At 37.8% G+C, this 55,574-nt stretch carries 52 protein-coding genes; 39 read left to right on the top strand and 13 right to left on the bottom strand.

The features are described from left to right. Together OQX63_RS22210 and OQX63_RS22205 are read left to right on the top strand one after the other, a co-directional pair. Positions 1 to 1,362: RHS repeat domain-containing protein (locus OQX63_RS22210; RefSeq protein WP_265852993.1), on the top strand; the 1,362-nt coding region annotated here is incomplete at its 5' end. Positions 1,363 to 1,400: 38 nt separating this feature from the next. After that, the gene (locus OQX63_RS22205; RefSeq protein WP_265852992.1) at positions 1,401 to 1,730 is read left to right on the top strand and encodes a hypothetical protein; all 330 of its coding nucleotides are present in this window, start codon (positions 1,401 to 1,403) and stop codon (positions 1,728 to 1,730) included. Between the two features lie 81 nt (positions 1,731 to 1,811). Here the strand turns inward: OQX63_RS22205 and OQX63_RS22200 are convergent, their stop codons facing one another. Continuing rightward, positions 1,812 to 2,129 (bottom strand): hypothetical protein, encoded by a 318-nt coding sequence (locus OQX63_RS22200; protein ID WP_265852991.1) that lies wholly within the window; start codon positions 2,127 to 2,129, stop codon positions 1,812 to 1,814. An 83-nt stretch (positions 2,130 to 2,212) separates the two neighbouring features. On the opposite strand from OQX63_RS22200, the gene OQX63_RS22195 reads away from it, so the two are divergent. Beyond that, positions 2,213 to 3,883, top strand: a complete 1,671-nt coding sequence (locus tag OQX63_RS22195) for an RHS repeat domain-containing protein (protein WP_265852990.1) — start codon at positions 2,213 to 2,215, stop codon at positions 3,881 to 3,883. A 17-nt stretch (positions 3,884 to 3,900) separates the two neighbouring features. Continuing rightward, positions 3,901 to 4,092, top strand: coding sequence for a DUF4926 domain-containing protein (locus tag OQX63_RS22190; RefSeq protein WP_265852989.1), 192 nt, complete (start codon positions 3,901 to 3,903; stop codon positions 4,090 to 4,092). 1,075 nt (positions 4,093 to 5,167) lie between these two features. Here OQX63_RS22190 and OQX63_RS22185 read toward each other — a convergent pair. From OQX63_RS22185 to OQX63_RS22170, 4 genes are all read right to left on the bottom strand, one after another. Further along, positions 5,168 to 5,692, bottom strand: coding sequence for a hypothetical protein (locus tag OQX63_RS22185; RefSeq protein ID WP_265852988.1), 525 nt, complete (start codon positions 5,690 to 5,692; stop codon positions 5,168 to 5,170). Positions 5,693 to 5,814: 122 nt separating this feature from the next. Beyond that, positions 5,815 to 6,573: a glycoside hydrolase family 11 protein gene (locus tag OQX63_RS22180; protein ID WP_265852987.1), complete on the bottom strand. Its 759-nt coding sequence runs from the start codon at positions 6,571 to 6,573 to the stop codon at positions 5,815 to 5,817. A gap of 925 nt (positions 6,574 to 7,498) precedes the next feature. Further along, complete coding sequence (locus tag OQX63_RS22175; RefSeq protein ID WP_265852986.1) at positions 7,499 to 8,638, bottom strand: hypothetical protein; 1,140 nt, start codon at positions 8,636 to 8,638, stop codon at positions 7,499 to 7,501. 21 nt (positions 8,639 to 8,659) lie between these two features. Further along, on the bottom strand, positions 8,660 to 9,553 hold the full coding sequence (locus OQX63_RS22170) for a TssN family type VI secretion system protein (RefSeq protein ID WP_265852985.1): 894 nt from the start codon (positions 9,551 to 9,553) through the stop codon (positions 8,660 to 8,662). 118 nt (positions 9,554 to 9,671) lie between these two features. On the opposite strand from OQX63_RS22170, the gene OQX63_RS22165 reads away from it, so the two are divergent. Further along, positions 9,672 to 10,610 carry a type VI secretion system baseplate subunit TssG gene (locus tag OQX63_RS22165; protein ID WP_265852984.1) on the top strand — a complete coding sequence of 313 codons (939 nt, stop codon included), beginning with the start codon at positions 9,672 to 9,674 and terminating at the stop codon, positions 10,608 to 10,610. Positions 10,611 to 10,728: 118 nt separating this feature from the next. Here the strand turns inward: OQX63_RS22165 and OQX63_RS22160 are convergent, their stop codons facing one another. Further along, a complete protein-coding gene (locus tag OQX63_RS22160; RefSeq protein ID WP_265852983.1) occupies positions 10,729 to 12,594 on the bottom strand; it encodes a hypothetical protein in 1,866 nt (621 codons plus the stop codon). Positions 12,595 to 12,621: 27 nt separating this feature from the next. Continuing rightward, positions 12,622 to 13,056 carry a GPW/gp25 family protein gene (locus tag OQX63_RS22155; RefSeq protein ID WP_265852982.1) on the bottom strand — a complete coding sequence of 145 codons (435 nt, stop codon included), beginning with the start codon at positions 13,054 to 13,056 and terminating at the stop codon, positions 12,622 to 12,624. 179 nt (positions 13,057 to 13,235) lie between these two features. Between OQX63_RS22155 and tssO the strand changes: the two genes are divergently transcribed. The 26 genes from tssO to OQX63_RS22025 all read left to right on the top strand — a co-directional run bounded on the left by tssO (position 13,236) and on the right by OQX63_RS22025 (position 40,071). Beyond that, positions 13,236 to 13,757, top strand: coding sequence for a type VI secretion system TssO (gene tssO, locus OQX63_RS22150; RefSeq protein ID WP_265852981.1), 522 nt, complete (start codon positions 13,236 to 13,238; stop codon positions 13,755 to 13,757). A gap of 11 nt (positions 13,758 to 13,768) precedes the next feature. Further along, a complete protein-coding gene (locus tag OQX63_RS22145; RefSeq protein ID WP_265852980.1) occupies positions 13,769 to 14,254 on the top strand; it encodes a type VI secretion system transmembrane protein TssO in 486 nt (161 codons plus the stop codon). Positions 14,255 to 14,289: 35 nt separating this feature from the next. Beyond that, complete coding sequence (locus OQX63_RS22140) at positions 14,290 to 15,273, top strand: PKD domain-containing protein (protein ID WP_265852979.1); 984 nt, start codon at positions 14,290 to 14,292, stop codon at positions 15,271 to 15,273. A 41-nt stretch (positions 15,274 to 15,314) separates the two neighbouring features. Then, a complete protein-coding gene (tssR, locus tag OQX63_RS22135; RefSeq protein WP_265852978.1) occupies positions 15,315 to 17,690 on the top strand; it encodes a type VI secretion system protein TssR domain-containing protein in 2,376 nt (791 codons plus the stop codon). Between the two features lie 5 nt (positions 17,691 to 17,695). Beyond that, complete coding sequence (locus tag OQX63_RS22130; protein ID WP_265852977.1) at positions 17,696 to 20,182, top strand: ATP-dependent Clp protease ATP-binding subunit; 2,487 nt, start codon at positions 17,696 to 17,698, stop codon at positions 20,180 to 20,182. A gap of 86 nt (positions 20,183 to 20,268) precedes the next feature. Continuing rightward, positions 20,269 to 20,715, top strand: a complete 447-nt coding sequence (locus tag OQX63_RS22125) for a hypothetical protein (protein ID WP_265852976.1) — start codon at positions 20,269 to 20,271, stop codon at positions 20,713 to 20,715. A gap of 18 nt (positions 20,716 to 20,733) precedes the next feature. Next, positions 20,734 to 22,122 carry a DUF5458 family protein gene (locus OQX63_RS22120; protein ID WP_265852975.1) on the top strand — a complete coding sequence of 463 codons (1,389 nt, stop codon included), beginning with the start codon at positions 20,734 to 20,736 and terminating at the stop codon, positions 22,120 to 22,122. A 123-nt stretch (positions 22,123 to 22,245) separates the two neighbouring features. After that, positions 22,246 to 22,818: an NAD(P)H-dependent oxidoreductase gene (locus OQX63_RS22115; RefSeq protein ID WP_265852974.1), complete on the top strand. Its 573-nt coding sequence runs from the start codon at positions 22,246 to 22,248 to the stop codon at positions 22,816 to 22,818. Between the two features lie 345 nt (positions 22,819 to 23,163). Continuing rightward, the gene (tssD, locus tag OQX63_RS22110; RefSeq protein ID WP_090496868.1) at positions 23,164 to 23,559 is read left to right on the top strand and encodes a type VI secretion system tube protein TssD; all 396 of its coding nucleotides are present in this window, start codon (positions 23,164 to 23,166) and stop codon (positions 23,557 to 23,559) included. A gap of 192 nt (positions 23,560 to 23,751) precedes the next feature. Further along, positions 23,752 to 24,147, top strand: a complete 396-nt coding sequence (gene tssD, locus OQX63_RS22105) for a type VI secretion system tube protein TssD (protein WP_090503945.1) — start codon at positions 23,752 to 23,754, stop codon at positions 24,145 to 24,147. 345 nt (positions 24,148 to 24,492) lie between these two features. Beyond that, positions 24,493 to 26,331, top strand: a complete 1,839-nt coding sequence (locus OQX63_RS22100; RefSeq protein WP_265852973.1) for a type VI secretion system Vgr family protein — start codon at positions 24,493 to 24,495, stop codon at positions 26,329 to 26,331. Positions 26,332 to 26,333: 2 nt separating this feature from the next. Continuing rightward, complete coding sequence (locus tag OQX63_RS22095; RefSeq protein WP_158554356.1) at positions 26,334 to 26,507, top strand: hypothetical protein; 174 nt, start codon at positions 26,334 to 26,336, stop codon at positions 26,505 to 26,507. A gap of 71 nt (positions 26,508 to 26,578) precedes the next feature. Further along, a complete protein-coding gene (locus OQX63_RS22090) occupies positions 26,579 to 27,544 on the top strand; it encodes a DUF2931 family protein (protein ID WP_265852972.1) in 966 nt (321 codons plus the stop codon). Position 27,545: 1 nt separating this feature from the next. Further along, positions 27,546 to 28,919: a T6SS phospholipase effector Tle1-like catalytic domain-containing protein gene (locus OQX63_RS22085; RefSeq protein WP_265852971.1), complete on the top strand. Its 1,374-nt coding sequence runs from the start codon at positions 27,546 to 27,548 to the stop codon at positions 28,917 to 28,919. 11 nt (positions 28,920 to 28,930) lie between these two features. After that, positions 28,931 to 29,914 (top strand): hypothetical protein, encoded by a 984-nt coding sequence (locus tag OQX63_RS22080; RefSeq protein ID WP_265852970.1) that lies wholly within the window; start codon positions 28,931 to 28,933, stop codon positions 29,912 to 29,914. Between the two features lie 15 nt (positions 29,915 to 29,929). Then, positions 29,930 to 30,415, top strand: coding sequence for a DUF4280 domain-containing protein (locus tag OQX63_RS22075; RefSeq protein WP_265852969.1), 486 nt, complete (start codon positions 29,930 to 29,932; stop codon positions 30,413 to 30,415). A 5-nt stretch (positions 30,416 to 30,420) separates the two neighbouring features. Next, complete coding sequence (locus OQX63_RS22070) at positions 30,421 to 33,174, top strand: hypothetical protein (protein ID WP_265852968.1); 2,754 nt, start codon at positions 30,421 to 30,423, stop codon at positions 33,172 to 33,174. Between the two features lie 40 nt (positions 33,175 to 33,214). Further along, positions 33,215 to 33,895 (top strand): hypothetical protein, encoded by a 681-nt coding sequence (locus tag OQX63_RS22065; protein WP_265852967.1) that lies wholly within the window; start codon positions 33,215 to 33,217, stop codon positions 33,893 to 33,895. Positions 33,896 to 33,942: 47 nt separating this feature from the next. Continuing rightward, positions 33,943 to 34,719, top strand: a complete 777-nt coding sequence (locus OQX63_RS22060; protein WP_265852966.1) for a hypothetical protein — start codon at positions 33,943 to 33,945, stop codon at positions 34,717 to 34,719. 436 nt (positions 34,720 to 35,155) lie between these two features. Beyond that, positions 35,156 to 36,115, top strand: a complete 960-nt coding sequence (locus tag OQX63_RS22055; RefSeq protein ID WP_265852965.1) for a hypothetical protein — start codon at positions 35,156 to 35,158, stop codon at positions 36,113 to 36,115. Continuing rightward, the gene (locus OQX63_RS22050) at positions 36,112 to 36,543 is read left to right on the top strand and encodes a hypothetical protein (RefSeq protein WP_265852964.1); all 432 of its coding nucleotides are present in this window, start codon (positions 36,112 to 36,114) and stop codon (positions 36,541 to 36,543) included. Before OQX63_RS22055 ends, OQX63_RS22050 begins: the two co-directional genes overlap by 4 nt. A 403-nt stretch (positions 36,544 to 36,946) precedes the next feature. Then, positions 36,947 to 37,213 (top strand): hypothetical protein, encoded by a 267-nt coding sequence (locus tag OQX63_RS22045; RefSeq protein ID WP_265852963.1) that lies wholly within the window; start codon positions 36,947 to 36,949, stop codon positions 37,211 to 37,213. A gap of 43 nt (positions 37,214 to 37,256) precedes the next feature. Next, entirely contained in the window at positions 37,257 to 38,165 is a 909-nt protein-coding gene (locus OQX63_RS22040) for a hypothetical protein (protein ID WP_265852962.1), read from the top strand. 47 nt (positions 38,166 to 38,212) lie between these two features. After that, positions 38,213 to 38,473, top strand: coding sequence for a hypothetical protein (locus OQX63_RS22035; RefSeq protein WP_265852961.1), 261 nt, complete (start codon positions 38,213 to 38,215; stop codon positions 38,471 to 38,473). Between the two features lie 422 nt (positions 38,474 to 38,895). Next, the gene (locus OQX63_RS22030; RefSeq protein WP_265852960.1) at positions 38,896 to 39,339 is read left to right on the top strand and encodes a hypothetical protein; all 444 of its coding nucleotides are present in this window, start codon (positions 38,896 to 38,898) and stop codon (positions 39,337 to 39,339) included. 69 nt (positions 39,340 to 39,408) lie between these two features. Continuing rightward, entirely contained in the window at positions 39,409 to 40,071 is a 663-nt protein-coding gene (locus OQX63_RS22025) for a hypothetical protein (protein WP_265852959.1), read from the top strand. Positions 40,072 to 40,154: 83 nt separating this feature from the next. On the opposite strand, the gene OQX63_RS22020 is transcribed toward OQX63_RS22025, so the two are convergent. Beyond that, on the bottom strand, positions 40,155 to 41,048 hold the full coding sequence (locus OQX63_RS22020; protein ID WP_265852958.1) for a LysR family transcriptional regulator: 894 nt from the start codon (positions 41,046 to 41,048) through the stop codon (positions 40,155 to 40,157). Between the two features lie 76 nt (positions 41,049 to 41,124). Between OQX63_RS22020 and hutH the strand changes: the two genes are divergently transcribed. Both hutH and OQX63_RS22010 read left to right on the top strand, forming a co-directional pair. Further along, the gene (gene hutH / locus OQX63_RS22015) at positions 41,125 to 42,660 is read left to right on the top strand and encodes a histidine ammonia-lyase (protein ID WP_265852957.1); all 1,536 of its coding nucleotides are present in this window, start codon (positions 41,125 to 41,127) and stop codon (positions 42,658 to 42,660) included. Positions 42,661 to 42,678: 18 nt separating this feature from the next. Next, positions 42,679 to 44,685, top strand: coding sequence for a urocanate hydratase (locus tag OQX63_RS22010; protein ID WP_265852956.1), 2,007 nt, complete (start codon positions 42,679 to 42,681; stop codon positions 44,683 to 44,685). A 79-nt stretch (positions 44,686 to 44,764) separates the two neighbouring features. Here OQX63_RS22010 and OQX63_RS22005 read toward each other — a convergent pair whose 3' ends face one another. Beyond that, positions 44,765 to 47,278 carry a PAS domain S-box protein gene (locus tag OQX63_RS22005; protein WP_265852955.1) on the bottom strand — a complete coding sequence of 838 codons (2,514 nt, stop codon included), beginning with the start codon at positions 47,276 to 47,278 and terminating at the stop codon, positions 44,765 to 44,767. An 87-nt stretch (positions 47,279 to 47,365) separates the two neighbouring features. Beyond that, on the bottom strand, positions 47,366 to 48,271 hold the full coding sequence (locus OQX63_RS22000) for a LysR family transcriptional regulator (RefSeq protein WP_322974539.1): 906 nt from the start codon (positions 48,269 to 48,271) through the stop codon (positions 47,366 to 47,368). 97 nt (positions 48,272 to 48,368) lie between these two features. Between OQX63_RS22000 and OQX63_RS21995 the strand changes: the two genes are divergently transcribed. Then, on the top strand, positions 48,369 to 48,998 hold the full coding sequence (locus OQX63_RS21995) for an NAD(P)H-dependent oxidoreductase (RefSeq protein ID WP_265852954.1): 630 nt from the start codon (positions 48,369 to 48,371) through the stop codon (positions 48,996 to 48,998). Next, positions 48,970 to 49,254, top strand: a complete 285-nt coding sequence (locus tag OQX63_RS21990; protein WP_265852953.1) for a putative quinol monooxygenase — start codon at positions 48,970 to 48,972, stop codon at positions 49,252 to 49,254. The genes OQX63_RS21995 and OQX63_RS21990 overlap by 29 nt, the downstream gene beginning before the upstream one ends. Here the strand turns inward: OQX63_RS21990 and OQX63_RS21985 are convergent, their stop codons facing one another. After that, positions 49,255 to 50,106 (bottom strand): EamA family transporter, encoded by an 852-nt coding sequence (locus OQX63_RS21985; RefSeq protein ID WP_265852952.1) that lies wholly within the window; start codon positions 50,104 to 50,106, stop codon positions 49,255 to 49,257. 117 nt (positions 50,107 to 50,223) lie between these two features. Beyond that, on the bottom strand, positions 50,224 to 50,571 hold the full coding sequence (locus OQX63_RS21980; RefSeq protein WP_265852951.1) for a hypothetical protein: 348 nt from the start codon (positions 50,569 to 50,571) through the stop codon (positions 50,224 to 50,226). Between the two features lie 117 nt (positions 50,572 to 50,688). On the opposite strand from OQX63_RS21980, the gene OQX63_RS21975 reads away from it, so the two are divergent. Continuing rightward, positions 50,689 to 51,219, top strand: a complete 531-nt coding sequence (locus OQX63_RS21975; protein ID WP_265852950.1) for a superoxide dismutase family protein — start codon at positions 50,689 to 50,691, stop codon at positions 51,217 to 51,219. A gap of 118 nt (positions 51,220 to 51,337) precedes the next feature. Then, positions 51,338 to 51,871 (top strand): biopolymer transporter ExbD, encoded by a 534-nt coding sequence (locus OQX63_RS21970; RefSeq protein ID WP_265852949.1) that lies wholly within the window; start codon positions 51,338 to 51,340, stop codon positions 51,869 to 51,871. Positions 51,872 to 52,407: 536 nt separating this feature from the next. On the opposite strand, the gene metK is transcribed toward OQX63_RS21970, so the two are convergent. Further along, positions 52,408 to 53,658 carry a methionine adenosyltransferase gene (gene metK, locus OQX63_RS21965; protein ID WP_265852948.1) on the bottom strand — a complete coding sequence of 417 codons (1,251 nt, stop codon included), beginning with the start codon at positions 53,656 to 53,658 and terminating at the stop codon, positions 52,408 to 52,410. 223 nt (positions 53,659 to 53,881) lie between these two features. Between metK and OQX63_RS21960 the strand changes: the two genes are divergently transcribed. Together OQX63_RS21960 and OQX63_RS21955 are read left to right on the top strand one after the other, a co-directional pair. Next, positions 53,882 to 54,763, top strand: a complete 882-nt coding sequence (locus OQX63_RS21960) for a diacylglycerol/lipid kinase family protein (RefSeq protein WP_265852947.1) — start codon at positions 53,882 to 53,884, stop codon at positions 54,761 to 54,763. Between the two features lie 183 nt (positions 54,764 to 54,946). After that, a complete protein-coding gene (locus tag OQX63_RS21955; protein ID WP_265852946.1) occupies positions 54,947 to 55,297 on the top strand; it encodes a translation initiation factor in 351 nt (116 codons plus the stop codon). Positions 55,298 to 55,574 lie beyond the last annotated feature (277 nt).

Below are 55,574 nucleotides of genomic sequence, written 5' to 3'. Positions count from 1 at the left end.
GATAATTTTGGTACGAATAATTATACGGTTTACGAAGGCAACAGGCTTAAAACGATCAGTGGTTTTACCAATAGCAGTTATGATTATGATGCCAACGGCAATCTGAAAAGTGACAGTCAAAAGAATATTACCTTGGGCTACAATTTCCTCAACCTGCCACAAACAGTAAGCGGGAGCCAGAACCTGAGTTATACTTACAGTGCAGCAGGAGAAAAACTGAAAAAACAGAGCGGAGGAACTACTACCGATTATGTGGATGGTATCCAATATACCAATGGCAACATCGATTTTATCCAGACCGAAGAGGGGATTGCGCGCAATAGCGCAGGCAGTTACAGCTATGAATATAACCTGAACGACCATCTGGGAAATGTGAGGGCTACTTTCTATAAAAACCCCAATACTGGTCAGTTAGAAGTACTGCAGCGTGATGACTATTATGCATTTGGCTTAAGAAAAGAACCGGTTGCAAAAGCGGGGCTGAACAAGTATCTTTACAACGGCAAGGAGTTGCAAGAGGAGCTGGGACAGTATGATTACGGCGCAAGGTTATATGATCCTGTGATAGGAAGGTGGAATGTGATTGATCCATTAGCTGAGAAGATGAGGAGGTATTCTCCTTATAATTATGGATTTAATAATCCAATTAGGTTTGTTGATCCTGATGGTATGCAAGGTACAGATTGGGTAAAAAAAGGCAACAAATATCTATGGGATGATAGGGTTATTGATCAAAAAACTGCTGACCAGTATCAAGGTACAAATTCTGAATATATTGGTAAACAGGCACAAATAGCTACTAAAAAAACTGACGGCACTACTGTTGGTGCTATTAACTTAAATTCTGACGGTTCTGCTACAAATGCTGAAACGGGCGAAAATGCATCTAAATCAATAAGTGGACAGTTATCAATTGAGGCTAAAACCCTTAAGCCAGATGCATTTGGAACAGGTCTTTCTATTAATGCAGGTGCCGGGCTATTTTATCAAGGTTTACAAATATCTGCTGGTTTTTTTAGTGAGGGGGAAGGTCCGGGGCAAGCCTTTTTCACGGTTGGAACTCCAAAGACTCCATTGTTTTTCGATGGTTCAATTTCTGCACAAGCACTTGTAGGGAAATCAAACAGCAATACCTTTGATCTATCTGGAGATGGTCGTTCTTATGGAGCAGGGGCAGGCCCCATTTCAGGGTCTTTTAGCCAAGGCTTAAATAAGCAAGGGAAAGTCACAAATAATATAATTGGTGTTGGACCTTCAATTGGAGCAAAATATACGGGCGGAGGTTCAAATACGCGTACATATACGGTTCCATTTTGGATTCCATTTACTTTTTCTGCTGCTGCTGGCAGATTTCTTCATTAGATGATTATGAAAAAATATAGATATTTAATTTTTTTTTTTTGCTATTTGCATCTCTTTTTTTATTCATCCCATTCGGTGGAAACGATAAGTGTAAATGGCAACAAGATTTTAACACTATTTTTTTTTTCGGAGTAGTCGTTGAAAAGTTTTTAGACTCTTCTCAGCATTCAACCCCAATAGTGGAAGTAAAAGACATCAAAACTGGTAAAATTGATACCTTGGATTTTTTTGGAGATAAGTCTAATGTATTTTTACTAATTAACAAACTGGATACAATATACAAAACGCCAGGAAGCAATAAAGTTTTTCTTAAAAATAAGAATAAGGTAACGACGATCGGCAGTGTCAATTTTGACTGTAAAAATTAAATCCCCCCTAGCTGGTGCGAGCGTGTCACTCGTATCGATATAATATCCAAAGCCCGGCAGTTTAAAAATTGCCGGGCTTTGTTATTTCTGTAGCAATCCAAGTTTAAGCAATCTAGCTTTGATGGCTCCGTAAGTCCGGGAATGTAGTTTGGCGAGTTGGGTAATCTTGATGCCTTCGCTGAAACGTTGTGTGAGCAGGTTATCTTCTTGTTCATTCCAAGCTAAGCCTTGATTGCCTTTTTCGGCGAGGGCTTCGAGTTCGTTAATGGCAAAGAATAATGCCCTTATGATTTGGGGCTGGTTGTACGGGCTATCGGCAGGGAATACTTCACCGGTTACGGGGTCGATACCAGCGGCTAAAGCCTGTAGAACCTCCCGGTGGCAGTTGTTAACCTGCATAAGCTTTTTTGGCTTTAAAATCTTTTATAATCGCCTTTCCAACCGCTACGAGTACGATCATGTAGGCCGCAAGATAGCCACTTTTGAAAACAATCAACAACCAGGGAGATGTTGCACTAAACCACCTCGAATACAACGAGATCGGCCAGTTGGCCAAAAAGAACATGCACAACGATACCCAGGCCACTACCTTTGCTTACAACGAACGTGGCTGGATGAAGAACAGTAATTCTGATCAGTTCAGCATGGAGCTGAAATATAACGATGGTAGCTTGCCACAGTTCAATGGCAACATCTCTAGCCAGAATTATACCAACGGTATGGCAAATGCCTTTACTTATAGTTACGACAAGTTAAACAGACTGACCAATGCAACTGCAGGTGACAACATGGACGAAACCATTAGTTACGATGTAATGGGCAATATTACCAGTTTGGCGCGTGGTAATCTTGGTACTAACAATTATACCGGTTATAACGGCAACAGGTTGACCAGCATCAGTGGTTTTACCAACAGCAGTTATGCTTACGATGCCAATGGTAACCTCACCAGCGATAGCCAGAAGAACATCACTCTGGGATACAACTTCCTTAACCTGCCGCAAACGGTCACTGGAAGCCAGAATTTAATTTATATTTATAATGCTGCAGGCGAAAAACTGCAAAAACAGGCAGGTGGTACTACTACCAATTATATTGATGGTATCCAGTATACCAATAACAGTATCGATTTTATCCAAACCGAAGAGGGCTTAGCCCGTAGAAGCGGAAACAATTATAGTTATGAATATAACCTAAGCGACCATTTGGGCAATGTAAGGGTTACCTTTTACCAAAACCCTACGACCAACCAGCTGGAAGTGCTGCAACGCGACGACTATTATGCATTTGGCTTAAGAAAAGTTGCAACTGGGGGAACTAATAAATATCTTTACAATGGTAAGGAGTTGCAGGAGGAGTTGGGGCAGTATGATTACGGCGCAAGGTTCTATGATCCGGTGATTGGAAGGTGGAATGCCATAGACCCGATGTCTGAAACGAGCAGAAGGTTTAGTCCTTACGTTTATGGCAATAATAATCCAATTCGTTTCATAGATCCCGATGGAATGCAAACTACAGATGCTAATGGAAACGTAAGCTCTGATAATGCAGAAGAAGCACAGGCTATGTTTCGACAAATACAAAGTCAATATTCTTCGTCTAATCAAGAACAGGATCCACCTAATAAAAAGAAGCAGGACCCATTTGATTCTGAGACATTGGTTAAGAAGGCCCCTCGTATAAACAAAGTAACCAGTTGGTATGGAAGGCTTTGGTATAGCCTTAATGGAGGAAGAGATTATGAGGGCATAAACTATGATAATGATGGTAATCCCGTTCATGTATCCTATATTAAATTTGAGATCAATCCTCCTTTTGGGTCAAAAGGAAGTTTATCCCTTTTATCTCAGTTATCCGTAGAAGAAAAATTAGCGGGTTATTTACTAAATGCTGAACATGCTGTTGGGGCAAGTAAAGCAAAATGGTTTCAACAAGCTCTGGGTTATACTCAAGCAAACTCAGCGGGATTAGCAAAACAATTAGTGTTTGATTCTGGTAAAGCTGTTCAAACCGCTGTAACCCAGTATGGAACTAAGTTTAATCAAGTTATAAAAGTTACTGGGGCCAATGGACGAACCATTGAAGTTATGACAGCTTGGATTAAAAATAACGATAATGTTGTTAGATTAATTACAGCTTTTCCAGTTAAATAGTCAATTCTCACAAAATTATGATAAAGGAATATGATATTGTAAAGTCTTTAAAATCTTTAAATGATAAGGTACTCAAAGGATGTAAAGGCACTGTTCTAATTGTTTACTCCGATTTTCCTTCGACTTTTGAAGTAGAATTTGTTGATGAAATAAATGAAACTTTAGATGTCTTAACGGTTAAAGGGAATGATATAATTAAAATTGAGTAACTAAGCTGATACGTGTTTCACGTGTGAGAAAAAAACAGGATATGGCAAAGCGCCCGGCAATGTAAAAATTGCCGGGCTTTGTTATTTCTGTAGGAGTTCAAGTTTGATTAGCCTGGCTTTGATTGCCCCATAAGTACGGGAATGGAGTTTAGCGAGTTGGGTAATCTTGGAGCCATTACCAAAGCGTTCTGCCAGCAATACATCCTCTTCTTCACTCCAGGCCAAGCCTTGGTTGCCTTTTTCGGCTACTGTCCTAAGTTTATCAAGAGCAAAGAAAAGCGCCCTGATGATTTCTGGGTGGTTTTATAGGCTATCGGTAGGGAATACCTCTCCGGTTATGGGGTCGGTGCCAGCCGCCAGAGCCTGGAGAATCTTGAGGTGTCGATTGTTATCCTGCATAGGCTTTACCGGTTTTAGCATCACGGATGATGGCGTTTGCCAGGAAAAGGAGTTTGTCCTTAATGGAGGGTTCGAGTTCCTCTATCTCGTCAATAAGCTTTAGGGGCTGTTTGTCAAAGCCTGTCTTGCTGCCTTCCCCGGCCAGGTAATCGAGCGATACTTCGAGTGTATCGGCTATCTTTTTGGCTACATCAACCGACGGAGAAACTATCTGTCTGTAGTCTTGTGGGTTGGAAGTGATAATAAGGAGATTACGGATTTCTAAAGAATTATATTAGCGATTCGGATACCAGTCTCGACCAATGTTTTCAGTTACAGTTATGATAAACTGAACAGGTTGACCAATAGTACCAATATTTAAATGAGTGAGGTTCTAAACTATGACAATATGGGCAACATCAGCCAGCTGGGCAGAAATGCAGGTGTATTACTTTAACTAAAAGCCTGTAAATTAAATTTTTACAGGCTTTTCTGTTTTCTGGAGTTGCTTAAGTGATGGTTTACAAACTAGTTCTATCATTAAATATCTTGACTGTAAGTGACAGAATTAACAATTTTTTGAACTGCTTGCCCTGGAGCAATAGCCCGGTAGGGGGCAATATAAAGGGTAGACCGGTAGGATAGTCATACGATCCGGCTAAAGCCAAAATTAAGTTTTCCAAACCATTAAACACCTTTATCTATTTGCTGATTTCTTTTTTAACAGTTCTTCGTATATTTGGTTTCCCTGTTTTTCCGCAGCATTAGCAATCTTTATTCCGGCTTTCTCAAACTCACTGATTAATCTTTTATCGAAATCTGCGATGTATGATGCAAATGATAAAGAATCTTTTTGTTCAGGAATGGTTTTAAAAGGAATATTCGGCTCTTTAAATCTGTGCAAAACGGCTTCAGTACTATCATTTCCTTCCAAAAGAATCGAGTCGCCATAGTTTGTAATCTTTGCTACATAATCTTTGTTGAGGTATTTTAAAGAATCATTTTCTATTTTGTAAGGAAGTTTGAACCGGCCAACTTTCTGGTTATAGAAAACTACATATTGCGAATCAATATCAAATTCGCTATAGCCATTTGCGGTAGAAAACCGATGCCATTTTCCGATCAGTATGTTTTTATTTCCATCTATATTTTTAGGATTTGGCGAATGGCAGGCGGAAAGGATAAAAATGAAAAAGACAAGGAAATAAAGGATAGTTCTCATGGTAACTAATTGTTGAAATATTAAAAATATTTAATCCAGGTAAGTGATTAGAAAGTACCTGCGATACATACTGCCCGGCTTATGTGCCAGGCAGTAATGTTGTGCGCATTTTAAACAAATGTTTACTGTGCCCAAATGGTACAATTAATATTGCCATTAGTATTAGATCCCCATGTTTCTGAAACCATAATGGCTGGAATATTTAACTGACCAAGCGTATATCCGTAACTTTGCCATTTGTTGTAGTGGTTGGCAAAAGTAATGGTGTGATTTTGTCCGGTAGATGTTTTGGTAACCCTCGAGCTATAAATCTGCCTGAAACCGTCACCACCGTCGATATTTTTACCTGTCATCCACCGGGTCCACACGTTATAAGCTGCACCATCGCTGTTAAATGTCCCCAGGAAAGTGCCGGTGTGAGGTGAAACCGAACCCCAGGTTTCATTCACATAATATTCATAATAAGGGCTTCTGCTCCATCCGTACCAGCCAAAAGTACCACCTCCGGAATTAGAATAAGTGCTCAGGTTATAACCTATTTTATAGGTTGTTGACCCTACAGAATAACCTTTACCGCAAGTAAAATTACCGTTAAATCCGTTCCAGTTAATGCTGTAATTTCCGGCAGCGCCATTGGCGTAATTTACTGTGCCGGTTGCGCCGTCACTCTTCCAAAGCGACCAAAAGAAGCCGTTATTTGTACCCGATTGGTAGGTTTCTACCGTTGCGCCTGGTTTGGTAGAAGCTGTAACTGGCTCTGGTGCCATCTTTTGGTCTTTTTTACAGCCTGTTAAACATGCAGCGCTTGCAAACACCAAGGTTGCAGCTACAACAAAAGTAACCTTCCTGGTTACACTTGTCAGTGAGTTTTGTTTTTTCATACAATGTATATTGGTTAGGGAAGCAAAATAAAGGTATTAATAACCGATAGATGGCTAATAATCAGTAAATTTGTTATACAAATGTTCATACTTGTGTTGTATGTTTTATATTATTATGTTGTATTCTTTAGTATTATCTATTCGTGCAAGAAGATCTGAAAAAAAGAAATCACTGCTCAAAAATTGTTGGTTCTGGAGTAAAAATCATGTCGATGGTAGCGTAGAAGGGGATTTCTTCGGATTTGATGGATTTATAAGGCTATATCATAAATGTAGAATTGTCAACCTGAGGAATAATTTATTGTATAAAAACTAAAATGATTGACAGATAAAATTTATTAACCTGAGTTCGATTAATAATGTGCTTTAATTCGGGTCATTTGCACTTTGCATGAACGGTCGTCACCCTGAACTTGTTTCAGGGTCTTAATAGCAAGAAAGATGCTGACCACGAAGTAGCTATTAGGCCTTTAAAACAATAAAAACTGCTAATAAAATAAATCCGATAACTATCGGATCAGCATGACGATAGCTTTAGAAAAAGGGGGTTAAAACTAATTAAAATACATAAATATTTATCGAACTCAGGTTTTTAGGTAATATTCCTCAAGAGATCGTCATTCCAGCCTGATTGGGAACCTTATGAATATATCTTAATGCAAGCGTTTTACAGATTAGCTTCGCTGAGCACTTCGTGGCTCCCGTATGCGCGAGAAAGGCGACAGCACTATTGCTGTCTGTCAATGGTAGCCGTCTAAGGACCAACCTTAAACTTTATCTGGCATTTCAATACTTCGTTAAGCTCAATAAAGCATACACTCAACATTTAATCCGGAGAAATCACGCTTTGAGTTTAAATCAACAAAAAAGCTGTACCCATTTTTTGGGGTACAGCTTCATTATAAATGTATTCCGAGAAATGATTTTAATCCAGCAATGTCCAGGTTTTTCTGGCTTGTACCTGTTGTACAACCTGCTGTTCGGCTACTACGATGTTTTCTTTGCGCTGGCCGATGTATTCTAAACCGCTCAATTTATTCCAAAGTGCTACCAGCACATTCATAAACTCATTTACCATCAACATGCTGTTGTTAATCTGTTTATGATCGTAAACCAATTCGATGGTTTTAGCTAAAAGCTCTTCAAAATTTCCTGGGGTTACATCTTTCCACTCGTAAAAATATTTAAGCAGCTCTTCCCGTTCACGCGGATCAATCAGTTTGATGGCTGTAAAAAAGATATGCGCCAAACTAGAAAAATAACCCGTTAAAACAACGGGCGATTCACGGTGTGCAATATTTCTGTATTCGTAAAATAAGCCTGCAATATAATCTACAATCTTTTCAGAAATTAAACGGATATTCTTGCCTAATGGTGTAATATTATCACGTCCGCCTGTTTTATCAATGATTTTGAAAGCGGCTAGTTGCAAATCGTTCAATAATACACTGAAAGATTCGTAATATCTGATTAATGCCGGGTGGCTTGTTATTGTTGAACTTGGTGGGATATAACTATTGTTGATAGATAATCTTCCATTTTCATAATAAACCTGTCCGATTGTTAGAAAATAGCTGTCTGCTGTTTGCGAACTTACTTCACTTTCTGGTAAAACAGTAATAGAATAGTTTTTAGTCAGTTCAGGATAACGGATTGGGCTTTCTTCAGGATTTGGAGTACCTGTTGGCACGCGGTTAAATGGGCTCACCACCAAAAGAATAACATAGTTACGTGGTTCTGATTGTCCAAAGTAATGGTTATGGACCAAATTATCCATATTGTCAGACTGTGTAATATCGATATGGCAGCCCTCTGGCGTAACTGCATTACAGTATCTCACCCTGATTTCGATGTGATTGGTTGCTTTTTCAATAATTTCGATGTCGTGAGAGCTTTTATAACCAGCAAAAGGGGGTAAAAATCCGTAATTGCTGTTGTTTAGTTGTAGCGATACGGCATCTCGGACAAAATCCTGCAAATAGAGGTCGCTTACCGTAAAATGATCACTGGAGAGCTTCATGCCATTAATCCAATTGATGGATTTGTATTTAAGCGGCTTTATCATGGTAAAATGTGTTTTTATAGATTAGATAAAGATAGCACTTTCGCCAACTTCATTAGGCTTATTTACATTTTCTGATACGCGTTTTGCGTAAATGGTCATTTTTTCTGTAATACCATTCTCAATAATATCCAAATCGGGATCGATGAAAATATTACGTTTAAAAAAGGAAGTTTTAATAAAGAAAATCCACTTATAATTCTCCTGGTCATCGCTCCTGAATTCTACAGGGCTTTTGGCAAACTTCAGGTTGTAATCATCAATAAACTTATGAAACCAGATACCGAAGTTCATGTTTTCTACAGCTTTAACTTTTACCTTTAATGGTTCTGGATCGGTGCTCCTTTTATAGAGTTCTAACTCCAATACTAAAAGCCTGTTGAAATCGACATGATCCATGTTGATGTCTAAAGGTGTATCAGGATACCTCCATATTTTGTAGATTTCTGAAGGAATACTCAATAGGGAAACATAAGCCCACCAAAAAAGAAGTGGAACAAAGAAGCAGGCAATGCTGCCCGCGCCAAACCAGCCGAAATTTACAGAACTTAACCAATTAAAGGCGAGTTGGTATAAATATACCGATAAAATGGCCGCAACCAGGGTGGCGAAAAAGATAAATACTTTACGCTCCAGCAAATCTTTAGGATAATACTTGGTTAGTAAATAAACAAACACGACGCCCATGAGAATGTAAAAAGTACAGCAGATAATATAGCCCCAGGGCATAAAATTAAAATTGAGGAAGCCCAAAAAACCTGGAATGGCTAAAATAATACCGATAATTAGAACACTTACAATAAGTTTTTTGTTGTTTAAAAACTGGTTCTTCTTATTGATGACAGAGAGTACTGCCGTTGAGACCATAAAGATCAGCGGAAACAGGAGAAAGCGAATAAAAAATGATTTAACGTCCATTAATTTTTATAGATGAGATGTAGTACAAATATAGTATCTTTAGTATTTGATATAATATCTTATTTTTTCGATGATGGAAAAATTTAATTTATAACAAAAATGCAAGCTTAAAGTTTAAATGAAAAAAGAAACTTTTATAAATAACGAACTCTTTACAGATTACAAGGCAGTAGCCCACGCGGCTGATTTGATAGAACGTAATATTATAGCGGCCGATCGTATCGAAATCATCCCGATAGGGCCCGATAAGCGCGCTTTTGCAAAAGACATCGAAGACACCAGTGTTTATTATTCTGAAAAAAGAAGGCACGACCGTATCCGTATTAACGTTAATAGAGAAGGCTTATATGATATGCTGCCCGAAGGTCTTTTTCACCGGCCGCCAACAGGTAGTGCTGGTATGGATGAAGAATCGATGATTAAGGATATCAGGGAAAGGAGGGAGGAGGAAAAGCAGGCCCGATTGTTTTTTACCCCATTTGATGCCGAAATTAATCACGTAAGAATCATGACTGAGCTATATGAAAATATGCTCGATAAAAAAACAACCTATTCTGATTTAAGCCGGATTTTCGAATTTGGATGGGATGAGTTTAATCTCCTAAATAAAGAGCAGAGCATTATCTGGATGCACTTGTTACCGGAAATTCAACAGAAAAGAAACGATATCGATTTTGTATCAAAAGTATTAACCGCGTTGTTTAATCTGCCAATTGCGATTGTAGATGCTACAGCTAATGTTAAGCCCATAAAAATTGCAGACGACCTGCAAATACAGTTGGGCTCTGGCTCACTTGGCATTGATACCATTATAGGAGATAGTTTTATGCCAGAGCATGAATCTTTCAATATTAACATTGGTCCAACTTCCCCACAGGAGTTGGTCAATTTTATTCCGGGGCAAAAGAATAGGGCCATTCTGGATATGGCCATAAACTACTTAATGCCTGTAGATACAGATGTTAATGTTGAACTCCTTACTGCACCCGATTTACAGGAAACGGTATTGAGTGAAGATGGCGAGCGTGCTTTTTTAGGTTATACGGTTTATCTTTAAAATTCTATTAATACTGGTAGAGGTCGTCATTGCAAGGCATGAGGCAATCCTACAACGATCGCTGCCGTCGCACTGAGGACATTTTAAGTGAAGCGCCATTGTAATGACAAATCTTTTATTAAACCGTTCTGTACAATGTTGGCCTCAGCATTAATCGATAATGCACATTCATTGTGCTTCTTAAATTCAATTTAGCCAAGGTAAGGTTTAAAAGCTCTTCCCAATCTTGTGCACTGAGCTGAAGGTTATCTGCAGGTTCGATGATAATATCAGTTGTTTTAATAAAACCTGCATTTGGTTTGTTATCCATAATAATACCTTTGGCCAGCGTAATGCCTTTTAGCTTGTTGCCCAGTTCGTAACGGCAAAAATTAATTACATCTGCTTTAGTAATAATCCGGTCTGCCGTAGTCAATCCATATTTATAAGCCTGTACGCTGTTCGTGGCGTTTAACTTTGATCGGCCTCCTTTTGTTTGGCTTAACAAAAAGATACTTTCTGCATTTACCATATTGTTATCGTATAGCGCTAATCGGCTGCCCGCATTAATTAGGTTGGCCTCTTCGGCCTGTGTAACCCAAATATCTAAAAATAGAATATCGGCATCGTCAATCGGCTTTAATACAATATAGCTGGGTAATTCTTTGATGTCTTTTAATGCCGAACGGCTCTTTTGTTCAATAAGGGCAATATTTTGTTCTAAATTTTTAAGAATTGTACTTAAAAAATCGGGACCATATGCCGAAAATGAAGCTTTCTCATCCCTAAGCAGCTCAAACAGATAATCAACCAGTTCTTTTGCATTTCTGGTGTCGAAACGCTCGGTGCCACCATATCTGATGGAGAATGAACCATCGCCCGTATCGTTCTCATTGGTGTAAGGAATTTCGTTATAACTTTTTCCCTTATTGTCCTTCAGATTTTCTACCGCCAGCATCTGGTCCATCGCTTCCGTTTTAATCGGGATGATATTGTTCATGGTTTTAAGCCGGTGTTTAATCTGATTTAATTTTTTATTCACCACCGGAAAAGCATTGATATAAATATGGAGCTCATTTAGCATTTCCTGGTTAATGGCTGCGGGGAAAACTACCTTTAGCCATTTCACTTTTGGATCAATCTGGTTTAAAGCATTTGGTTGAAAAATATTAGCGAAAGCAGCAGGTAATTCTTTGCTATCATCAATATTGAAATCATTAAGATCGCCAAGTGTAATAAATCTGTTGTTATAAAACTGTAATACATCGGCCTTAATTAGATTAAGCAACTGTTTATGGTGAAACGGGGCTTCAATTTTACCCGTTAAAGGCTCATCCATAAATCTTTCTGTATAAGCCGTAATTTCGTTGTCTTTATAAAACCATTTTCCCAACGATAAAAGATCGTAGGTATTTTCGGGTACCGAATAATTTTTCCAATCGAAAAATAAGTTCAGTTTATTAAAGTCCATCCAGGTTTTTAATCCACTAAAACCAATGTATAAGGTATTCTTCTCTACAGAAAAACCTGGCAATGTATTTAGCACTGGCTGTTTACTCAATTGTTCTACATTAAAAAGTGTAGTTCCGGTGGCAATGTATTTTATTGATGCATTGTTAACCTTTACCGTGTGTAAAGGGCTAAAGAAAATGTCTGCTTTTTTAGCCTTATCATTTTCCTGTTGGATGTTTTTCTTAAAAGCAAACTGGGTATATGGTGAAAGGTAATCTTCCTCTTCAATAGGCCGGGCATGGATAATGGCATGGGCAGGTAATGATGAGGTTAAATGATCAGGAGCCAAAATGCGGCTAATTTTGTCAAAGATCCTATTTTCCAGGTTTTTTACATCATTGGATACGTTAAAAAGTTCGTTGCTTAGGGCATCAATAATCAGCTTTACAAGCGGATCAAAATCGTTACTGTCTTTAACATTCCAAAAATCTTCGGCATTTTTTAGAATTCTATTTCTGATTTCATCTTTTGATGAATAAAAAACTGGCTTCATGTGTAGAATATTTTGAGCGTTTTAATTTTAGGTTGATAGTGGACTAAGAAATAATGCGGTATTAAAGAAATATTTTTCTCCTGTGGTTTTTATCAGCGCCCTTACGCTAATATCTACCTTTTTTTTGATCTCTGTTATCTTACGTAGCGGATATACGTTTTCTACCTCGGTAATATGTACTTCAACTGAAGTATCATATATTCTAAATTCATAGTCTGTAATGGATTTTAGTAGGGATTTGCGAAATTTTTCCTCCCAAATACTTTCACTTACAATCAATTCAAAATCAAGATCCCATATCTCGCAACCAAAATTGTTGTGGTACCTATGTTCCCCAAACCGGGTAAAAATAATCAATTCTATGTGGTTCGAAATTGATTTACCCAAGTCGGTAGGCTGAAGGCCATTACCTGAAAAAATGGACTTAAATCTGAAGGGTTTGTTATAAAAATTTTCAGACATAAACGGTTTGGCTTAAAGTTTGTTAAAAGTAAAAGAAATAAAATCGTTTTTATAACCAAACAACAAATATTAAAAATTGTTATAGTACGGTGATAATTTGAAAGGAATGTGTGATTTTGAGTGAAAGTTGGTGTCAGATTAATCATTGTGCCATTGTGATGTGAAACTATTAACCCTCTATGAAACCTATTAACGCCATCGAAATTAGGAGCGCTTACACCAAGTTTATCTTAGACTTTGTGCTGCTTACACTATTCTCTATATTATGTATTTATCTGTTTTTTGCAGCTTCAGACTACGAATATAGCTTACTTGATAAAAAAGTAAAGGAAACAGAAAAACTTTCTTACCTCAGAAAAGACATCAATACTAATTTTGATCTAATCCAGGTTCGTTTTAAAGAACTTGCCCAATATCGCGATTATAATGCGAACGAAATGAGCAAGCAAAGTATCCTGCTCAGTGATATTCAGAGCGCCAATAACAGGATAAAAGATTTGATCTCTAAAAAAACCGAACCAAGTCCAAGTTTTGATCTGTACGAAAAACTGAACAAAAATGTCGGTGCAATGGCCGATTTACAAGATTCGCTGTTCCAATCAAGGAGTGATATACAGCGGTATAAAGAACGGATAAACGAGTGCCAGAAGGCAAACCAATCAGCAGCACAAAAAATCAGGAACGGTAGATACGGCAGGTAATTTAAAACGATATGATAAAGTTAAGCATAAAAGAAAGACGCGAACAATTCTTGTTTTTTATAGCGTTGTTCGTTTTTACCGTTGGGCTTTTGAGCTTTGGGATTTTTTATAGCGATAAATCGCAGTACGAAATTTCTAAGGAAGAGCTTGAAGTTAAAATCAATGAGAATGAAGCATTCGAAAGTATGGTAAAAGAAACCATGCCCACCATTGATACTACTTTTAAACAGATTACGCGTTACAATCCAAATGTACAGGCCGTTTTTTTAAAGAACGATATCCAGCTTTCATTAGGTTCAATTAAAGCTGCATTTGATCGCAAGGCTTCAGATTCACGTTATAAAATCTTCGTGCATACTGCACAGTTATACGATAGATTATTTTACGATAGACAAGAACAAAATAGAAATATTTCTGATATCGAGCTGCATAAAAGACAGTTAGATGATTGCATCACCAATCGGCGTCAGTTACAGCAAACGATGTCTGCAAGATAAACATTACCAAGAACAACCTATAAAAAACGCTACCTATGTCTGAAACAAACACCAAGCAAGTTAATTCAAATTCGCAGGGCTATGTTATTTTGTACATCCTTTTGGCTGTACTGCTCTTAACAGGCTTAATTTTCTTATTTAAAAGTTCATTGTTCGAAAAAAGAACAATTGATGCGAGAATCCTTAAGGATGAAATTTATTTAAATGAAGATCTGGTTTTTACCGATAATACTCCAAAAGCCTCAAAATGGTTATGGGAATTTGGTAATGGCGAAAAAGCCACCACAAAAACAGGAACTTATCATTACACCAAGCCAGACACTTATATTGTGCGCCTAACCGTTGATGGTGAACTCCGCCAGGAATTTCCGGTTACGGTACGCGATACAGTGCATACGCCGGTTGTAGATAGCGTACTCACCATTAGCGGCCCAACAGCTGGTTTGGTTAACGAAGAGATCAGGCTTGAGGGTGATGGCGCAGGAAAAGATTTTGAGTGGTCTTTCGGAGAAACCGGTCGTGTTGACGTTAAAGGAAAAACAGCTTTGTATACTTACCGTACACCTGGAAAATATGTAGTCCGTCTTCGGTCAGATAAAGCAGCTAAACCAGCTTTTTTAAATATTTTGATTACTGATCCAAATGCTGAAATAGTAGAAGATTTAGTTGCTCCCGGTGATGGAGAACGTAAAACCATTGACGATATCCGGGCCCGCTTACAAGCCATAGCCAATGGTGCAGATTTTAATTCCAACTATTACTACCTCATTAACAAATACATGTGCAACAATGAAAAAGTAACTGTGAACGTAGAAATGAATGGTAAGAAAAAACAGACCGATATTTATTCATACTGTATGGGCTTAACATTTGGGGGCGAAATAGCGGTAGACGAGGCGCAATTAACCATTAAGCCAAACTCAACCTGTGCCAGTTTGTTAAATATTAAACAACATTCAGGAACAGCCCAGCCCGCGGCAACAGCAACTACTGATGCTGCTCCGGCAAAAACAAAATAGATTAACCACTTAACCTAATTTTAAGCTCATCTACAAAGAATATGAAAAAATTATATGCCTTAAGCATCCTATTTTTAGGAATATCGTTTGCCTATGCACAATCACCGGCATCCTTTGGCAAAAAAGTAAAATATATGCCTAAATCTTACGAGAGGCCGGCTGAAACCATAAACGTTAACGATAATACGAACAGAAGCAGCCTGCCATGGATTGTTTTTTCCGATCGTGAAGATAATTATACAACAACAGCCCCAGGTGGAAGCCTTATTATGAAAAAAATAAGCTTTATGGAACCTTTTTATGTTTCTAAAGAACAGAATGGCTACCTTAAATTGATTAAGTATAAAGCAGGAATGATCAGGGGAAGGAAAATCAATGATAAAAAAAGTGCCATCAGTTACGGGTGGATTGCAAAATCCAAACTGCTTTTATGGCAACGTGCTTTTTCTAACCAAAAAACTGGTTATGCAGAGAAAGCAATTGGTATTGTTAATGGAAAAAATGCTTTAACCGAACCAAAATTTTATTTCGATACTACCGATTCTATATTGGTTTACAATACGCCCGAACTTAAAGACAGAAGAGCCAAAGTGAGGTTGCACGAAATTGCCTACATTTATAAAAAATCGGAAGATGGTAAAAAATATCTGATCGGCTCAGATGATCAATTGGTTGCAGATACTGCCCTGAAAAGTATTTATGGATGGGTTTCTGCCGAGGCGGTACACCACTGGGGCGATCGTTTATACATCACTTCTGTTAAACCTGGAGATTATGACAAGGATGATTCTACCGCTATGGCCATTAAAAACGGAATCAATAACGGAACTAATTTTGTAATAGATCCCCTATTGCCACGAGAAAACCTGATCCTGCGTAGTGTGCCTGTCGTTTCAAATGACGAAGCAGGCAACACAGTAGGTATTGCCACAGATGTTTACAACAAAAAGGATAATAAGATCTTAACCATTAACGGATCATCACTTTCTTATCAGGATTACCTGATGCTGCGTAAAAATAAAACAAAGGTAAATGTTGTTTTCGTAGTAGATGGCGGAAGCCCAATGACCAAGTATCTTTCTGGAATGACCAACACCATTGGTTCATTTGAAAGTATAATGGGCGATTTTGGCAAAGGAACCAAAGTAAATTATGGTGGCGTGGTATATCGCGGTGAAACTGGCTGCGGACAGCAGGGCATTTTTGTTAGCCCGATTCAGGATGATTATAGGAAATTCATGGCCTTCTTATCAAACCAGGCAAAAAATACCATGAGATGTAATGGAGAGATTACAGAAAGTCCTGTTTTTAGCGCCTTAAAAGTAGCGCTAAATTTATTTAAAGTAAAAAAGAACGAAACCAATTTAATTATTTTAGTAGGTAGTACCGGCAATACAAACGGTACCAATAATTACCTGATTAACGAGATGAGCGAACAGGTTGCCCTTGCCGATGCCCGTATTTTAGCTTTACAGGTATACAGCGATTTTAACCAGTCGTTTAACGATTTTGTTATCCAATCACGTAAACTGGTTTCAGAATCGGCCATCCGTGCAGCCGAGTATAGAAAAAATACGATGGTTAAAGGTGAAGGCTTAAAAAGCTTTCAGCCTTACAATACCAGCCTGCAGGATTCTATTTCTTACTACCTGGACTATCCTAAAAACAGTTTGATCCAAGGTGGTGTGGTTTTCCCTACTAAAGGGTCTGTAAACTCCAACCAGAGCATGACGATTGCCTTGCGCCGTTTTGTAAAAGAAACCAATATGGATATTTACAACCAGATCAGCTCTTTGGATAGTGCTTTCCGCTTAACGGGGATTTCGCGCAAAAATTTAGCCGCTGATGTAGAAGCTTTATTGCCTCAGCCAGTTGGTATGGAAGTGGCCGATCGTATGCCGCACAATGCTTTTAAATACTATACAACTGCAAACCTGTCTGCCGATGTGGTAAAAAATAACCCATCCACATTGCAATATGCGATTGTACTAAACAATATGGAGTACAAGCAGATTTTAGATGTTTTTTCGGTTATGTTAGGACAAAATCTGCAGGCAGATCAATCTTCTTTCAGGCGTAAGTTGGTTAAAAACTATGTAAGAATGCCTAAGCAGTTATTGGGTATGAAGATCTCATCTGGAGATATTAAGGCTATGACTTTAACAAACTACATCAAGTTGGTTACAGGTTTGCCCTTAAACAATGAGTTTTTATCCAAATACATTGTGAGTGATTTAAAGAACACCTCTAAAATGCCACTAGATCAGTTTGAAGTTTACATTAAATTATTGGATCAGTCGGTTCAGCAGATTAAAAGGGCTACGCAGATTGAACAGCAGTTTATTTCAAACGGCAAGCTATACTACTATATTACCGAAAATAATTTTAATCCGGCAGTATTGCCTACAACCAATTAAAGGCTATGGCAATTACAAACTTAAGCGAATCGGTAAAAACAGCGCTGCATATTGCACAGTCGCTGGCAAAAGAATATAGGAACGAGGTGTTTTCCGCAGCTCATCTCCTTAAAGGATTGATGCATAAAGATGTTGGTTTAAGGTCTTTTATTGCTTCCATTGGGAAAGATGATGAGTATATCAGCGAGTGGGCTGAAGTTCGGATAGATGAACAGGAGAAATCGTCAAGCCTTAGCGATACCGTTAGCGGTGCGCCAGAAATTGCGGTTATTTTTGAAGAAGCAGATAATGTACGCATTAAACTTGGACTTGATTTGATCACACCAGTTTGTGTGTTAACCGCGCTCGCAAAACCTGGTATCGGTTTTCAGCCTGATCAGTTGAAATCTTTTCCGATCAAAGAACGCGAAATTTTGGATATCTATGTAAAGGATGAAGAAATTTCGAAGGTAGTTTCGCCAGATAAAACAACTGCTGGTGCCGAAAATAAAAGTACCGGCAATGCCCTTTATAAATATTGTATAGATCGCCTGCAAACAGTTCGGGATGGTAAAACAGATCCGATAATTGGACGCGATAAAGAAACCCGCCAAATGATGGAGATCCTTTGCCGCAGAACCAAGCCGAATGTAATTTTAACTGGCGATGCGGGTGTGGGGAAAACAGCTTTGGTAGATGGTTTTGCTATCGATATTGTAAATCAGAATGTTCCCGAGCGTTTAAAACCAGTTCAGCTTTTTGAATTGGATTTAGGTTCGTTAATTGCGGGTGCATCTTATAAAGGAGAAATCGAAGACCGCTTAAAAAATATCATTAAAGAAATAAAACAGTTCGAAAAAGCGGTACTGTTTATTGATGAAATCCATACGCTGTTAGATAGTAAAGGCCCTTTGGGTGCTGGCATTGGCAATTTGTTAAAACCAGAACTTGCCCGTGGCGAAATAACGGTGATCGGCGCTACCACTGTTGATGAATACCGTAAGATTATCGAGCCAGAGCAGGCTTTCAGCAGACGTTTTGAAGTGCTTCAGGTAAATGAACCAAATGAAGAAAGCACCATAAAAATGTTGCAGAAACTGGCTGTTAAATACGAAGAGCACCATACGCTAACCATTGAGCCAGATGCTTTAGGCGAGTGTGTGCGTTTGGCCAAGCGTTATATGAAAGATAGAAGGCTGCCTGATTCAGCTTTTGATCTGTTAGACAGGACCATGGCGGCCATGAAAATGATGAACGATACTTCTGATCAGGCCATTGATAGCTTAGAGACAGCGCTGGGAACATTAAACGCCAATACAGAGGAATCAGAAGCCGATCGATTTGCAGATTATAAATGGCTTTTTTCATTACTTCAAAATAAATTAAGTCCGGTTTTATTGGGCCGTTTAACTGATGAGACACAGACCGATGCCTTCGAAACCGCCGATGAATACCGGGGTTATATCAGCAGCAGCCTACAGGAATTAAAAAAATATGCTGCAGAAAAAAGCGACCGCATCACCAAACAGGATATTGCTTCAATAGTGGCCTATAAAACAGGCATCCCGATGGGGAAACTACAGGCCGGTGAAAAGGAAAAATTGCTCAATATGGAGCAATACCTTAAAAAACGAGTGGTTGGTCAAGATCAGGCTTTAAAAGCTGTTTCAGATGCCATATTGGAATCGCGTAGCGGCTTAAACAAAAAAGGACAGCCTATCGGTTCTTTCTTTTTACTGGGACCAACCGGTACGGGTAAAACAGAATTGGCCAAATCAATTGCCGAGTTTTTATTTAACGATGAAAAGGCAATGATCAGGTTCGATATGTCAGAATTTAAAGAAGAACACAGTGCAGCCCTGCTTTATGGTGCGCCTCCGGGATACGTGGGCTATGAAGAAGGCGGTTTGTTGGTAAATAAAATCAGGCAGCAGCCGTATTCTGTGCTATTGTTCGATGAAATTGAAAAAGCACACCCTTCGGTTTTCGATACCTTTCTGCAAATTTTGGACGAAGGCCATATGCACGATCGTTTAGGAAAAGAAGGCGATTTTAGTAATTCGCTTATTCTTTTTACCTCAAATATTGGTAGCGAATGGATCGCAGAACAGATAGGGAAAGGCGTTATTCCAGCATCAAACCAATTAATGGAAGTTATGGCCGGACATTTCCGTCCTGAATTCTTAGCGCGGATTTCTGAAATAGTTCCATTTGCACCGATTAACGAAAGCAATGTGGTGCGCATCTTTGAAATTCAGCTGAACAGTTTGGTACAATCGCTAAACAAAATGGGTATCGAGTTTGAAATAGCAGAAGACGCCAAAAAAATGATTGCTTTAGATGGTTTTACACCAAAGTATGGTGCAAGACAGTTATCGGCGGTAATCAGAAATCTTTTGCGCAGGCCAATTTCCAAATACATCATTTCTGGTGAGCTGAAAAAAGGATCAAAGATCAAAGTAAGCAAACATGCAGAGGATGATAAATTAGAATGGAATATTATTCAGCCATAAGCTTAAATATTGGAACAAAAATTGAGTTAAAACGTTAACTATTATATTATTAGAAAAAATTAATCTTAAATCTAAATCGACATACTATGTTTAACTATGAAATTGGAGGTAACGAGCGGAAAATTGATACCTCAGAAGCTTTCGCAGAGATTGCCCATAACAAGACGCTTTTTGTACAGAAGCTTACCGATAACGAACCGATAAAACCAGAAAAGGTAGAAGGATTAAAAACGGTAAAGGAAGTATTTGCTCATTATAAACCAAATGTAAAAGTAGCTTTCGAAAAACAAGACGGATCTACCGTTGGCGAAACCATAAACTTTAACGACCTGGGTGATTTTGGCGTAAAAAATATCATCAATCAAAGTAATTACCTTACCAATGTTAACATTGAGCGCGAGATGTCGCTGAATGTAATTAAACAGTTAAAATCAAACAAAACCTTAAAAGCTACACTTGATGATGAAGAAACCAAATCTGCCTTCATCAATGCTTTGAAGAACTTTGTTGATGAATTGGAGCAAAATAAATAATTTAAACGCTGAGAAAACATGTCAAATCCTCAAGAATTAAAAGCAGACCAAAATATCTCCGAAGTAGGTTTTAAACCGGCAGAGGGTAAAACCATAGAAAAAACATCACTTAAAGATAACTTAGAAAAACTAGCCAAGGTTGGCGGTTTCGATTTGTTAGAAGCTACAGTTGATGGCCTTCAGAATTTAAATCCCGAAAGAAAAGCAAGAAAACAGATTTTTCTAACCGGCGATGAAAAGAAGAAAGAACGCGAAGAGCTGAAAAAGAAAATCCAACTTTGGATAGATGTGCTTGAGTCTTCCAACTCTGTGGCAGATATGGTAGAAAAAAGTACCGAAAAACTGAATTCCGCAGAAGAAAACTTAAATAAGAACATCGCTACCGCGCTGGAAAGCACCAGAGAACTGGAGCAGGCTTACCGTTCGGTTCATTTATTCTATAAAAATACAGAATCAGAGAAACTGAAAAACGTGGTGCTGTTAAATGCATCAATGGATCAGATTAAAGATCTTGATAATCCGCGTTTTATCGAATATGTTGATGATGAGTTAAAGCAGAATTATGATCGCTTAGATCTTCGTAATAACTATTCGTTAATGGTTGTTCCAGGTTACATGGGTTCCAATAAAGTATTAGAAAGATGGGCTAAGATCGCACACAACAATAAAGCGATGCTGGTAACCGATTTTGCCGATTTAGATCAACCGGATGATGTACTCGATTTATTTACTGCAGCAAACTTTACCGGTGGTGACGCTTTCAGATCAAACGTAATCATGACCTGTAACTGGCTGGTTGGCCGCGGTAAAGTAGCAGAAGTGGGCGAGGAAGATGATCTTACCGTGCCAGGTTCGGCCGCTTTAGCAGGTAAAATGTACTATACCCTAATGTCGCAGGTAACGGCGGGTAAAAAACATGGTGCTATAAATGAGGTTGATGGTGTAAAATTCGATTTAAAGAAAAGTGAAATCTCTCATTTAGAACGTGTAGGTTTAGTGCCGATGGTTAACGAGTATGGTAAAGTAATGGCTTTCTCTGCTAAGACGCTGTTTAATGGTGATAATATTGGTCTACAAACCTATTCAGTAGTGCGTGTATTCGATTATATTACCAAAGTATTGTTCGATTTCTTGAATAGAAGGGCTTTCGAAAACTGGACATCTAAAACCGAACAGGACTTGCGTGGCCAGATTGTTAAATTTTTAGATGGCATCCAGGGCGCTGACCGTTTGATTGAGCGTTTTAAGATCATGCGTTTTGAAAGAGACGAGCAACAAAAGGACAGAATTCACCTTGATATACACATTACGCCATATTTTCCGGCTAAAAGTTTTGTGGTAAAACTAGATGGACATAAAGGTGAAGATGAAAGTACCACCTGGAGTTCAGAATATAATCAGCAATAGTTTTTGATAGCTGAAAATAAAAACCCAACCATAGCGTTGGGTTTTTTTATGGGGTATGCATAACACTTAACAAATTCTTTATAATTTTGTAACGCATCGGCCCAATCAGATTAATCAAAAAAAATGAAGCAAATACTTATCCTGAATGGGGATATCGAAAAAAACGCATCTACAAATTTCCTGATTAACGCCTATAAGCAAGGTGCAGAAAGTGTTGGCGCTACCGTAAGGGAGTTAGCCATCATCGATCTGATTTTTAACTCGAACAAACTATTTAACAATAGACAGATTGCCGAGTTAGAACCCGATTTGCAGAAAGCTTTAACAGCGATTAGGCAAAGTAACCACATTGTGCTTTTTTGTCCGGTGTATGTAGATCATATTCCGGCAAAAATTAAAGGCTTTTTTGATCGTTTGTTTATGCCCGATCAGGTCTTTGCTACCCAACAGCAAAATGTAAATAATGACTTTAGTGGCCGCTCTGGAAGAATTGTATCTATTTTAGACGAGGCTACTTTTAAGGAGTGGAAGGCAAATAAGAAGACTACCTACCTTTCAATCAAAAAAGTAGTTTTTGAAAAATGCAAAATGAGCCCTGTACTGACCAATACCATAGGCGAATTACATTCTCTTGAAAATCATTACAGCCAGAAGTGGTTGGCTAAGATGGAAAAATTTGGGTCACAATTAATTTAAGATTCCTATGATCTGGTTTTAGGAGATATGCCAGCGTTTTGAAATTTATAAAATTGTCCTAAAATGCCACACTTTGTGTATAGTTGCTACAGTTTTGTACTGTCTGCATGTGCAGAAATGTATTTGTAACACTAAAGATAGATTCGGATTTTTCCACATTTTTTCCACAAATCATCCTGATTAACTACGTTTTTAGGGCGTAAATGTACATTTTAAGGTTCTTGGAAATTTTATTACCGCTCATTAATGAGCAATATATAGCTTGTTTGGCCTGATATTTGGTTATAAGATCATAGTAGCGGAGGCTACTGATAATCAATTTTTTAACCTTTAAATTTTAAAACTATGGCTTTCAAAGCTAGATTAAATTTTTCGGGCAAGGAGTACGATGTGCTTCACTGTGCCTATGCGTTAAACCGCGATGTAGATGCAAAAGGAAGACCTTCTTCTGGAGTTTATGGCGGTACCATCGACATTGAGATCGAATCAACCGAAGACACCTCAATTATCGAGGCGATGGTAAACAACCAGTACAAACCTATTACAGGAACCCTTCTGATCAAGAAAACAGAGGAAGATGCCAAAATGAAAGAAGTTCATTTCGAGGATGGCTACATTGTTAAATATTCCGAAGGGATAAACATTGTGGGCGATCACCCAATGACGCTTAAATTCCAGATTTCAGCGAGAAAACTAAAATTAGGAAACGCAGAGCACCTTAACGATTGGCCGAAGGCCTAAGGAAGGTTTAGGGTGTGAGGTTTAGGGTTTAAGGTGTATAAATACTAACCATTAAGCCTTTAAACGCTAAACGTAGAGAGGTGGGTTTAAAGTTCTAAACGCCTAACGGCATTCGCCAAACTCCACGCTCTCCGCTCCACGCCAGCCGCTCAGCACAATTCATTCATTTAAAAACATTTAAATTTTACTACAATGGCATTCAAAACCCGTTTAAACTTAGGATCAAAAGAGTTTGATGTACTACAGTGCAGCTTTTCATTAAATAGAGATGTTGACGCAAAAGGCCGTCCATCATCAGGTGTTTATGGTGGTACCATCAACATCGAAATCGAATCTACAGAAGATACTTCAGTAATCGAATCGATGGTTAACAATCAGTATAAGCCGCTTTCAGGAAACATCGTTTTCAAAAAAGGTGAGGAAGATGCAAAAATGAAGGAATTATCTTTCGAAGATGGCTACATTATCCAATATAATGAGGGTATTGCAGTTAACGACAATACACCGATGACTTTAAGTTTTGTGGTATCGGCACGTAAGCTAAAACTAGGTAACGCCGAACACGAAAATGATTGGCCAAAGGCTTAATCATTTTATGCATATCAATTAAATTGATACGCCCCGATTTTATCGGGGCGTATCTAGTTCAAAGCGCTTCAGTTACTATATAGTATATCTAAATTATCATAGCAAGATTGGGATAGTCCTGTCAGCTATTTTTATATTAAAGCTCAATTATGTCTGGCCAAAGCAAATATATTGCAATAGAAAACATTTACCACCCTGGTAAAATGTTTGGTTCGGCATCCGCACACAAAAATCATCTGAACAGTACTGGTATAAAAATGGAATCATTTTTACTAGAAAAGTTATGCATTAAAACTCGGCAACTGGATTTAGCTTAGGGTAATTTTGTGATCAAGATTAATCAATATGGAAAAGAAACTCATTGCAGAAATCAATATAGAAGATAAGGAAATTACCCATTTTGCTTCCTTTAGTCTTACACAGGCTTTTAACGAACACCATTATTTTGAGCTGCGTTTTAACCATGATCAAATGGGTGCACCGGGGCTGATCACTTTAGATGATAGCCGCGATTTTGTTGGTAAAACCTTAACCGCATCTTTTGGCCACTCGCCAGAAGGCATGCAGAATTTTGTAGGTCTGGTTTCTAAAGTGCAACTGTCACAAAATCATGGTTACCATGGTGTTTTAATCGTAAGCGGTTACAGTCCAACTATTTTAATTGATCGTGGACCCGATCTGGGCTCTTATCTGGATAAAGATCTGAATGAGATCGTAAAACTGGCTACTAAAGATACACCCGCTAACGATTTAAAGGTAGTGGCCAATGCCACCAGAAGTACTTCTATTGATTATATTATTCAATACAGAGAAAGCGATTTTGCTTTTCTAAACCGTCTTTCGGCCGAATACCATGAGTGGTTTTTTTACGATGGTAAACAGCTTAATTTTGGTAAACCGAACATACAGAAAGAAATATCGTTGTTTTATGGTAGAGATGTGCAGGAAATGCAATATGCCATGGAAATTGCACCGATAAAAAATAAACGGTTTTCGTACAATCCAAAGCAGAATGAAATGCTGCAAAGCGAGAGTACAGGAAAGGTAGAAGGTACCCCTGATTTATCGCATGCCGTTAAAGCTTCCAATTTAACTTTTAGCAAAACTTTTAATCAACCTGCTTTAATCAGGGTTGACAATAATAACGATATCAAAAACCTGGTAGAAAATGAAGAAAAGGCCAATACCAGTGAACTTTTAAAGGTTACGGCCAGAGGTGATAACGCAGGATTGAGTATTGGAAGTATTGCTGAAATTACGATGAGCCTGAGAAGAGAAATGGCATTTGCCACCGAAAGTTTGGGCAAGTTTCTGATTACAAATATCAAGCACCATATCGACGAGAATGGTAAATACCACAATAATTTCGAAGGCAGAATAGCCACTACGGAACGTTTATTGGTGAAAAACTTTGAAAAACCACAGCCCGATATGCAATTGGCAGATGTGATTGATAATAACGATCCACAGGGTCAGGGCCGAATTAAGGTAAAATTTAAATGGGAATGTTTAACCAATGATGTTACCGAATGGCTGCGTGTAGTTACCCCAAGTGCAGGTATTGGAGATAGAGGCAATAACCGTGGTTACTTTGCTATCCCTGAGATCGACGATCAGGTAATGATCGCTTTCGAAGAAGGCAATATTGCGCGTCCGGTTGTAATGGGTAGTGTTTACCACAGTTCCAGCGTAGATAGCAGCCCTTTAATTAAAAATCACCTTAAAAGTATTATTACCCGGAGCGGGCACCTTGTTGAGTTCGACGATAATGCTGGCACACAAGGAATAAAAATTACCGATATCCATAACAACATTATCCATATAGATACCAAAGGCAATAATATTACCATTACTGCATTGGAGAACATGACTTTGAACTGTAAAAATATGCAGATTAATGTAGGTGAAAATATGGATATACAGGTTGGACAAAACCAATCGACCAATGCTGGTAGGGATATTGCCACTACTGCAGGAAATAATTATTCTTTAAGTGCTGTTGGCGATGTTTCTGAAACATCAAACAACAGGACAGAGCTGGCAACAAAAGATTTTAAAAGAACCGCAGATACATCAAACGAAATTGCTTCAGAGATTAGCATGTTTAGTGCAAAAGAAAACATGACTATGCAAAGCGGTAAAATTGTAGAACTTAACAGTGCAGAAAAATCTAATCTTTTTTAAGGATGGCAATCATAAAACAGGCAAAGAATATTACGATAGAGGTGATTCAAAAATACGAATTGCGTGTTGGCGTTAAATTGGAAAAGATTGCTCAGGTAATGAATGTTGAAGCTACTTCACAAAATTTATCATTGGCCAGCAGCAAGAAAATTGTATCAAGCGGTAACAAATCATGAGTTTTAAAAAAAACAGGTATTTATTGTTGTCGTTCATTTTATTCGCGATAACAAGTTGCAAAGGACAAAAAATGGAAGAAAAATTTGAGTGGACAGGTACGGTTTCGGCTCCGGAAGAATACCCGGTTGAAGTTTATAAAGGAGCCATAATAGCCAATGATTTTACCTACAGCTTTGATGCCATTTGGGGAACCCAAAATACTGGTTGGGGCAACGATGGTGGTGTGATGAGCGTTTCTACAACGCAAATGGAAGCACCGGATTCGTTAAGTTTTACCTGGCTATCGCTAGTGGAAAAGAAATTCTATACGGGTAAATGGAAGTTGGATAAAGCCCGTATTGCCGAATTATTCCGTGCCGGATTTAAGGATAATTTAACCAATAAAAAAGACAACTACACATTGATAAAAATTGGTCTGGCGCCAAAAGGTAAGGTAGTCGTTTGGCTTAGCGGTCCAGGTTTCCAAACTGAAGTGGGTGCTTTTGAGGCTAATGAGACTACCATTTCAAAAGAACAGGCTTATCCCAATGCAAAATATATGTTGGAACCAAATTTTATCACACTTACACTGGAAGATAAAATGATTATGAAGCCGGAAATTTTAGATCGGATTAAAATCAATGGCATGCCGGATCCAGCTGTTTATGAATTATATCGCAAAAAATACCAATGGCATACAGAAGTTCATTTACCGGTTAAAGATCAGCTAATATTATGCTATTACAACTTTCTTAACGGTGAAGAAGAAAATCGATTTGGAGAAGACCTGGTCACTAATCCGTACGTTTTAAGGGCTGTTCCAAAGTATATCACGTTGGTTTGGAAAAAAGAAGACGGAACGAAATATGGGCTTGAAATAAAACCTTTTGATGAAAAAGAAACAATCGCTTCTTTTGAGAAACTTGGGAACTCTAGTGAGATAGACCTGGTTGTATCGCTGAATGCAGACGGAAAAGGAGCAAAAATATCGCTAAAAAATAGTACAGAAGAAATTCAGCTTAACAGAGCGAAAATCGATATCAGTAAAGTAGATTAGTATGACGAGCGTTAAATTGGGCAATTATGTGCCGACAAACGATAAAGTAGAGTATTTAGATCTTTTTGTAGGAGTGTTTTTTGATGGAACAAAAAACAATATGAATAATTCTCAAGAGCGTAGAGCCAATACTCCTACTTACCAGCGTAATGGCACAGATAGCGATAGCAGCTATCAGAACGATTGGTCTAATGTCGCCAGACTATGGGATATTTACGATAAAAGTCATAGTATTTATTTGGAAGGTATTGGTACTGAAGATAGGCAAAAAGATAGTCAAATGGGCTATGCTTTCGGTACTGGAAGCACAGGGATAAGGGGGAAAGTGAGAAAGGCATGTGAAAAAATTTTCACCGATAAACTGAAAGTCCCGATAAAAAGCAATGGGAAAAAGAAATTAAGAAGTATTACTTTCGATGTATTTGGTTTTAGCAGGGGTGCGGCGGCAGCAAGAAATTTTGTTTACGAGATTGGTAAAAACGAATATCGGTCAAGTACTATTACAGACTCGCATACTGGAATCACCTCAAGATTTGATTCAGACGGGGAAGCAACAAGTTTAGAGGTAATGCCGGCTTGTGGGCATCTAGGCAAAATGTTTAGCGCTGCGGGACTGAAAATATCGCCCAACCAGATTAAAGTAAGGTTTTTGGGTATTTTTGATACCGTATCGTCATATTCAAAATATTTTAGTGTATCCCCTAATTTCAATGATGTTGAAGAGTTACATCTCAACCAAATTGGTCGTGCACAAAATGTTGTCCATTTTGTAGCTGAAAATGAGCACCGTAAGAATTTTTCTTTAACACATACAAATGTAGGCAGGGAACGGGTTTTTCCTGGTGTACACAGTGATATTGGTGGAAGTTACGAAACAGGTACAGAAATAGTATCGGAGTTGGCTACCTCATGGACGTTTAAAGGCAATCTAGACGCCTTTAAAGCAAAACTTATAAAAGAGGCTTGGTATAAGGAAAAACAATTGAAAGTTACCGGGGGTAATATGTACTGGGCTTTGGAAGGAACAAGGTTTATTTACAAAGAGTATAGTTATATTCCCTTACAATATATGGCAGAATATAGTCAAAATCATAATTTGCCACTCGCTAAAAGTAAAACCGAAACAAAATATACCATTAATGGCAATCCCCTGTTACTTAGAATCAAAGCTAGGCTTAGAGATTATGTAATGGCTAATGGGGCACAATATGTTTTTTCTGCAGATTTACCTAGGGATCCGGCGCAAAGGCAACAACAGGAAGACCTTCGTGAGTTGAGAAACAAGTACTTACATTGGTCGGCAGATAGAAAAAGTTCTTACGGAGTCATACAGCCTATGACCCCAAATGCCGATGGTAACAGGGTTACTTATTAATACGCTTGGTTATGGAAAAAGTAAGTAACCTTTCAAATTCTGCAGCTCAGGGTAAAATTAAGCTCAATATCGATCATGCGATTGATTTTGCTCCAAGGCCACGTTCTACAAAGGGCTATGGTATTACCATTAAATATTATGACGAAGGCAATCAAGAAGCGACAAAAAGATTAGATTACCAGATCCACCTCAAGGTAAACCAATTTAGGGATGAACATAAAGTTTGGCAGTTATGCTTTGATAAAACAGAACTTTTCATAGATCGGCACGAACCCGATTTTGTGGGCGAACAGTTAGCCAGTATGGCCATGAACGCCATTTATCCCTTAAAAGTTGATGTAAATTCAAAAAATGAAATATTCAGGGGAATTGTTAATCATAATGAGATTTTAGACCGCTGGAAACAGGTAGCCGAAAAGATCTCCGATAAGTATGAAGGGAAATACGCAGAACTATATTTAGAAAAGATGGAGAAAAAGATATCAGATAGGTTTGAGCTTGAATATGCATTAAGGGCAGATATGTTCTGGAACGTGTTTTTTCATCCCCAATACCTAAAATACGATGGTAACTTATCTCAAAAAAGCACATTGTTTTTTCCTGTTATCGCTTATAAAAACATGGCTTTCGAAGGTGTTCAATCTGTTGAGCCTAACTATACCGATTATGGGACATTCAAAGTAAATTTTTTTTCAGAAAGAGAGCTAACTGAAGAGCAAAAAATACAAATGAGGCAGGAAGGCCCTTTAAAAATGAAATTAAATGCGGCCTTTGATTTAGATCAGAATGGAGCATTGCTTAAACATGCGCGTGTAGATTGGAATTTATATCGTAAGGAAAATGGCAAAGAAATAAGCATTAAACGCATAACATTTTCTGCTTACGAAATTGAAAGCAGCATTCAAAAAGCAGATCAGCAGTTGTTAATTCAAGAAGGAAATAGCAGTTTTCCTGTTGAAAAGAAAAAAGGATTTTGGGCAAGGGTATTGGGTTAAATAAAGGAGAAAAGAATGTCACAGAAAGAAATCATTGTACAAGGTGCCACCTGCCAATGCCAGTTTGGTACCACAACCGATAAATTGAAAGTGCTTACCCAGCAAAAGCATTATGTAAACGATAAAGATGGCGCACAAAAATTAATTGCGTCTCATGTAGATATCGGAATGACTTTTGAAAAAAACACCTTTGGCCAATGTAAACTTCAGCCAACCCCAGGTGGTTTTAAACCCTGTGTACCTGCACTAACCGAATGGAAGGGCATGTATAAAGATATGGTATTAATTAACAGTGGGCAGGTTTTGGTAGAAGATAGTAAAGGTGTTTGTACCATTAGTGGTTCGCCCTGTATTTTTTTTGCTAAAACAGGGCAGAAAGGGCAACCTTCTCAGCAGAATATTGATAATGCCGATGAAGAGCAGCAATCACAGATAAATCCATTGGTGAATATAAAGGAGCTTAATAAGGCTGATTTTTACGAATTTTTAAATGCTGAATAAAGATTATGGCCAGAGGTATAAAACATTGTTATTGGAAAAAGAATAATGGTCATCTAGGCCAGGTAGTTTTGGGTGGAGAATATCTGCTTAACGTAGATGATATAAATGAATTTATTGTTGATGAAACCTGTATTGAAGAATCTAATAAAAATAAACAGGCAACTGTAAATGGAGCGAGGTGGGCTTTTATATACAATGATTTTTTTAAAGATGTTCAAAAAAGTAACGATAACTCTTTATGGGGAAATCTTTCTGGCGGAACAGTTGCGGTAAAAAAGTGGGGGCTGGGAACCCGGTATAAAGTTGGAAGTAGTATTAAATTCGCGCCTACAGGATCAACCTTTTATTATGGTTTTAAGCAACGCGTTGAAGTGTTTAGCTTTGAACCAGGCTCTGGCTTTTACTTTTATGTAATCCCTATGGCCAAGCCTAGTATTATTTTTGCTTATTTTACCGAAAGTGAACGTGTTCGAAGGTACGGTGAGTATATCCGCTATCAGATAGCTTTTCATGGATATAATATGGATAAAGGCAAGTCTTACATGGCTAAGATGTATCTTTTCGAAAAAGAACGCGCCGCTGCATTTCGCGATACCAAAGCCTTTGAGGAAAATAATCTTTGGGATAAAGTAAAAGTATTTGATATCAGTGGAGCAGCATCGGCTAATGATTATAACTTTAGATTTAACAGCGGCTTTCCAATTGATATTTCATGGAAAAAAGGAGAAAACCGGCTAAAGAATTTTACCATTGCCCTCGAAGTTTATAGGAAAGATAAAGACAGAAGTGGTAAGGAGCTACTCCATTTAGTAACTACCAAAAATTTTGCTGCCGAACCCACTATGGACCTGCTTAAGTACGACCGCAACATACTTAAACTCGAAGATTTAGATAGCAAACCCTCTGAATCAAGCCGATTTATGGTATCCGAAGAATTGATGGATAGCTATTTGAATCGAATTGAAGCACAGAAGGTTAACCAAATCCAATACATTGGAGACGTACGTTACACGCGTAAGGAATCTGATCCATGCGGATTTTCATCTATTACCGTTAAAAGTGATGATGCGGAGGTGATTATCTTTGATGAAGACGCTACAGATAAACCGATTGATCAAACCGCTCAAACATTTGACATCATTGCTGGAGATAACCGAAAAAATATCAGTATAAAAGTTGGTAAGTTGACTACAAAAGGAGTACTATGTAATGGCCTGCTTTTGGAAGCCGGACAAAAACATAGTGAACAGAAAAATCTTTTCCAGATAAATCGTGTAATGCCTGCGTTAAGACTTAACGGGGGGGTATTTGTTACCAGACCCGATATGAGTCAAAAGGATGATTATGATGTACAGCCAGATACCAAGAGGGGTCCATCAAAAGATGTAAGTGAAACACAGGAATGGCAGTTAAACAGAGATTATAAATTCAATGGAGATGATGAAGCGGTATTGATGCTAAGGTATGTTTATAACAAAACATTTTTAGAAAAGGCACAGAGTGCCATATCAACACAGACAAGTGATGCGGTGAATGGCTATTGGGTTTTCAATTATTTTATTTTGGATGAAGCTAAATCTCAAAGTTATTATCTGCCGGTAAGTACTTGCCGTTATCCAAATCAGCTAGTTAAAATACGCGTTTTTCCTGATATGGAATGGGAATTGGCAGCTTTAATTGCAATACCCGGAACGCGTAAGGTAACCCTAAAATTTACGTCAACCCGCGAGGATTTAAGAGGATATCATAACAATTTTAATTTTAGGCATGTAACGAGAGAATTGGAGGCAAAGGCCGAAACAGAAGAAAAAGTAGGGGTCGATTTTACCTTAAAAGCAGCTACAAGTGGTACCGAATTTGAGGCTGGCTATAAAATTGAAAATGCCATTAAAAAGGTTGTTGGCACATTTAATGCCGTTTATCGTGGTCTTGAAGTATTTGATGGAAGAGGTGCCAATGCTGGCGGTTCTGCCGCAGTTAGAACAGGATCTATTCGTACTTTCGAATTTAATATTGATCCGCCCAATGTTGGTATCGCCATAAAGTGGAAGCATGCCCTAGCGAAATTAGACAAGAACAAAGGTAAAGTAGGCACAAGGATAGAGGGAGGAGTGGCATTAAAGCCTTTTGTTGGTATCGGAATTACCGTAGATCTGGTTGCTATTTTAGGTAAAGTTGGGGGCATGGTTGGTAAAGCTGTTCAATGGATTATTGAAGCATTGGAGTACGCAATAGATAATCTTGATATCTATTTTAATTTTAAACTAAATGCAGAAATTGCTGGAGAAGTATCTCTCGGATACCATAACCTTGATGGTTGGGATTCAGGCTTAAAACGTGAACTAAAAATCAAGGTAAGCGCATCCTTAGAAGCGGGTGTTGATTACGAAGGAACGGTTATTGCTACGGTTACCGGAGCTGCTCTCCCAGTTGGAACTACAGAAGAAACCGTAGCTACGTTTAAAGCAAAGGCATCAATTGGTGGTGGGGTAGAGTACAGCGAAAATTGGGACGCAGATAAAGGCGGGATATTTAAAACAGTGCAGGTGAAATTTACTGGCATGAAAGCAGAAATAGAAGTTTATTCTGCATTGGTTCGTAGGAAAAAAACGGTACATAATCCAGAATGGGAAGAAGTTTCTAATAAAAAAGTGGATGTTAAAGCAAAGAAAGAATTTGTGTTATTAAATGAAAGCATTTGGTATGGTCCAGAAAAAATTTATACAGATCAAGATGATAAAAAAGCAGCAAATAAATAAATTTAGAGTTATTCTTTTTTCGGTTTTATGTTTTATGGGGATGAATAGCTGCAAAAGTGAAGGGGTTAACCCTGTTCTGGAAAGAGGGAAGCCAATTGATCTTGCTAAGGTCGATTTCCAAAAACTCAATCTAGATAACTTCTTTGCGAAACTTGCTTATTCAAAGGAAAATGTAATGGGTGCTGATAAACATACCAATATCAAGGATACGCCCATCAAGATTAAATGGTTTACACTTTATAATATAACGGAACAGCCTTTAATAGAACGTTATAAAAAGAGGGAAAACCACGTGATAAAAAAGGGTGAAGCTTATGGCGATTTGTTCAGTATCGATCGTACAGCTCCTCTACTAAGCATGCGAAATCCAGATTTGAGAAGCTTTGGTTATTGGAATTCCAAAGAAATTGGATTCAGCAGTATTTATACAAGTTCCACGGCCAACAATAAATTAATAAGGATAAGGTTACAAACAGGTAATCTACATAATACCGGCTTAAAAGAATATAATGCATTATTAACCGACTTAAAAGCAAAAAACAAAGGTGCTACATTTAAAGAGCAACCGCAGTCAACCGGCGTTACAAATTACGAATGGTGGGCAAAAGATAAAGTTATCCAACTTAGTTTCGGGAAATCAGAAGATGCAAATTTCTTTGAACTAGCAATTGCCTACTTAAATCCAGATACCAAAGGATATTTAAAAGAGTTCGGGAATTAATTTTACCTGCGTTAACTAATTGATCGATTATAATTAATACAAACTCAATGGGTGTAAAGCCGATTTACGAATTGTTTATAGATGCCAGAGGCTGTTATTTCGAACTTCTGGTAAATGATATCCCTTTTTATTTCCATTATAAATTGGGAGCAACCTCATTCCGTTTACCGATTAATAATTTTATCCCGAAAAGTGGAAAACAGAGCATCACCTTAAAAATGCTATCGGTAAACGAGGGCGAGGAGTTTCCGGTAGGGGCAGAGGTAATTTTGAAAATTGAAACCTTTGAAAAAAATACCCCCAAAGAACGTAAAGACGTTATGGATTATAAAACCCCCGATTTAAAAACATATACTGCTGGGGTTTTTACCGACAATAAAATATTTGATGCAGATGTTCCATATACTCTATCATATGTTGATTCTGCCGATCTAAAAAAAATTGATCAGACCATTCTAAGAGAGACTTTGGAAAAAGAATACATCAAATATACCGATGCATTTAAAAATAATGACTTAGCTGCTTATCAGAAATTGACCAGCGAAAGGCAGGAGAATATTTTTACTTCGCTCTACGTAGACAGCGAAAGGAGAAAAAAACAGGAGGCATCCTATTTAAGTGGTGTTATGCATCATCTGGTTAAGTTGCACCCTTTAAAATCATACAGATTGGTTTTTTACAATAATGATAAGTTCGTTGGTTTACAGATGTTAAATGAGGCGCCTGGTGTATATATCGATAACGAAAAGGAGGAAGATGCTTTTATCGAATATGTTTTATTCCACAAAAAAACAGCCAATTCCCCCATATCTATTGTGCTTTAAAATTTTTATCTGAGAAATAATAGGTTCATTCTTTTGCAGGTAGTAATGATTTATGGTGGTAATTAAAAAAAATTAATGACAGCCAAAAGAATTTCAACTATTCTATTCTGCTATTTTCTGCTTTTTAGGCTCTATGTTGTTTGCTCGTTATTCTATTTCTTCATTACCCAAGAAACTAACGAAAGCTTAATCATAAATACCAACGACGGTTATCAACTGACCATTTTCCAGCTTGAATTTTATTTCATCCTTATTGTTTTATACAATTTCAGGCCATCATGTTTTAACAAAACGATTGCTAAAAGCTATAAGCAAGTTGGAAATGAAACAATCTCAATAAAATCTTTTTTTTGGATCGTTTATTCCGGATTTTCCAAATGCTGCATAAATAATCCGAATAAGAAAACAGATTTTTTAAATTTCAATACAGGAGACGATGAATAGGTTAATAAAATTAATTGCATTAGGGATTTATATAAGTTTACAATCCTGTGCACAGAACAAAAAAGATACAGCAGCTGAAAATAAAATCATGGAAAAAATAGAATATCAAAAAGAAGGTATGTTGTTTAAACTAAAGTATGAGCATTTAGATTGTTCTTACGAAATATTATTGAATGATATGCCGATCATTACTTATTTTGGATTAGGTGAGAGATCAGGTTTAACGGTTGATATTAACCAATATATTCTAAAGCCTGGAAAACAGGAAATAACAATAAGAATGTTTCCTGCAAAAAAAGAGGAAAATCTTTTTGTCTCATCTCTTTCTAAGAACTCCTTTGTTAAAATAGATATTACAAAAAACAAAGAGCCGATGACTATGCTCGATCAGCTAAATGCTAAAGGTAAAGGAAACGAATATAAGTGGGAAACATTAGTATATAAAACGCCTCAATTAGAGAAGCCTATGCCATATTCAGAATATAAAACTTCATTTGAAGTGGATGCTAAAGACATTAATTGGAAAATTGTGGGTTGGAGTAAAAGTAAAAAATTAATCAATGATCCAAATATCCATAGAGAAGTTGATGAGTTTTATGACAATTACAAAAAAGTATTGAAAGAAGGCAATCAAAATAAATTTCTTTCATTAGTTAGAAATACAATTTATGAAGAAGCAGCATCAAAACCCTGGAATAAGGAAATTGAAAATCAACTTACAAAGAATATGAGCGATTATGCCGTTGAGAAAAGAAATTTTATATATCCATGTAAGAAGGCAGAGTTAAAATTTTTTGGAAATGGGAGAGTGGTAACTTTAGTGTGTGCAGATACACTTACTTTCGGATATTCTCCGCTGATTTCTAAGACTGCTAAAAATATGATGCCCAAATCACACACCTTCTATCTGCATAAACCAGAAGGTAGCGATAAACTCGAAATTATCAGATGATAAAAGATAGGTTGACTTTTTTTATGTTCCTTTTTATGGGAATTGGTCTTTTTATCTCCAGTATCGCACTATCATATAGAAGTTTAAATGTTCTTTTTACGTATGAAGTAACATCTGGAAAATTAATAGATTTTGCTGAGAAATTAAAAAAGGATAATAAAACAGGTCTCAGTACACAGTACTTTTCTCCAGTTTATCAATTTTATGATAGAAAAGGGAATTTGCATACAATCAATTCTGGTGAATATTCGAATAGTAAATCATTTTCCAGTACGAGAGCTAAAATATATTATAATAAAGAATTTCCTGAAATATCAGTGACAGGTATTTTTCAATTATATATAGTCCCATTAATTTCTGTCTTTTTTTGTGTTGTCTGCTTAGGCATGGCATATGTATTCAGAAAACCAGCTGTTCCATTTCGTTAATAAAAATAAATCTAAGATTGAAATTAGTGATGAGGCAGATGAAGATAAGAATTTATGGAAATGGCAAGCTAGTCACACTGGTTATAACCAATGGTAAGTATAGAAACTGGAATGCTTTGATGAGCAAAACACCTAAAGGAAGGATAACAACCTAGGGAGTAATATTGCACAAACCTAAAAGCTCAAATACTTTCAAAAGTATTAGAAAATCAAGTAAAAACAGAACCCAAATCGCTATAAAATATAACCTTAAATCCGCAAGCTACAGACTTGGATAGTCAAATAATTTTTACATCCCTGTTTGCTTAGAAAAAGAATATAAATGTTTTTTTGGGGTGATTGAACAGCTTTTCTGTTGCATGTGTTGGTTTTCAATTTTACATTCTTATACAAGTATATCTCCATGCAGGTTGATATAAATGCAAGTATAGAAGGAATTGGTTCGGCCGAATCGGAAGCACGTATTGAAGGAAAAGCCGAGTTTGAGGTTAGAGCAACCCTTGATAAAAGAAATGATAAATGTCCAGCTTGGATGAATTTTAATGGACTGACCGCTAAAATTTGGTTAGAGTTTAGTGCAAAAGCTGACACTAAAAAAGACGAAGAAGAACCTGATCATAAATTCTCAATAGTAGATCCTAAAGATCCATGGAATATAGATATCATATGAAAATTAGTTTAACAATATTCTCAATTCTGATGATTTTTTGTAATTGCCAACAAAATCACAAAATAACATTAATAAAAACTCAGAAAAAATTAATAGACAAGAAAGCGCTCATTCAACAACAGGTAAAATAGGCTATATAGCTCACGTTAATGCACTATCTCCTTACGAACTTTATTTGGATGATATACTTGTTGATTTCTACTATGGAAATAATATAAGTAATACAACTGAATTGAATCCTTACTTATTAGGCAATGGAAAACATACCTTAAAAATCAGATTTCTTCCTAAGCAAGATTCTTCTGATCAAATGGTATTGCCAAAAGACATCATTTTTAATGAAACCGCAAGATGGCATATTTATTTTTCAAAAATTGTTTCAGACAAAAATGTTCCACTAGGCTACTCAAATGAAATAGACTATGCTAAAAGCGAGTTAAAGATTCAGGCACCTCCAGAAAAGGTTCCTTTTTGGGAACAGACTTGGGAGGTCGATGTTAAAAGTTTACCTTATCAGGTAAAAGGTTGGAGTGAGAGTCAAGATCTGAAAAAAATAGATAAAACTGTCTTGCAAAAGGAGGTAGTTGAATATTTTTCTAATCTAAAAGATTTGCTCAATACTGGGAAAATTGATGATTTCCGTAAGCTGTGTAAAAAGAGAGATGAGGAATTGGATGTTGTTACCTATACCACGCCAGAAGATTCAAAAATTGATTATCAAAACAACAAAGAAAAAATGTTGAAACTATGCCCTGGAAATATGCAACCATTTGATAATTATGAAATGAAAATCTATGGAAATGGCAAGTTGGTTACACTGGTTATACCCAATGGTAAGTACAAAAACTGGACTGCTTTGATAAGTAAAAAACCCAAAGGACGGATAACAAGTTGGGGAATATTATTACACAAACCTAAAGGCTCAATGACTTTCGAAACTATTAGAAAATAACATAAAAACAGAATTCGGATCTTTATAGGATAAAATTTAAAATAATCTTGGAAAAAACAGGTAATGGGTATCTGGAAAATGAATTGGATATAAAAACTGCTCCTAAATTCAGTTTAACTACAATAAACGACACCTTAGAATTATTCGAATCACAAAGTAATTTAGGCTGCACTGCTATTTTTATTTTATTGTTCTCAGCGATTTTATTTTTTGTAGATAGGGTTACACTTATGGTTTTTTTCTGCTTACCATTACTGCGATCGGATATCTATGGAGATACAAATACACCTTTAAGAGGAAACTTGTAATCATTATCAGCAGAATAGGCGTTGACGAAAAAGATCAATTATATTTATGATCAGAGATGCTTGGCCTTACTTGCTCCGAAGAATTCGACAACGAACGTGCAATGTTTACTGCCACACATTTAAGGTTTGTCTACTACGGTAATGTGAAAAAAATTTATATCGGTGGCTACGATAAATCTATTGAAGAAATTATTCATTACATAGCTATATTTCGGAACAGATAAGCTTATATACGGCCGATATAACTAACTTTAAAACAATTACTTTTCATAAATAGTTTTATATGTGACTAGAATTCTGAATGAATGATGATACGGAAATTGGATTACAAAAACAGGCAATCTTTCATAGAAAAAATAAAGGGGAAGCACTTTCTTTAATAAGATAAATTTATATTGTAGAATATGTTCTATAAAATTTATTTGGAAAACAACGATCTGATTATTGAAACATTCTTTTTAAAGGAGAAAATCGCTATTGATTCAATTGATGACATCATTATTTTCTATAACCGAGGTTTTAATAAACATAAATTATATACTTACTTTAATAAACCAGTACAATATGAATTAACCAGAAGATCTTGGTTTTATCAAATGTTATTTCAAATATTTTTAGCATTTAATACAGAAAAATTTAGAATTTATCGCGCTTATGACAATGAACTTATTACTAGTATGTTTAGTTTGTTAAAGCCTTATCTATCTCCACTTATTAAAACAAAAGATCTTGATTTAGCTCATAGCTTTACATGGATGACTTATGATGAGGGTGGACAATTTAAGCAAATGAAACTTGTTTATAGTAGGGAAGGCTTAGGTTTGAAAAGAGTAATGTTGAAGCATAAGATATTATTGGAAAAATAATAAATAGTTTGGAGTGGATAAAATAGGCTTAAATTAGTCTCTTAATTAGATGTAAATAGCTATTAAAGTATGATTGCCAAAAGAATTTCAACTATTCTATTCTGCTATTTCCTACTTTTTAGGCTCTATGTTGTTTGCTCGTTATTCTATTTCTTCATTACCCAAGAAACTAACGAAAGCTTAATCAGAAATACCAACGACGGTTATCAACTGACCATTTTCCAGCTTGAATTTTATTTCATCCTTATTGTTTTATACAGTTTCAGGCCATCACGTTTTAACAAAACGATTGCTAAAAGCTATAAGCAAGCTGGAAATGAAACAGTCTCAAAAAAATCTTTTTTTTGGATTGTTTATATTGGCCTGCTACTAGCCGTTTTTGGGATACCTGTATTTATATTTAAAGATTCAATTGCCGGTATACTTCAGATAATTACGGTAGCCAACCAGTATATTATTGAAAGATCTGGTTTATTGATAATGGCCACTATTTTTATTGGGTTAAATATAATAGGCTTTTACTACGATTTTATAAATGCTTTTGATCATGCCAATACTCAGTTTTTCAGGTCTTTGTTTGCGTTTATGTTAACCATCCCGATCTCTGCTTTTTTGTATCTTATTTCAATTGTATTACAGAAAAAAGCCGATGCTTTAATCATCATCTGTTTGGCCTTTAACCTTTCTTTTCTGTATCTAACATTATTAGGTTTCTGGAAGCAAAGAAAATAACGCCAACATTAAAAATTTAGATCTCAATCTGTTTCAAAAAGTAAAACTTTGTCTTTAAAACAAACATCGTCTTCTTGGTTATGTTAAACCTTATCTTTCAACAGCAAATGAATCACATTTTTTAGCGCAGGATTCCGGTTAGATTCTTTCCAGATCATGTACAGTTCTGTTCGCTGCGGAATATGGGTAAGTTCTACAAACTTTACGTTTTCCTGGTAACCATATTGCAAGCCAGTAGGTACAATGGCAATACCTAAACCTTCTTCTACCAATTTATAAATGGTGAGCGCATTAACCGATTTATGATAGGTTTTAGGTTTAAAGCCATGGTCTTCACAAATGCTCATCATCAGGTCGTAATAGAAGGGGCTATCGTCACTGGAGAAAAAGATAAAAGGTTCATCACCTAATTTTTTTACTGCTTCAAAACTGGCTTTTTTCATCTGGTGACTTTTAGGCAATACCAGCGAAAAGGTATCCTGATGAATCATGTATTTCGAAATATCAGGTTTAAACTGCTGCATCCGCACGAAACCTAGATCAAGCATATCTTTTTCTAATAATTCGATCTGCAACTTATTGGGCATTTCATCCAGATTAGTACTGATCTCCGGAAAATCTTTATTTAGTTTAAAAATAACTTCAGGTACAATTTTTTGCGCTGCAGAGCCTAAAAAACCGATGCGGAGTTCGCCCTGTTTACCCTCATTAATATTGCTGATCTGTTTTTTAATGTTCTCGATGTGGCTGAACAGAAAATCTACTTCATCTTTAAGATAAAGCCCAGCCTCGGTGAGTGTTACTTTTTTCTTGTTCCGATCGAAGAGTGGCGCATTAAAAATTTCCTCCATCTGCTTAATCTGCCGACTCAGTCCAGGTTGCGAAATAAATAAGCGGTCTGCAGCCTTTCTAAACTTCAGTTCTTCTGCTAAAACCTGAAAATATTTTAAATGCCTAAGCTCTATCTGATAACCCATGGTTATTAAATGATGATGTAATTGGTATTTATAGGTATCAAATATAGGGCTTATTTTTGTTTAAAACCTTCATCACATGAGCGCACAACAGATTTTTAAATATGGAACTGATCATTTAACCGCTAAATTGGCTCTGTCCATCATCAATGGCGAAGTGAAAGGGATATTAAGTGAAAGCACAAGGGAAAAGGTGCACCAAAGCAGCAAGGTTGTGGAGCGGATTGCTATTTCAGGTAAGCCCGTTTACGGTATCAATACTGGATTCGGCCCGCTTTGTACTTCCATGATTTCGGCTGTTGATACCCGTAAACTGCAGGAGAATATTTTAAAAAGCCACGCTGTTGGTGTTGGTGAGCCGATAGATAGTGAAATATCAAAACTGATGCTGGTGTTAAAACTACAAGCCTTGGCACAGGGCTTTTCAGGCATTAAAATCGAAACGCTCGACCGAATGATCTGGTTTTTAGAAATCGGTGCTACGCCTGTTGTACCTAAACAAGGCTCTGTTGGTGCTTCTGGCGATCTTGCTCCCCTTTCTCATCTGTTTTTGCCTTTAATTGGCTTGGGTAAGGTTCATTATAAAGGCGAATTTATCACCACAGCTGAACTTTTAAAAAAGCACCAGATGCAACCTTTACAATTGGGGCCAAAAGAAGGTTTGGCTTTAATTAACGGAACACAGTTTATTGCCGCGCATGCCGTTAAGGTGGTACAACGTTTGGAAAACTTACTTTCATCTGCCGATATTATAGCTGCGTTGATGATTGAAGGCTTACAGGGATCTGAAAAACCTTTTCATGCAGCGCTTCACCAATTGCGGCCATATCCTGCAAATATTGCTGTGGCAGAACAGGTGCGTAAATTATTGGAGGGCTCTGAAATTATGAAATCACATGCCGATTGCGCCAAAGTGCAGGATCCGTACTCTTTAAGATGCATTCCGCAGGTACACGGCGCTTCGAGAACTGCCTGGCTACATTTAAAAGAGGCTTTAGAAATAGAACTGAATTCAGTGACTGATAACCCGGTTATATTAAATGACGACTTAACCATTAGTGGAGGCAATTTTCACGGTCAGCCACTGGCTTTGCCGCTTGATTACGCCTGTTTGGCGGCCTCCGAAATCGGGAATATCAGCGATCGGAGGATTTATCTCTCCCTTGAGGGAAATACCCCAGGCGTGCCAAAATTGTTGATGAAGGAAACCGGACTAAATTCGGGTTTCATGATTGTCCAATATACATCAGCAGCGCTGGCCAGCGAAAATAAAGGTCTTTGTTTCCCGGCCAGTGCAGACAGTATTCCAACCTCATTAGGTCAGGAAGACCATGTAAGCATGGGCTCCATTAGTGGACGTAAAGCATTGCAGGTGATTGAAAACGTGGAGAAAATCCTGGGTATTGAATTATTCTGTGCCGCACAGGCGGTTGATTACCATCAGCCATTAAAACCTGGAAAAATTTTGGCTGCGGTTCATGATTTTGTTCGCACTGAAATTGACCACTTTGAAGAAGACCAGATCATGTACGATAGGATGGAAAACGCCATCGAAATGGTAAAGCAAGGTAAGATTGTAGCCGTTGCCAGCAAAGCAGCATTAGCATTAAATTAAGAATTTAATTTTCAGATTATGGATTTTAAAGCACAGATATTGGCAGGCATTCCTTCAACATTGCCGGCAAAAAGAGATAGAAATCCCATGTTGAGCCATGCGCCGGTAAGGAGAGCCATCTTAAATGTTGAGGAGAAGAAACTGAGCATCAAAAATGCTTTACGTTATTTCCCGAAATCATGGCATCCGAAACTGGCGAAAGAATTTCTGGCTGAACTGGAAAATTACGGACATATTTACATGTACCGTTTTATGCCCGATTATGCCATTTATGCAAGGCCGATAAATGAATACCCATGTTGTACACCACATGCGGCGGCGATTATGCTCATGATCCAAAATAACCTGGATCCAGCCATAGCGCAGCATCCCGAAGAGTTGATTACTTATGGCGGTAATGGCAGCGTGTTTCAGAATTGGGCACAATATCTTTTAACCATGCAGTACCTTGCTACCATGACTGATCAGCAAACGCTGAATATCTACAGTGGGCATCCGCAGGGATTATTCCCCTCGAATGCTGCGGCACCAAGACTTGTGGTTACCAATGGTATGATGATCCCTAATTATTCATCACCAGAAGATCTTGAAAAATTTAATGCTCTAGGTGTAACCCAATATGGGCAAATGACAGCAGGTTCGTATATGTATATCGGACCTCAGGGTATTGTGCATGGAACAGCGATTACTTTAATGAATGCTTTCCGTAAAAAAGGATTTTATGGAAAAGATGTTGCCGGTAAAATTTTTCTAACAGCTGGTTTGGGGGGGATGAGTGGGGCACAAACCAAAGCTGGGAATATTGTAGGCTGTATTACGGTGTGTGCTGAAGTAAACCCAAAGGCTGCAATTAAAAGGCATCAACAAGGTTGGGTAGATGAGCTGATTGAGCATTTGGATGAACTGGTAAAAAGGGTTTTACTGGCCCAAAATGAAAAACAAACGGTTTCATTGGCCTACATTGGAAATGTAGTGGACATTTGGGAACGTTTTGACCAAGAAAATATTGAAGTGACGATTGGTTCCGACCAAACTTCGCTTCATAATCCTTATTCAGGAGGCTACTATCCGGTAGATTTGAGTTTTGTAGAAGCCAATGAAATGATGGCCAATGCATCTGGCAAGTTTAAAGTTTCTGTACAGGAATCATTAAAAAGGCAAGCAATAAGTATTAATAATCACGCAGCTAAGGGTACCTATTTTTTCGACTACGGAAATGCCTTTTTACTGGAATGCAGTAGGGCAGGTGCTGATGTAATGGCCGCGAATGGAATAGATTTCAGGTATCCCTCTTATGTAGAAGATATTTTAGGCCCCTTGTGTTTCGACTATGGTTTTGGTCCATTTAGGTGGGTTTGTGCTTCAGGAAGAGAAAATGATCTTGATTTAACCGATCGCATGGCTAAAGAAGTGATGGAAGAGATTAAACTGGGTGCTCCGGCAGAAATACAACAGCAATTGCAGGATAACATTAATTGGATTAGTGCTGCAAAAGAAAACAGATTGGTAGTGGGTTCGAAAGCCCGGATTTTATATGCAGATGCTGAAGGAAGGGCAAAAATTGCCTTGCGTTTTAACGAAGCCATTAAAACAGGCGAATTATCGGCGCCAGTGATATTGGGGAGAGATCATCATGATGTAAGCGGAACGGATTCGCCTTTTAGAGAAACCAGTAATATTTATGATGGCAGCAGGTTTACGGCCGATATGGCCATTCATAACGTAATTGGGGATAGTTTCAGAGGTGCAACCTGGGTTTCGATCCATAATGGTGGTGGTGTAGGCTGGGGAGAAGTAATAAATGGTGGTTTTGGATTGGTATTGGATGGAACAGAACAGGCTGCAGAAAAATTGCAAAATATGCTTTTTTATGATGTAAATAATGGAATTGCAAGAAGGAGCTGGGCCCGAAATAAGGAAGCGCGCTTTGCTATCGAACGTGAAATGAAACGTACGGGTACTTTAAAAATTACACTGCCTAGCCTGGTTGATGATGAAGTGCTGGATGGCTTGGAAATAGGGTAGGCTTTTAAGAGAAATGCCATTATTGTCATTCTGAGCGCAGTGAAGAATCTTTCATGCTTGGATAGTAAGATTCTTCGTTTCACTCAGAATGACAAACCTGATTCAAAGGTAAAGTAAAATGAAACACAGATCCCTTACCTTCTTCACTTTCAGCCCATATCCTGCCCCCATGCCTTTCTATAATTTCTGCACTTAAATAAAGTCCGATGCCAAAACCTGAGATAGTATGGTTGCCCTGAACACGGTAATAACGCTCAAAAAGCTTATCAATATCATCGGGTTTTATACCTATTCCCTCATCTTTAATCTGAAGTTCAACCTCATTCTCACTAGTATTACAGGTAATCTCTATACGCGTTCCGTTATCCGAATATTTTATTCCGTTACTGATCAGGTTAGAAATCACGTTGCCGATTTTATCCCTATCCGCATGAATATCTACACCACAGGTTGGATTTAATATAATCTGGTGAGAAGATTGTGAAATATAAGTTTCCTCAATGGCTTCTTTCAACAGCTCATCTAAGTTAAAGTTTGTTTTTTCGATCAGTAGCTTGCCCGATTCCAAACGTGACACGTTTAAGAAACCATTGATCATGGTAGTCATTTTTCTGATCTGGCTATTCGTTTTTTCCAGCGCGATCATTTCATAATTGTCTTCGTCTTTTTTAGCTTTGCGCTGCAAAACCTGTACAAATCCATTGATGGCTGTTAATGGTGTTTTTAATTCGTGACTCACCATGCCGATGAAATCATTTTTACGGAGCTCATCTAATTTTTGCTCGGTGATATCAATAAAAAGACCAGAATATTCTGTCATATGGCCATGCTGATCTACAAATACCCTTCCGGTTGCCCTAACCCATTTTTCTTCGCCCGTAATTAAATTGGTTATTGGGTATTCATTATCGCTTGATGAGTGATTATTTAATGCATTTGACAAAGCTGTATTGAATATATCATGATAATCTAGATCGATTGCGCTCATGATATCATCCATTTTAGCGGGTTCATCAAATGGCAGGCCGAGTAAATTTTTAACAAAGCCGGACACCGTAATTTCAAGTGTTTTGGGGTCGATGCTCCAGGTACCCATTTTTCCGGTATCAATTGCTTGAAGCAGCCTTTCTTCACTATCGGCTAACTTTTTGGTATATTGGATCAGGTCTTCGTGTGTTTGGGCGAGTTCTTCATTGGTTGCAGCCAATTCCTCATTTGCCGCTGCCATTTCAACGTTGATATCCTGAAGCTCTTCCTGATAAAGTTTTCGTTCCGTAATATCCGGGCTTACCGAGGCAATTGCAGTTATTTTATCTGTTTCCTGATCTTTTATGGCAAAACCATTCCATTCAATCCAAAATGGAATCCCAGTTTTTTCGTTCCAGAAACGGATTTCCTGTTTGAAATTGTTGCCCCCCAAAACGCCGGGTAAAAGTCTTTCGGCAGCAGGCCTGTCTGCCGGAAAAATAACCTCCAGTATATTTCGATTCTTGCTATTTGCCCAGCCTAACTTTCTTAAAGCTGCAGGATTTAAATATTGGATAGACATATCTAAACCAACCAAAGCGATAAATTCTGAACTGGCTTCGATGAGTTTATTTAAATTTAAACGCTCTAATTCGATTAATTTTCTTTCGGTAATATCAATACATGAACTGATATAACCAGCAAAAGACCCATCGGCGTGGAAACGTGGCGGACCATTAGCTAGCAGCCATCGGTAATCACCTTTTCTGGTCAGGATCCTAAATTCACCAGTAAACGCTATTTTATCCCGAAGAGCTGAAAGATAAATACTCATATATCGATCACTGTCTTCAGGGTGGATCAAATCAGCCCAGCCGAAGGCTAGCAGATCTTTCATCGATCTACCCGTTAAGGTTGTCCATGGTTTATTAAAATAGATCGCATTTCCCTGTTCATCGCCAACGGAAATAAAAATATCGGTTCCCTCAGCCATGGTTTTGAAGCGCTTTTCGCTTTCAGACAGTTGGTTAAACCGCTCTACAACCCTTAATTCGAGTTCATTATTTAAAACATGTAAGGTTTCTTGTGTTTCCTGTAATTCTTCGTTTGTGGCCACCAGTTCCTCATTGGTAGCTGCAAGTTCTTCTACTGTGGCCGCAAGCTCCTCATTCAGTACCTGTTCCCGCTGTAATGCTTCTTCCTTCTCTCGCTCCCTTTCTACAGCCTCACGTCTCAGCACACGCTCGCTTACATCAACTGCCGTATGTAGAACACAGATGGTATTACCTTCGTCATTTTTAATGGCCCGGTATTCAAAATCAAAGTAAAAGGTTTTTAGCTCCCCATCAATGAGGAGGTCGGCAGCAGTATCTTTTCCCGAAATCACCAGGCCTTCCATCCAAACCCTTCTAAACATCTCAATAAAAGGTTGTCCTTTTAATTCAGGCAGGGCATCTTCAAGCGATTTCCCGATCACACACCTGTCTTTCCCCCAAATCCTGAGCATCGCATCATTTGCACTCTGTATAATGGCCGTTTCTCCAACATGTACGGCGGTTGCAGTAGGGGTATAGTTAAAAACTTCTAATAATTGATCGTTACTTAGAAAAGGACTGGATTGACTCATTATGGGATTTTACGACGTGATCTAAAATAATTATTTTACTTAAGTTTCAAAATAAAAATAGACTTAAATTGGGTTTTTCAATAGAAACTATATACTAACCATAACCTCTTTAAAAAGGTTTTTGATTAAATGAATTTCTGATGCATATTGCGTATTTTTTCTACAACCAAAGTATAAAGTGTTGGTGAGTTTTGAGGTACCTTCCCAAATCACCTTTATTTTTTCATCTTCTACTTCTTTTTTGCAAAGAAAATCGGGGATGATAGCCAATCCCTTTCCACCAGATAAGCAGCGGACAATAGAATTGAGGTTAGGTACAATATAGTTTGGACGGAAATCGGCATGCTTGCCAAAGTTAAGCTGCCAAAACCGTAATAGGTGTTCCATATCGCCCGCGGTACCATACCACTTTTGCTGCTTTAACCAGTCTTCCATTCCTGACAGATCTTTCTTTTTAACCAACGTGTCAAAAGCTTGTGCATCAGTTTCTATTCCACCTACTAAAACAATGGTTTCAGAAGAGAAGGCTTCATGTTCTATATGCTGAGAATTGCCTTTTTGCGGGGTAATAATGAGGTCTAAAATACCCTTATCCAATTGATCTAACATTTCCGGATATTCGCCAAAACGGATGATAACGTTAAAAGGCAGGGTAGAGATATATTGCTCAAGCGTAATCTGAAAAGTTTCAAAACACATGCCAACGCTAATGGTTGGGGTATGCTTCTCTGTGCTTTTCTGGAAATGTTTTTCTGCATCCTCTAGTTTGGTCAGAGGTTCTACAATAAAATTATACAAAACTTTTCCTTTTTCTGTAGGAATCATTTTCCTGCCAGTTCGTTCGAATAATTTATAGCCAACATAACTTTCTAATGAACTTAAATGCAAACTTACCCCTGGTTGCGATATAAAAAGATTTTCTGCCGCACCAGTCAAAGTTCCTGTTTTATAAATCGCCTTGAAACTTCTATACCACTCTAAATTAACCATCATCTAAGTATTATAATTCTGATACAAAGCTATGAATTAACTTGTTTTAATAATAGGATTGAGCGCTTTAATTTTGTGTGATCAAAAAAGAAAAAACGAAATGGCAAAAATATTTATTATTAATGGCGGACAAAAATTTGGTCATTCCGGTGGCAGATTTAACGAAACGATAGCGAATGCTACGCTCGATTTTTTTACTTCGCAAAAAGGATTTAAGGTAAAAACTACCAATATTAACCACGAATACCAGCCAAAGGAAGAAGTAGAGAAGTATGTTTGGGCAGATGTTGTCATTTACCACACCCCGATCTGGTGGTTCCAGTTGCCACATGGATTTAAAAAGTATATAGATGTGGTATTTACCGAAGGGCATAAAAAAGGAATTTATGTTAGCGACGGGCGCAAAGCTGAAAATCCAACCCGAAATTATGGTACAGGTGGTATGCTGCACGGACGGAAATATATGGTTACATCATCATGGAATGCGCCAAAAGAGGCTTTTACTTTGCGAGGAGAATTTTTTATGGAAACCAGTGTGGATGATGGTGTTTTGTTCGGCTTTCACAGGATGAATGCCTTTACCGGAATGGAACAAATACCAGGAATTCATTTTCATGATGTAGAAAAGAATGCAGATATTAGGACTGCACTTAAATTGTACCAGGAACATTTAACCGAAAAATTTTTAAATACAGAAATACATGAGCATTTATTTGACAGCAATTGTTAAAAGCAAACAAGAAACGACAGCAGAATTAAGAACGATGCTGCTGGATATGGTCGCAAATTCGCGCAAAGAGGAAGCCTGCATTCAGTACGATCTTCATGATGCGGCAAGCGATCATACTTTTATTTTTCATGAGGAGTGGAAAGATCAGGCAGGTTTGGATCTGCACAATAAACAGTCCTATATCTTAGATTTTGTGGCGCAATCTGGCCGGTTAACAGATGAGATCGTCATTTATAAAACAGAAAAAGTAGCCTGATCATCCTTTGGTATGCCTGGCTGTTAATGATGAGCCTGCGGAAGCAATTACCACAAAAGCTACAGCAAAGCACTCTTTTAAGCTGAGGTATTCTTGTAAAAAAGCGAATGCAGCTAATGCGGCCATGGCAGGTTCTAAGCTCATTAAAATACTAAAGGTCCGGGCAGGAAGCTGCTTAAGGGCTTTCATTTCCAGGGTAAAGGGAATGGCACTTGATAGTAGCGCAAGTGCTGCTCCCAATCCTATTAATTTAGGATTCAGCGTGCTTAAACCACCACCATAAATACCAAAGGGCAAAATGACTATGGTAGCAAATAACATCCCGATGGCAACGGCATCGCCACCTTTCATGATTTTAGAAATTCTACCACCTAAAATGATATAACCTGCCCAGAATACACCCGCCAAAAGCGCCAACAGTACACCAGCTAGATTTAGTCCTGTGCCCGTCCACGGAGTAATTAAGATAATACCGGTAGCAGCAAGTACCACCCAAAGAAAATCAATCGGTTTTTTTGAACCAAAAATGGCAAGTCCCAGCGGACCAACGAATTCTAAAGTTACGCCTAAACCAATCGGAATTCTTGCTATAGCCATATAAAAAACCATATTCATCACACCTAAACACACACCGTACAGGATCACATATTTCCATTGCTTAGCATTAAGTTTAAATAGGTTTGGCCTAAAGGCAATTAGTAAGATTACTGCTGATAAACCAATGCGTAAAGATGCTGTTGCAGCTGCCCCAATCTGTGGAAAAAGGCCTTTTGCTATTGCCGCCCCACATTGCACACTGATAATGGATAGTAAAACAGCAGGTATTGGTGGAATATTGATTTTGCTTTTCATCCAGGGGGGCGTAAAATGAGGTGCAAAACTAGGGGAATTATAGACCGATACTCATTTAAAATAAAAAAAGGAGAATCAGATTACGCTGCTTCTCCTTTCTATTACACGCTGAAGTTATTAACAGAACAGTTCCTGTTCGTCCCTGTTTTCTGTCGGAATTTTCTTCAAAAAATCATCAAACGCCGGACCTTCATTGTCGGAGTATGTGCCATAGGCATCTAATACATAACCAATATTTTTTTCTCCATCTTCTATCAGATACAATACAGAATTATCTGCAGGGTCAGAATCGCCTTCAAAACGATAAGTTTTAACAATGGTCAAATCTTCGGGTTTATAAATTTTCCCGAGCGATTTACTTTGCATCTTACCGTGATCAGATATTTTTAATTCGTTATCTTTTCCTTTCAGCCTCAATTTCTCCAAAATTTGACTTAAAGTGTTCATTTCATTTGGCTGTTCCATAGTATACTATTTTATACTGATTAAACAAGTGGCGCGCGAAATGGTTTTGCCGTCATTCTTTTTAAAGCAAACTAAATGATTGCCAATCTGTTCTTGTTTAAACTAAATTTTAATCATATGAAAAAATATTTTTTAAGCTTAGCAATTGCAGGTGTTGCGCTTGTGAGTGCCTGTACAAAAAACGAAAAAGAAATTGCCCAGGCGACGTTAACCGAAACTGCCGATAATACGAAAACCATCGGGACTGCAAAGTTTTATGAATTGAGTAATGGGAAGATTAAGATGGATATTGAAATGAATTTTGCTGCACGTGCTGATAGCAATGTGGCGGTTCACTTTCATGAACATGGCGATTGTGGCAATATGGGCGAGAACACTCACGGTCACTGGAACCCAACTAAAGAGGCACATGGCAAATGGGGATCTGCGGCTTACCATAGTGGCGATATTGGCAATATCATGTTAGATAGTAAAGGCCATGCCACACTTTCGGTTACTACAGACAGGTGGAGCATAAAAGATGGCGATATTAAGAATATTATCGGTCGTGGAATTATTGTACACGGCGGTACAGATGATTATACCACGCAACCTACCGGTAACTCCGGGCCGAGAGTGGGCTGTGGTGTTATTGAAGCCGTGAAGTAAAATTTATAGTCTGATCGTTTCTTCGAGAAACAAACTTTCTTAAGCGGTTAAATTTTTAGCCGCTTTTTTTATGCAATTTGATCAGGGTTGTCATCATCATTAAAAAAACTAAATCATTATGGCGACTCTAAACGAATCTCAAAGCGGCAAGGCTGTAAAAGGAAGAACCAAAAAAGCAACACCAAGGGTAGATCTTACTGCAATGGTAGACCTGATGTTCTTATTAACTACATTTTTTATGCTTACCACAACACTGAGTCAGTTAAATGCTGCAGATATTGCTAAGCCGGTTAATGAGCATGATATTGATCTTGCTCCCTTTCCCGAATCGCGTACCATGACCATTGTGCTGGGTAAAGATAATAAGGCTGTTTCTTACATGGGTACTTTTGAAAAGGGCAATATGAAAGTAATGCCTGTGGCAGATCTTCAAAAAGAAATTATGGCGAATAAGCTATTGGTTGCAGCTAGCCATCAGAACGATCCATCAAAGCATATGATCGTGATCATCAAACCGGGCAAAACGGCCAAATTCCAAAATTTTGTTGATGTAGTAGATGAAATGAAAATTGCGGATATTAAATCTTATAGCATAGATGATGAGCATTTCGCCGAAAAAGAGTTGTCGTTTATGAAAAATAATGGGCTTTAATATTTTTTATTTTTTTAATCAGGGAATGAATATTGAGTGTTATAGATATTGGTATTGTTTTTTTGGAAAGCAATTGCGGTAGCTTTTTTTAATGTCCATCCTGCTTTTGCTGCAATCTTTTTTGCCTTCACTTCAACTGTGGTTATTAAAGCTTGCTTAGGGTGGCAAAAAAGGATTTTCGCGGCAATCAGGTTTAGATAGGTTAGGTTTTTGCAACGATGTTAGGTTGAGCAGGTGTGCCAGAAAAACTTACGAAGTTGGCCCCTACTTGGGTTAAGCGAAACCTGGTAAGTTTGGCCTGTCAGCACCAAGCCCACGTATGGCAGGGCTTTCGGTACCGATGGATTCAGAACCATGCTTTTCAAAAAAATAGCAACGATTTTCTACTGTTTGGTGAGCCACCACACATGGTGGTGTTGGATGTTACCATCCGACACAGATTTTATACAGTCAGATGGTAACATCTAACTTCACGACAACAAAAAAGGCATTCTGCAATGCTGCAAAACGCCTTTTATAAAAAAATATTTGAAGAATTAAATGCCGAAAGCAGCTTTAACCTGATCTACGTAATCTAATTTCTCCCAGGTAAACAAATCAACTGAAACTGTTTTTTCTTCGCCGTTTGGTGTTCTAAAAGTTTTGGTAACCGTTTCTGGTGTACGGCCCATGTGTCCGTAAGCTGCAGTTTCGCTGTAAATTGGGTTTCTTAACTTTAAACGTTGCTCAATAAAATAAGGGCGCATATCAAAAATCGATTCAACAATTTTAGCAATCTCGCCATCTGTTTTACCCACTTTGCCTGTTCCGTAAGTATTGATGTAAATACCCATTGGTTTTGCAACACCGATAGCGTAAGATACCTGAACTAAAATTTCGTCAGCAATGCCGGCAGCCACTAAGTTTTTAGCGATGTGACGGGTAGCATAAGCTGCACTTCTATCTACTTTACTTGGATCTTTACCCGAGAAAGCGCCACCACCATGGGCACCTTTACCACCGTAAGTATCAACAATGATTTTTCTACCGGTTAAACCGGTATCACCATGCGGACCGCCGATTACAAATTTACCGGTTGGGTTAATGTGGTACTCAATTTTATCGTTAAATAAGTGTGCATAAGCCGGGTTGTTCTTGATGATTCTTGGGATCAGGATATTAACCAGATCAGTTTTAATTTTGGCTAACATTGCGGCTTCTTCGTCAAAATCATCGTGCTGTGTAGAAATTACAATGGCATCAATACGAACAGGTTTGTTGTTATCGTCGTACTCTAAAGTAACCTGGCTTTTTGCATCAGGGCGTAGGTAAGTAATTTCTTTATTCTCACGGCGTAAAACAGCAAGTTCCTGTAACAATTTATGAGAAAGGTTTAACGCCAAAGGCATGTAATCTTCAGTTTCGTTGGTTGCATAACCAAACATCATCCCTTGATCGCCTGCACCTTGTTCTTCTTTACTACTTCTATCTACACCTTGGTTAATATCTTGAGATTGCTCGTGTATAGCAGATAAAATACCACAAGAGTTAGCCTCAAACATGTATTCGCTTTTGGTGTAACCAATTTTCTTGATTACATCACGTGCAATTTGCTGTACATCCAAATATGTTTTAGATTTTACCTCACCCGCCAAAATAACCTGACCCGTAGTTACCAAAGTTTCGCAAGCTACTTTTGATTCTGGATCGAAAGCCAAAAAGTTATCAATTAATGCATCCGAAATTTGATCGGCGATTTTATCTGGGTGACCTTCAGAAACAGATTCTGATGTAAATAAATATGACATTTATTAAATAATTAATGATAAATAAACAAATTTATAATTGCCAAACCCCTTGGAAACAGGTGTTGAAATGATTGAAAGGAGGCATTAGCAATTTTTTTAAGTGGTTGCAATCCGGTCCCGAGGTATCGGGATAGCAAATCAATCCACTTTTTACTGTCGCAAAATTAGCATATTTTCTTTATTTCAAAAATTATAGATTATTTTGTGCACTCAATCTTACACTTTGCACACAAAGATCAATATCCTCTTTATCATAAATCCTATCTCTGGTGGGAGAGGAAAACTGCGTATCCCAGATTTTATCGACAAATACCTGGATAAGGAAAAGTTTAGTCCCAATTTCGTTTTCAGCGAATATGTAGGGCATGCCGGTGAGCTCGCAGATGAAGCTGCCACCAAAAACTTCGATGTAATTATTGCTGCAGGTGGCGATGGTACTATAAATGAAGTAGCCACAAAAGTATTAAAGCACAATAAAATTCTGGGAATTTTACCATTGGGATCAGGCAATGGCCTCGCACGCTTTTTAAATATTTCCAAAAACCTGAGGTATGCGCTTTCCATTATCAATAATTTTAAAATTGATGAAATTGATACGGCCGAGTTTAACAAAAAATGTTTTTTCAACCTGGCTGGAATGGGTTTTGATGCGCACTTGAGTGCTGTTTTTTCGAAAGATAAAAAACGTGGACTATCAGGCTATGTAAAATTGGGCTTTAAGGAGGTTTTTAATTACAAAGCGCAAACTTATCAATTAGAGATAGATGGTAAAGCTTATACCCGAAAAGCCTTCGCCATTAGTATTGCCAATTCATCGCAGTATGGAAATGATGTGTTCATCTCGCCAAATGCTTCGGTGAAAGATGGGTTACTGGATGTTTGCATTATTAAACCTTTTCCAATAATAAAATTGCCACTATTGGGTTATGTAATGTTAAGAGGAAAGGCCGAAACATCAGATATGATTGAAATTATTAAGGGTAAAAATATTAAGATTACAAGAGAAGCTGCCGGAGCGGTGCATGTAGATGGAGAGCCTTTGCAAATGGGCGTGGAGATTGAAGCTGTGGTGAATCCACTCTCGTTAAAAGTAATTGTTCCTTGAGTGTAGCGCTAAGCGTAAAGCGGTTGACGGAGATGATCGATTGGCACTAAACGATGAACTATCAATCATTGACGAATTTGGAGTTGAGCGTTGGGGGTTTGGGGGTTGGGCGTCAATTACCGATTTAAACAATTAACCAGTTAACCCTCATCCATTTCACATTTCCCATATTACATTATAAACATGAAACCAAAGAAAAACAGTTTAAGCGATCTTGGCGGAATTATGTATTCTACCAATCCCGAATTCGAATACGAAGAAGAAGTTGATGATACCATTACCTCGCCGAATAACCAGCAGGATTTAAGGGTAATGTTGGATAAAAAGAACCGTGGCGGTAAAGCTGTAACGTTAATTACTGGCTTTAGGGGACGTTCAGAAGATTTAGAAGTATTAGGCAAATTGCTGAAGACCAAGTGTGGTGTAGGCGGTTCTGTTAAAGATGGTGAAATTATGATTCAGGGTGATGTGCGCGATAAAGTGATGGGTATTTTGCAAAAAGATGGCTATAAAGTAAAAAAGGCCGGGGGATAATATTCGCTTCTTTAGTACCGAACTAAATAAAAAAGAGGTGTCATCCTGAGCGTAGTCGAAGGATCATTTTTTCGTTTGAACCCTCCCCGCAATAGTCTTCGACTCCGCTCAGACTGACAAATGTTGATCGGTTTTACATCTTACAGCTAATTAAACCGAATATGTAATGGTGAAAGAAGTGTTGGGGAAATGACTTTCAGACCTCGTAGGTTTCAAAAATCTGCAGGTCTCCTAAGCAATTTTCGCGTTAGGGATTGTAAGGGTTCAGTACCGATCC

The sequence above is a fragment of the Pedobacter sp. PF22-3 genome, assembly GCF_026239555.1.
Lineage (GTDB): Bacteria > Bacteroidota > Bacteroidia > Sphingobacteriales > Sphingobacteriaceae > Pedobacter.
Note: the sequence above shows the minus strand (reverse complement) of the source record. Positions and strands in the feature narration are given on the sequence as shown.

Excerpts from the sequence above, each read along its gene's own strand:
- OQX63_RS22100 (WP_265852973.1), top strand. The coding sequence starts at position 24,493 with ATGGAAAAGAAACTCATTGCAGAAATCAATATAGAAGATAAGGAAATT.
- OQX63_RS22010 (WP_265852956.1), top strand. The coding sequence starts at position 42,679 with ATGGATTTTAAAGCACAGATATTGGCAGGCATTCCTTCAACATTGCCG.
- OQX63_RS21995 (WP_265852954.1), top strand. The coding sequence starts at position 48,369 with ATGGCAAAAATATTTATTATTAATGGCGGACAAAAATTTGGTCATTCC.
- OQX63_RS22075 (WP_265852969.1), top strand. The coding sequence starts at position 29,930 with ATGTCACAGAAAGAAATCATTGTACAAGGTGCCACCTGCCAATGCCAG.
- OQX63_RS22085 (WP_265852971.1), top strand. The coding sequence starts at position 27,546 with ATGACGAGCGTTAAATTGGGCAATTATGTGCCGACAAACGATAAAGTA.
- OQX63_RS22145 (WP_265852980.1), top strand. The coding sequence starts at position 13,769 with ATGATAAAGTTAAGCATAAAAGAAAGACGCGAACAATTCTTGTTTTTT.
- tssD (WP_090503945.1), top strand. The coding sequence starts at position 23,752 with ATGGCATTCAAAACCCGTTTAAACTTAGGATCAAAAGAGTTTGATGTA.
- metK (WP_265852948.1), bottom strand. The coding sequence starts at position 53,658 with ATGTCATATTTATTTACATCAGAATCTGTTTCTGAAGGTCACCCAGAT.
- hutH (WP_265852957.1), top strand. The coding sequence starts at position 41,125 with ATGAGCGCACAACAGATTTTTAAATATGGAACTGATCATTTAACCGCT.
- OQX63_RS22155 (WP_265852982.1), bottom strand. The coding sequence starts at position 13,056 with ATGTCTGAAAATTTTTATAACAAACCCTTCAGATTTAAGTCCATTTTT.
- OQX63_RS22115 (WP_265852974.1), top strand. The coding sequence starts at position 22,246 with ATGAAGCAAATACTTATCCTGAATGGGGATATCGAAAAAAACGCATCT.
- OQX63_RS22095 (WP_158554356.1), top strand. The coding sequence starts at position 26,334 with ATGGCAATCATAAAACAGGCAAAGAATATTACGATAGAGGTGATTCAA.
- OQX63_RS21985 (WP_265852952.1), bottom strand. The coding sequence starts at position 50,106 with ATGAAAAGCAAAATCAATATTCCACCAATACCTGCTGTTTTACTATCC.
- OQX63_RS22120 (WP_265852975.1), top strand. The coding sequence starts at position 20,734 with ATGTCAAATCCTCAAGAATTAAAAGCAGACCAAAATATCTCCGAAGTA.
- OQX63_RS22130 (WP_265852977.1), top strand. The coding sequence starts at position 17,696 with ATGGCAATTACAAACTTAAGCGAATCGGTAAAAACAGCGCTGCATATT.
- OQX63_RS22050 (WP_265852964.1), top strand. The coding sequence starts at position 36,112 with ATGATAAAAGATAGGTTGACTTTTTTTATGTTCCTTTTTATGGGAATT.
- OQX63_RS22140 (WP_265852979.1), top strand. The coding sequence starts at position 14,290 with ATGTCTGAAACAAACACCAAGCAAGTTAATTCAAATTCGCAGGGCTAT.
- OQX63_RS22060 (WP_265852966.1), top strand. The coding sequence starts at position 33,943 with ATGGGTGTAAAGCCGATTTACGAATTGTTTATAGATGCCAGAGGCTGT.
- tssR (WP_265852978.1), top strand. The coding sequence starts at position 15,315 with ATGAAAAAATTATATGCCTTAAGCATCCTATTTTTAGGAATATCGTTT.
- OQX63_RS22065 (WP_265852967.1), top strand. The coding sequence starts at position 33,215 with ATGAATAGCTGCAAAAGTGAAGGGGTTAACCCTGTTCTGGAAAGAGGG.
- OQX63_RS22200 (WP_265852991.1), bottom strand. The coding sequence starts at position 2,129 with ATGCAGGTTAACAACTGCCACCGGGAGGTTCTACAGGCTTTAGCCGCT.
- OQX63_RS22185 (WP_265852988.1), bottom strand. The coding sequence starts at position 5,692 with ATGAGAACTATCCTTTATTTCCTTGTCTTTTTCATTTTTATCCTTTCC.
- OQX63_RS21975 (WP_265852950.1), top strand. The coding sequence starts at position 50,689 with ATGAAAAAATATTTTTTAAGCTTAGCAATTGCAGGTGTTGCGCTTGTG.
- OQX63_RS22190 (WP_265852989.1), top strand. The coding sequence starts at position 3,901 with ATGATAAAGGAATATGATATTGTAAAGTCTTTAAAATCTTTAAATGAT.
- OQX63_RS22125 (WP_265852976.1), top strand. The coding sequence starts at position 20,269 with ATGTTTAACTATGAAATTGGAGGTAACGAGCGGAAAATTGATACCTCA.
- OQX63_RS22020 (WP_265852958.1), bottom strand. The coding sequence starts at position 41,048 with ATGGGTTATCAGATAGAGCTTAGGCATTTAAAATATTTTCAGGTTTTA.
- OQX63_RS22025 (WP_265852959.1), top strand. The coding sequence starts at position 39,409 with ATGATTGCCAAAAGAATTTCAACTATTCTATTCTGCTATTTCCTACTT.
- OQX63_RS22180 (WP_265852987.1), bottom strand. The coding sequence starts at position 6,573 with ATGAAAAAACAAAACTCACTGACAAGTGTAACCAGGAAGGTTACTTTT.
- OQX63_RS21980 (WP_265852951.1), bottom strand. The coding sequence starts at position 50,571 with ATGGAACAGCCAAATGAAATGAACACTTTAAGTCAAATTTTGGAGAAA.
- tssD (WP_090496868.1), top strand. The coding sequence starts at position 23,164 with ATGGCTTTCAAAGCTAGATTAAATTTTTCGGGCAAGGAGTACGATGTG.
- OQX63_RS22080 (WP_265852970.1), top strand. The coding sequence starts at position 28,931 with ATGGAAAAAGTAAGTAACCTTTCAAATTCTGCAGCTCAGGGTAAAATT.
- OQX63_RS21955 (WP_265852946.1), top strand. The coding sequence starts at position 54,947 with ATGAAACCAAAGAAAAACAGTTTAAGCGATCTTGGCGGAATTATGTAT.
- OQX63_RS22170 (WP_265852985.1), bottom strand. The coding sequence starts at position 9,553 with ATGGACGTTAAATCATTTTTTATTCGCTTTCTCCTGTTTCCGCTGATC.
- tssO (WP_265852981.1), top strand. The coding sequence starts at position 13,236 with ATGAAACCTATTAACGCCATCGAAATTAGGAGCGCTTACACCAAGTTT.
- OQX63_RS22160 (WP_265852983.1), bottom strand. The coding sequence starts at position 12,594 with ATGAAGCCAGTTTTTTATTCATCAAAAGATGAAATCAGAAATAGAATT.
- OQX63_RS21970 (WP_265852949.1), top strand. The coding sequence starts at position 51,338 with ATGGCGACTCTAAACGAATCTCAAAGCGGCAAGGCTGTAAAAGGAAGA.
- OQX63_RS22070 (WP_265852968.1), top strand. The coding sequence starts at position 30,421 with ATGGCCAGAGGTATAAAACATTGTTATTGGAAAAAGAATAATGGTCAT.
- OQX63_RS22045 (WP_265852963.1), top strand. The coding sequence starts at position 36,947 with ATGCAGGTTGATATAAATGCAAGTATAGAAGGAATTGGTTCGGCCGAA.
- OQX63_RS22175 (WP_265852986.1), bottom strand. The coding sequence starts at position 8,638 with ATGATAAAGCCGCTTAAATACAAATCCATCAATTGGATTAATGGCATG.
- OQX63_RS22090 (WP_265852972.1), top strand. The coding sequence starts at position 26,579 with ATGGAAGAAAAATTTGAGTGGACAGGTACGGTTTCGGCTCCGGAAGAA.
- OQX63_RS22000 (WP_322974539.1), bottom strand. The coding sequence starts at position 48,271 with ATGATGGTTAATTTAGAGTGGTATAGAAGTTTCAAGGCGATTTATAAA.
- OQX63_RS22005 (WP_265852955.1), bottom strand. The coding sequence starts at position 47,278 with ATGAGTCAATCCAGTCCTTTTCTAAGTAACGATCAATTATTAGAAGTT.
- OQX63_RS22055 (WP_265852965.1), top strand. The coding sequence starts at position 35,156 with ATGAATAGGTTAATAAAATTAATTGCATTAGGGATTTATATAAGTTTA.
- OQX63_RS21990 (WP_265852953.1), top strand. The coding sequence starts at position 48,970 with ATGAGCATTTATTTGACAGCAATTGTTAAAAGCAAACAAGAAACGACA.
- OQX63_RS22165 (WP_265852984.1), top strand. The coding sequence starts at position 9,672 with ATGAAAAAAGAAACTTTTATAAATAACGAACTCTTTACAGATTACAAG.